Annotated in this window: 44 protein-coding genes and 1 pseudogene (1 of these 45 running past the window's edge); 30 read left to right on the top strand and 15 right to left on the bottom strand. The window is 59.2% G+C overall.

Going from position 1 to position 57,671, the window contains the following annotated elements; genetic code table 11:
• The 3 genes from glpK to HMPREF3130_RS10280 form a co-directional block, all read right to left on the bottom strand.
• On the bottom strand, positions 1-654 hold the 5' end (the start) of the coding sequence (gene glpK / locus HMPREF3130_RS10290) for a glycerol kinase GlpK (RefSeq protein WP_048732791.1). Its footprint begins 903 nt before the window's first position; the window shows 654 of its 1,557 coding nt (coding positions 1-654); it begins with the start codon at positions 652-654; its stop codon lies off the left edge, out of view.
• 84 nt (positions 655-738) lie between these two features.
• Positions 739-1,488 carry an MIP/aquaporin family protein gene (locus tag HMPREF3130_RS10285; RefSeq protein WP_187400677.1) on the bottom strand — a complete coding sequence of 250 codons (750 nt, stop codon included), beginning with the start codon at positions 1,486-1,488 and terminating at the stop codon, positions 739-741.
• 252 nt (positions 1,489-1,740) lie between these two features.
• The gene (locus HMPREF3130_RS10280; RefSeq protein ID WP_016421655.1) at positions 1,741-3,477 is read right to left on the bottom strand and encodes a glycerol-3-phosphate dehydrogenase/oxidase; all 1,737 of its coding nucleotides are present in this window, start codon (positions 3,475-3,477) and stop codon (positions 1,741-1,743) included.
• Positions 3,478-3,907: 430 nt separating this feature from the next.
• Here HMPREF3130_RS10280 and HMPREF3130_RS10275 point away from each other — a divergent pair, with 430 nt between their 5' ends.
• Both HMPREF3130_RS10275 and HMPREF3130_RS10270 read left to right on the top strand, forming a co-directional pair.
• On the top strand, positions 3,908-5,557 hold the full coding sequence (locus HMPREF3130_RS10275) for a 1-acyl-sn-glycerol-3-phosphate acyltransferase (protein ID WP_070429916.1): 1,650 nt from the start codon (positions 3,908-3,910) through the stop codon (positions 5,555-5,557).
• A gap of 6 nt (positions 5,558-5,563) precedes the next feature.
• The gene (locus HMPREF3130_RS10270) at positions 5,564-6,397 is read left to right on the top strand and encodes a Cof-type HAD-IIB family hydrolase (protein WP_070429915.1); all 834 of its coding nucleotides are present in this window, start codon (positions 5,564-5,566) and stop codon (positions 6,395-6,397) included.
• Positions 6,398-6,450: 53 nt separating this feature from the next.
• Here HMPREF3130_RS10270 and HMPREF3130_RS10265 read toward each other — a convergent pair whose 3' ends face one another.
• Both HMPREF3130_RS10265 and HMPREF3130_RS10260 read right to left on the bottom strand, forming a co-directional pair.
• The gene (locus HMPREF3130_RS10265; protein ID WP_070429914.1) at positions 6,451-8,850 is read right to left on the bottom strand and encodes an N-acetylmuramoyl-L-alanine amidase; all 2,400 of its coding nucleotides are present in this window, start codon (positions 8,848-8,850) and stop codon (positions 6,451-6,453) included.
• A gap of 85 nt (positions 8,851-8,935) precedes the next feature.
• Complete coding sequence (locus tag HMPREF3130_RS10260; RefSeq protein WP_070429913.1) at positions 8,936-10,441, bottom strand: N-acetylmuramoyl-L-alanine amidase; 1,506 nt, start codon at positions 10,439-10,441, stop codon at positions 8,936-8,938.
• A gap of 330 nt (positions 10,442-10,771) precedes the next feature.
• Here HMPREF3130_RS10260 and glf point away from each other — a divergent pair, with 330 nt between their 5' ends.
• The 11 genes from glf (at position 10,772) to HMPREF3130_RS10205 (ending at position 24,431) form a co-directional block, all read left to right on the top strand.
• Positions 10,772-11,968, top strand: coding sequence for a UDP-galactopyranose mutase (gene glf, locus HMPREF3130_RS10255; RefSeq protein ID WP_070429935.1), 1,197 nt, complete (start codon positions 10,772-10,774; stop codon positions 11,966-11,968).
• A gap of 36 nt (positions 11,969-12,004) precedes the next feature.
• Positions 12,005-12,934, top strand: coding sequence for an EamA family transporter (locus HMPREF3130_RS10250; RefSeq protein ID WP_246815148.1), 930 nt, complete (start codon positions 12,005-12,007; stop codon positions 12,932-12,934).
• A gap of 182 nt (positions 12,935-13,116) precedes the next feature.
• Positions 13,117-14,130 carry an alpha/beta hydrolase gene (locus HMPREF3130_RS10245; protein WP_049171829.1) on the top strand — a complete coding sequence of 338 codons (1,014 nt, stop codon included), beginning with the start codon at positions 13,117-13,119 and terminating at the stop codon, positions 14,128-14,130.
• Positions 14,131-14,330: 200 nt separating this feature from the next.
• Positions 14,331-16,391, top strand: a complete 2,061-nt coding sequence (locus HMPREF3130_RS10240; protein WP_070429912.1) for a glycosyltransferase — start codon at positions 14,331-14,333, stop codon at positions 16,389-16,391.
• Positions 16,375-16,965 (top strand): phosphatase PAP2 family protein, encoded by a 591-nt coding sequence (locus tag HMPREF3130_RS10235; RefSeq protein ID WP_070429911.1) that lies wholly within the window; start codon positions 16,375-16,377, stop codon positions 16,963-16,965. Before HMPREF3130_RS10240 ends, HMPREF3130_RS10235 begins: the two co-directional genes overlap by 17 nt.
• A 29-nt stretch (positions 16,966-16,994) precedes the next feature.
• Entirely contained in the window at positions 16,995-18,014 is a 1,020-nt protein-coding gene (locus HMPREF3130_RS10230; RefSeq protein WP_042388985.1) for a decaprenyl-phosphate phosphoribosyltransferase, read from the top strand.
• A gap of 474 nt (positions 18,015-18,488) precedes the next feature.
• A complete protein-coding gene (locus tag HMPREF3130_RS10225) occupies positions 18,489-19,532 on the top strand; it encodes an alpha/beta hydrolase (RefSeq protein ID WP_070429910.1) in 1,044 nt (347 codons plus the stop codon).
• 549 nt (positions 19,533-20,081) lie between these two features.
• Entirely contained in the window at positions 20,082-22,193 is a 2,112-nt protein-coding gene (locus HMPREF3130_RS10220; RefSeq protein ID WP_070429909.1) for an alpha/beta hydrolase-fold protein, read from the top strand.
• A gap of 37 nt (positions 22,194-22,230) precedes the next feature.
• Positions 22,231-22,722 (top strand): DUF732 domain-containing protein, encoded by a 492-nt coding sequence (locus HMPREF3130_RS10215; protein ID WP_070429908.1) that lies wholly within the window; start codon positions 22,231-22,233, stop codon positions 22,720-22,722.
• A 5-nt stretch (positions 22,723-22,727) separates the two neighbouring features.
• Entirely contained in the window at positions 22,728-23,654 is a 927-nt protein-coding gene (locus HMPREF3130_RS10210) for a cutinase family protein (RefSeq protein WP_070429907.1), read from the top strand.
• Between the two features lie 219 nt (positions 23,655-23,873).
• The gene (locus tag HMPREF3130_RS10205; protein WP_070429906.1) at positions 23,874-24,431 is read left to right on the top strand and encodes a TM2 domain-containing protein; all 558 of its coding nucleotides are present in this window, start codon (positions 23,874-23,876) and stop codon (positions 24,429-24,431) included.
• An 18-nt stretch (positions 24,432-24,449) separates the two neighbouring features.
• Here the strand turns inward: HMPREF3130_RS10205 and HMPREF3130_RS10200 are convergent, their stop codons facing one another.
• From HMPREF3130_RS10200 to trmB, 7 genes are all read right to left on the bottom strand, one after another.
• Entirely contained in the window at positions 24,450-25,814 is a 1,365-nt protein-coding gene (locus HMPREF3130_RS10200) for a PFL family protein (RefSeq protein ID WP_069359737.1), read from the bottom strand.
• Between the two features lie 14 nt (positions 25,815-25,828).
• Positions 25,829-26,098: an ACT domain-containing protein gene (locus tag HMPREF3130_RS10195; RefSeq protein WP_016421638.1), complete on the bottom strand. Its 270-nt coding sequence runs from the start codon at positions 26,096-26,098 to the stop codon at positions 25,829-25,831.
• 236 nt (positions 26,099-26,334) lie between these two features.
• Positions 26,335-27,861 (bottom strand): peptide MFS transporter, encoded by a 1,527-nt coding sequence (locus HMPREF3130_RS10190; protein WP_016421637.1) that lies wholly within the window; start codon positions 27,859-27,861, stop codon positions 26,335-26,337.
• Between the two features lie 87 nt (positions 27,862-27,948).
• Entirely contained in the window at positions 27,949-28,320 is a 372-nt protein-coding gene (locus HMPREF3130_RS10185) for a DUF3054 domain-containing protein (RefSeq protein WP_049171813.1), read from the bottom strand.
• 62 nt (positions 28,321-28,382) lie between these two features.
• Complete coding sequence (locus HMPREF3130_RS10180) at positions 28,383-29,426, bottom strand: lysylphosphatidylglycerol synthase transmembrane domain-containing protein (protein WP_049193158.1); 1,044 nt, start codon at positions 29,424-29,426, stop codon at positions 28,383-28,385.
• 47 nt (positions 29,427-29,473) lie between these two features.
• The gene (locus tag HMPREF3130_RS10175) at positions 29,474-30,157 is read right to left on the bottom strand and encodes an NYN domain-containing protein (protein ID WP_005510460.1); all 684 of its coding nucleotides are present in this window, start codon (positions 30,155-30,157) and stop codon (positions 29,474-29,476) included.
• Positions 30,158-30,161: 4 nt separating this feature from the next.
• The gene (gene trmB, locus HMPREF3130_RS10170; protein ID WP_224784268.1) at positions 30,162-31,010 is read right to left on the bottom strand and encodes a tRNA (guanosine(46)-N7)-methyltransferase TrmB; all 849 of its coding nucleotides are present in this window, start codon (positions 31,008-31,010) and stop codon (positions 30,162-30,164) included.
• 324 nt (positions 31,011-31,334) lie between these two features.
• Here trmB and HMPREF3130_RS10165 point away from each other — a divergent pair, with 324 nt between their 5' ends.
• The 6 genes from HMPREF3130_RS10165 (at position 31,335) to HMPREF3130_RS10140 (ending at position 37,466) form a co-directional block, all read left to right on the top strand.
• Entirely contained in the window at positions 31,335-31,877 is a 543-nt protein-coding gene (locus HMPREF3130_RS10165) for a hypothetical protein (RefSeq protein ID WP_070429905.1), read from the top strand.
• A complete protein-coding gene (locus HMPREF3130_RS10160) occupies positions 31,859-32,887 on the top strand; it encodes a hypothetical protein (RefSeq protein WP_070429904.1) in 1,029 nt (342 codons plus the stop codon). The genes HMPREF3130_RS10165 and HMPREF3130_RS10160 overlap by 19 nt, the downstream gene beginning before the upstream one ends.
• A gap of 34 nt (positions 32,888-32,921) precedes the next feature.
• Complete coding sequence (locus HMPREF3130_RS10155; RefSeq protein WP_070429903.1) at positions 32,922-33,347, top strand: DUF6802 family protein; 426 nt, start codon at positions 32,922-32,924, stop codon at positions 33,345-33,347.
• A 299-nt stretch (positions 33,348-33,646) separates the two neighbouring features.
• A complete protein-coding gene (locus HMPREF3130_RS10150; RefSeq protein ID WP_070429902.1) occupies positions 33,647-35,482 on the top strand; it encodes a phosphoenolpyruvate carboxykinase (GTP) in 1,836 nt (611 codons plus the stop codon).
• 112 nt (positions 35,483-35,594) lie between these two features.
• Positions 35,595-36,068, top strand: coding sequence for an Rrf2 family transcriptional regulator (locus HMPREF3130_RS10145; protein ID WP_016421628.1), 474 nt, complete (start codon positions 35,595-35,597; stop codon positions 36,066-36,068).
• A gap of 201 nt (positions 36,069-36,269) precedes the next feature.
• Positions 36,270-37,466, top strand: a complete 1,197-nt coding sequence (locus tag HMPREF3130_RS10140; protein WP_070429901.1) for a globin domain-containing protein — start codon at positions 36,270-36,272, stop codon at positions 37,464-37,466.
• 115 nt (positions 37,467-37,581) lie between these two features.
• Here the strand turns inward: HMPREF3130_RS10140 and HMPREF3130_RS10135 are convergent, their stop codons facing one another.
• Entirely contained in the window at positions 37,582-38,688 is a 1,107-nt protein-coding gene (locus tag HMPREF3130_RS10135) for an NAD(P)H-dependent flavin oxidoreductase (protein WP_070429900.1), read from the bottom strand.
• Between the two features lie 109 nt (positions 38,689-38,797).
• Positions 38,798-40,537 (bottom strand): choline dehydrogenase, encoded by a 1,740-nt coding sequence (betA, locus tag HMPREF3130_RS10130; RefSeq protein WP_070429899.1) that lies wholly within the window; start codon positions 40,535-40,537, stop codon positions 38,798-38,800.
• Between the two features lie 338 nt (positions 40,538-40,875).
• On the opposite strand from betA, the gene betT reads away from it, so the two are divergent.
• The 3 genes from betT (at position 40,876) to HMPREF3130_RS10115 (ending at position 45,535) form a co-directional block, all read left to right on the top strand.
• A complete protein-coding gene (gene betT / locus HMPREF3130_RS10125) occupies positions 40,876-43,056 on the top strand; it encodes a choline BCCT transporter BetT (protein WP_070429898.1) in 2,181 nt (726 codons plus the stop codon).
• Positions 43,057-44,625 carry an aldehyde dehydrogenase family protein gene (locus HMPREF3130_RS10120; protein WP_070429897.1) on the top strand — a complete coding sequence of 523 codons (1,569 nt, stop codon included), beginning with the start codon at positions 43,057-43,059 and terminating at the stop codon, positions 44,623-44,625.
• Positions 44,626-44,767: 142 nt separating this feature from the next.
• Positions 44,768-45,535: a CDP-alcohol phosphatidyltransferase family protein gene (locus HMPREF3130_RS10115; protein ID WP_070429896.1), complete on the top strand. Its 768-nt coding sequence runs from the start codon at positions 44,768-44,770 to the stop codon at positions 45,533-45,535.
• Here HMPREF3130_RS10115 and HMPREF3130_RS10110 read toward each other — a convergent pair.
• A complete protein-coding gene (locus HMPREF3130_RS10110) occupies positions 45,522-46,514 on the bottom strand; it encodes a hypothetical protein (RefSeq protein ID WP_070429895.1) in 993 nt (330 codons plus the stop codon). The two genes, HMPREF3130_RS10115 and HMPREF3130_RS10110, sit on opposite strands and share 14 nt — an antisense overlap.
• Before the next feature lie 224 nt (positions 46,515-46,738).
• On the opposite strand from HMPREF3130_RS10110, the gene HMPREF3130_RS10105 reads away from it, so the two are divergent.
• The 8 genes and pseudogenes from HMPREF3130_RS10105 to HMPREF3130_RS10070 all read left to right on the top strand — a co-directional run bounded on the left by HMPREF3130_RS10105 (position 46,739) and on the right by HMPREF3130_RS10070 (position 57,556).
• A complete protein-coding gene (locus HMPREF3130_RS10105) occupies positions 46,739-48,223 on the top strand; it encodes a YeeE/YedE thiosulfate transporter family protein (RefSeq protein ID WP_070429894.1) in 1,485 nt (494 codons plus the stop codon).
• 76 nt (positions 48,224-48,299) lie between these two features.
• Complete coding sequence (locus tag HMPREF3130_RS10100; RefSeq protein ID WP_083276385.1) at positions 48,300-48,971, top strand: YdhK family protein; 672 nt, start codon at positions 48,300-48,302, stop codon at positions 48,969-48,971.
• Between the two features lie 667 nt (positions 48,972-49,638).
• Complete coding sequence (locus tag HMPREF3130_RS10095) at positions 49,639-49,731, top strand: potassium-transporting ATPase subunit F (protein ID WP_048734304.1); 93 nt, start codon at positions 49,639-49,641, stop codon at positions 49,729-49,731.
• A gap of 11 nt (positions 49,732-49,742) precedes the next feature.
• Positions 49,743-51,380 (top strand): potassium-transporting ATPase subunit KdpA, encoded by a 1,638-nt coding sequence (gene kdpA / locus HMPREF3130_RS10090; protein ID WP_206539818.1) that lies wholly within the window; start codon positions 49,743-49,745, stop codon positions 51,378-51,380.
• Positions 51,377-53,485, top strand: coding sequence for a potassium-transporting ATPase subunit KdpB (kdpB, locus tag HMPREF3130_RS10085; RefSeq protein ID WP_070429893.1), 2,109 nt, complete (start codon positions 51,377-51,379; stop codon positions 53,483-53,485). Before kdpA ends, kdpB begins: the two co-directional genes overlap by 4 nt.
• Before the next feature lie 81 nt (positions 53,486-53,566).
• Entirely contained in the window at positions 53,567-54,157 is a 591-nt protein-coding gene (kdpC, locus tag HMPREF3130_RS10080; protein ID WP_070429892.1) for a K(+)-transporting ATPase subunit C, read from the top strand.
• Positions 54,158-54,203: 46 nt separating this feature from the next.
• Positions 54,204-56,807 carry a sensor histidine kinase gene (locus HMPREF3130_RS10075; protein WP_070429891.1) on the top strand — a complete coding sequence of 868 codons (2,604 nt, stop codon included), beginning with the start codon at positions 54,204-54,206 and terminating at the stop codon, positions 56,805-56,807.
• Positions 56,808-56,813: 6 nt separating this feature from the next.
• A pseudogene (locus HMPREF3130_RS10070) lies at positions 56,814-57,556 on the top strand (response regulator transcription factor).
• The last annotated feature ends 115 nt before the right edge of the window (positions 57,557-57,671 follow it).

The following is a 57,671-nucleotide window of genomic DNA, read 5'->3' as shown; positions in this document are numbered from 1 at the left end:
AATGCCAATTTCACGGCAAATGTCCTCATCCCACTCGAGGGTCTTGAGGTCCATCAGGAGAGTACGGGAGGCGTTGGTGACGTCGGTTGCGTGAACTGCGTCTTCGCCGTTGTCGCCCTCTGCACCACCGGTGAGATTCCACAGCAGCCAAGTATCGATGGTGCCGAAGAGTAGATCGCCAGCCTCAGCCTTTTCGCGAGCTCCCTCGACGTTGTCGAGAATCCAGCGCACCTTCGGGCCAGCTGGGTAGGAGTTGATACGTAGGCCCGTGGTCTCACGCCAGCGGTCAGCGCCTTCATCCCCCATGAGTTCCTTGCAGATCTCATTCGTGCGGGTGTCCTGCCAGACGATGGCATTGTAGACCGGTTCACCAGTGTTCTTGTCCCAGACGACAGTGGTTTCACGCTGGTTGGTGATACCGATGGCATCAATATCCTGGGAAGCAATGTCGACATCGGCGAGAGCTTCGCTGACTACTCGACGAGTGTTGGTCCAAATCTCCTGAGCGTCGTGCTCGACCCAGCCCTCTTCCGGGAAAATCTGCTTGTGTTCCATCTGTGCAACAGTGACGATTTCTGCGTCATGGTTGAAGATGATGCAGCGGGTGGAAGTAGTTCCCTGGTCAATGGCGAGGACGTATTTGCTGTGCGTCATGGGGGATACTCCTAGCGAAATTGTGTGTAAATGTGAGTGTTCAGGCTTGCGATATTTTATTGTGCGATATCTCTCATATTCCCGTTATCCGATGGCAAAGGCAAGAGCGCCTGCAGCCACGGCTGCCAGCATCGGTGCGACAATCGGAACCCATGCATAGGCCCAGTTCGCATCGCCCTTGCCCTTAATCGGGAGCACGAAAGCGTAGGCCAAACGCGGGCCGAGGTCACGAACAGGGTTGATGGCGTATCCGGTCGGGGAACCAAGGGAAAGACCAATCGACACAATGATGAACGAGACACCGAAGTAGGTCAGCGGGCCAAGCTCGCCGCCGGCTGGGCCGAACAGGATGAATGCGAGCAGAACGAAGGTCGCGATGAACTCGGTGACGGCATTCCAAAAGTTATTTGGGTGAACCGGCGCGGTGAAGAAGTTGCCGCCAGTTTCGGCATTCGCATTGGTTGGGTTGCCGTTGTCGTCGACACCATTGGCATCGAATAGCTGCTTAAACGCGGCCCAGGCCAGGATTGCACCTACGAATGCGCCCAACAGCTGACCTGCGGCATAGTAGGGGACCAGGCTCCAGGCCAGGCTGCCCTTGATTGCCAGGGCAACGGTTACCGCTGGGTTCAAGTGTCCACCCGATACGTCGGCAATAGATGCACCAGCGAAAACAGCCATACCCCAGCCGAAGGCAATGCCCAACCAGCCTGCATTTGCAGCGCGGGTTGTCCGGAGGTTGATAGAAGCACAGACTCCGTTACCGAGGAGGATTAGAATGGCGGTTCCGAAAAACTCCCAGAGGAATGCCTGGGATCCTGTGATTGTCTCCATGAGATGTAGAAACTCTCTGTGAGTCGTGACCGGGCGAGGTCACGATGAATCTTGCAACGTAAATTCTTTGGGTATAAGAAATGCCGGCGAGAACTGATTCTTTTCGCCGGCACTTTTATTTCGAGCCCATTAGCCCCTTGAAGTGCGAAGCCGTTTTCCCAAGAGGGAAAGCTATTTCGTTGTGGCTACAGCGTTGGTGGCCATCTAAGAACTAGCTCGTACGGCCACCGGGGGGGGAGGGGAGGGGGCAAACTAGCGGTCGAGGCTGACGTCGACGTCCGCGCGAGTCTCCACTGCATGAGCAGCAATCTCGTTAGCGGCCTTGTCAGTCAGCTCACGTTCAGCTGCCAGGGTTGCTTCGACACGCTCGATGAAGACCTTGATCTCCTTCTCCATCGTGTCCTTGTCCCAACCCAGAGCTGGGGCAACCAGTTCAGCGGTGGCCCGGGCGCTGTCGACACCGCGGTGTGCGTACTCCATGGAGACACGCAGGCGGCGCTCCAGGATGTCGTCGAGGTGCATTGCGCCTTCGTGAGTCACTGCGTAGAGAACCTCAGCGCGCATGTACTGCTCAGCAGCCTCCAGTGGCTCGAGCAGGGACTTGTCCTCGGCCGTCGGGGCTAGAACCTCGTAGATGAGGGAGCCGTAACGGTTGAGCAGGTGCTCGACCTGCTTCTCGGTGATACCGAACTGCTTGGCCAGGGCTGGCTTCTGGTTGTTCAGTGCGTGGTAGCCGTCAGCGCCGAGCAGCGGGACATCTGCAGTGACGGACTCCGGTACCTTGCGGGGGACGTCCTGGACTGCAGCGTCGATGGTGTCAGCACCGATGACGCGGTAGGTGGTGTACTTACCGCCTGCGACGGAAACCATGCCCGGGGCAACGTGGGCAACAGCGTGGTTGCGGGAGAGGTTGGTGGTGGAGTCGGAGTCGCCTTCCACCAGTGGACGCAGACCCGAGTAGACACCGACGATGTCGTCGTAAGTAATTGGACGGCGAACCTTGGCGTTGACGTGATCGAGGATGTAGTCGATGTCAGCGCGGGTAGCTGCCGGGTTGGCCAAATTCATGGTCCAGTCGGTGTCGGTGGTACCGATAATCCAGTATTCACCCCACGGGATAACGAACAGGACGGACTTCTCGGTCACGAAGGTCATTGCCACCGAGCCCTCAAGAGCGGACTTCGGAATAACAATGTGGACACCCTTGGAGGTGTGGACGCGGAACTTGCCCGTGACGCCAGCCAGCTTCTCAATCTCATCGGACCAAATACCGGTGGCATTGACGAAAACGCTGCCGCGGATGGTGGTGGTGGCGCCGGTGTCGGTGTCAAGGAGCTTCGCGCCGACGATGCGCTCGCCTTCCTTCACGAAGTCGACAACCTGAGTGGAGGTGCGGACGTCAGCGCCGAAGTGAGCAGCGGTGCGCAGGACAGTCATGGTGTGACGGGCATCGTCAACCAGGGTGTCGTAGTAGCGAACGCCGCCGACCACGGCATCTTCCTTCAGGCCCGGAGCCTGCTTCAGGGTGCCCTTGCGGGAGTAGTGCTTCTGCATCGGAACCTGCTTGGCGCCACCCATGACGTCGTAAAGGAAGAAGCCCGATGCCATGAACGGGCGCTCCCACACGCGGTGGGTCAGCGGGAAGACGAAGCGCAGTGGCTTAACCAGGTGCGGTGCTAGGTGCGACATGGACAGTTCGCGCTCGCGCAGGGATTCAGCTACCAGGCGGAAGTCCAACATCTGCAGGTAGCGCAGACCGCCGTGGAACATCTTGGAGGAGCGGCTGGAGGTGCCACCTGCGAAGTCACGAGTTTCAATGACCGCAGTCTTCAAACCACGGGTTGCGGCATCGAGCGCAGCGCCAGCGCCTACAGAACCGCCGCCGATAATGACGACGTCGTATTGCTCGGTACCGAATTTCTCCCAGGTCTTTTCATGCTGTTCCTTATTTAGAACTGCAGATGGGGCGAGAGATGAAGAGGACGACATTTCCCAATCCTTCCCGGTGGGGGGCGTTGATTTTTCGTCGAAGAGAATTTCTCGGCTCACGGCTCAGGTTACCAAAAATCGGCTTACTTGTAAGCGGTAACTTACGGTTACGTAGATATAAACAATGGGTCAAAAAGCCAAGAAAACCCGCCCCAAAATGTTGTCTGGTTTTCCGCAGGTAGATAGGTATGTTAATAGAGGTTTACTACTTTTAAAATGAATACCCACCAGCGGAGCCCACCCCATAACGGGGGTGGTAAAAGCGACTATGGGGTGTACCGGGACTGTATGACAGGTGCGCAGTACGCGCAAGGGGGATGTACCTGGTTTTACACATGAATATGAGCCTGTAACGACATTTATTCACGAGTCTCAGATACCAGTACATATTGCCCCGCTAAGGGGTGCGAAAGATTGTAGAGTAAAGGCCATGTTCAAGGATCCTGTGTACTTAACGATTATCGGATTGGCGCGCACCGTCTTCTTTGCCCAAGGTTTGAAGTTCACCGTTAAGGGCTGGGAAAACGTGCCGAAAGACTCTGGTGCCGTTCTCGTTACTAACCACACCGGATACATGGACTTCACCTATGTCGGTCTTCCATTCCGCAAGTACCGCCGTTTTGTCCGTTTTATGGCGAAGAAAGAGGTTTTCGACCACTCGGTCGCAGGACCAATCATGCGTGCTTGTAAGCACATTCCGGTCGACCGCACTGACGGCTCCAAGTCTTTCGAAGAGGCCTGCGCGAAGCTGGAAAACGACGAGTTGGTAGGTATCTTCCCGGAGTCGACTATCTCGCGTAGTTTCGAGGTCAAGAATTTGAAGTCCGGCGCAGTGCGTATGGCGCAGCGCACCGGCAAGCCCATCATCCCCGTGCTGATTGTGGGATCCCAGCGCGTGTGGACGAAGGGGCACCCCAAGCATCTCGGCCGCAGCAATACTCCGATTCACATTACGGTTTTGCCACCGTGGACTCCGGAGGGGGATCCGGCAGAAGCCACCGAGAAGCTGCACGAAATCATGGATCAGGGCGTTCGTCAGCTCTGGGACGAGTACGCAGCTGAAGAAGGTCCCCTGCCGGAGGGCGCCTACTGGGTGCCGGCTCGTCTTGGCGGTGGCGCACCGACTTTCGAAGAGGCACAGGCAGAGGACCTGAAAGTCGAAGAAGAGCGCCAGCGTATCCGTCATTTGCGCGGTGACCTGGCTGCATTCAAGGAAAAGCTAGCCGAGTCGGCGCGTGAATTCGGCGATAGCGCGCGTGAGTTCGGCGATCAGACCAGGCAGCAGTTTCTCGATGCCTCGCAAACGATGAGCGCGGAGTCTGCTCGTCGAAGGGAACAGACGACCGCGCTGTTGGCGCAGTTCCGTCAGTCTGTGGAACAGATGGCTGATGATGTCGTCGCCGGTGCCAAGGAGAGCAAGGAGTCCGTGCGTACTGCCACGGATTCGATGCGTGTGACGTTCCGCGAAGCGTACGTGCAGCTCGAGAAGGCCTCCGCCTCTGGTGTTGAACAGACGCAGCAGACCGTTTACCGTCTTATCAGCCAGTCGATGATGATTCGCGACAAGCTTCCACAGCGCTTGAACAGGCTCATCACCGCTCAGCCGGAGACGTTTATCTTCGATTACCCCGCATCGCTTGCCGACGACGCGGGCACAATTAGCGAAGAAACTATCAAGGCCTTGCAGCAGCTCGGTGATGTCGGAGCCACAATCGTTGTTCTGCACGAGTCGGGAGATAAGCCGAATCTATCGGCTTTGGAATCGGTTGACCTGCAGGTCGTGGAACTTCCGGAGGGCGCCAGCAAGCTGGACGTCACAAATGCGGTGGTTAGCACGCTGCGCAAGCAGGCTCGCAAGGAAGAAACCGCGATTCTTTTTGCCGGTCGCTCGAACTTTGAGGAAGCCACACAGCGTGTCGGCATGCCGGTAGTTATGGCCGATGCGGACTGGGCTTTGCTGAAGAACGCGGACTGGGTAATTGACACTGTCGAGCATGGGGGAGTTGCCGCAACGCTGCAGTTGTTGCACGACCGGTTCTGCGATGACGGTGAAGATGACAACAGTGAGGACGGCAAGTAGTTCGAAGTGACCGAGAGACTACATCCACTACTCGTAGCTTCGGATATTGACGGGACGTTCGTCGACTCGCGGGAGCGGGTAACTCCCCGCCTGCGACAGGCCGTCACGCGAATGCTACGCCGCGGCACCCCGTTAGTGCTGGCCACGGGAAGGCCGGCCCGGTGGTTGCAGCCAGTGCTCGAGCAGCTGCCGGTTCAGCCGTTGTGCGTGTGTGCCAATGGCGCCGTGATTTACGACTCCGGCCGTGATGAAGTAGTTGCCGCCAACACACTGAAGCCAGAGACGCTGCGATACGTCGTTAAGCATGCGCGCGAAGCGACGCGATCCATCGGTGGAATCGGCATTGCGGCAGAGCGCGCTGGGACATCGGCGAATGACGCCATCGATGAGCTTTTTGTGGTGGCACCGTCCTATGACCATGCGTGGGAATCGGATGAGCACGGTGAGCTTGCTGAAGAGGCCGTGTTGTCAGAACCCGCGACGAAACTCTTGCTGCGAAACTCAGATGTGAACAGTGCCCAGCTATATGAACTGGTCGCCCCCGCAATTGACGCGAGCCTGGCGCACGTGACCTACTCCATGCCGGACGGGCTATTGGAGGTGTCCGCGCCGGGCGTGACTAAGCGCGCCGGGCTTGAATACGTATCTGAACTGGTCGGAGCGACCGCGAAAGATGTGGTCTGCTTCGGTGACATGCCGAACGATATCGAGATGCTGTCGTGGGCGGGCACGGGTGTGGCCATGGGCAATGCGGCTGACAACGTCAAGGAGATTGCAGACGAAATCACCGCCACCAATGATGATGACGGTGTTGCTCGTGTGCTGGAGCGCTGGTTCTAGCTAGCCTCGAGGTTTTTCCCGCGCCAGCTAGCTCACCCAGCGCTCGAGGGCGTTTACTTCAGCTCGGTCTTGACTTCGCCGGTGGTGCGGTCGAAGGTGATTGAACCGTTCTGGAACTCAGCGCGCTCGATGTTTCCATCGACCACCTGGGTCTTCGTTGCAGCGCCCAGCTTGCCGACCTCGAAGCCTTGGCGGGCCCACTCATCAGCAATCTTGCCCCAGATAGCGTGAGCGCCGGTGGTGTCGGAGTCGGTGATTACGCCGTTGGAAAACTTCACGTAGCGCAGGGCATCGGCCTGGCCCGCATTGTTCGCCACGGTAGAACCGCTCTGGATACCGGACATCGCGTAGCCGAGAACCGAGCCCATTTCCTCGGAGACTTGGCGCCATTCGGCAGCCAGGTCGTTCTGCTCATTGATAGTGATGATCTGGTCAATCAGAACCGGCAGGTCAGCAATCGACGGTCCGTTTTCAATCGAGCGTCCAACCGCACCCAGAATGGCATCGGCGGTCTGCCCCAGACCCGGTGCGCCGAGCATGCCCAGCGCCGAGGCCAGCATCGAACGTGCGCCCGAGACTGTCTCCAGAGCCTGTGCCTTCTGCTGCTCGTCGGATGCGCTCGGCGAGGAGGAGTTGCTCTGCTCGCTTGCCGACGGTGCGGAGGAATCAGCCGTAGCAGTGTCACTGGTGTTCGTGGCGTCGGTTGGCTCCGAGGTATTCGAAGTACCCGAGGTGGTCGAGTCGGAGCTCGACGTTGTCGACGAAGTGGTGCTCGATGCGCTCGAGGACTTCTCGGAGGACGAGGTGGCGGACGTGCCCGTGGATGCCGAAGTGGTCGAGGTAGTAGAGCTAGTCGATCCCGACTCGGTTGACTCGGTCGATTCGGTCGACTGCGAATCTGCGTCTTCGGCGGTCTTATCGCCCTTTTCATCCTGCGGAACGAGGAGGTCAATCAAGCCATCTGGGCCCTCATTGTCAATCTTTCCGCTGGTCAGACTGTTGTACTTCTTTTCGGCAATCGAGCGGATCTTGCCCATCTGGGCGTAGCCAGCATCACCTGGGCAGGTGGTGTTACCAACATCGCGGTGCGCGAAGATGGTCGGCAGAGTGACCTGCTTGCCGTATCCATACTTGGAGTAGCTGGTGCCACCCGAAGTCATCTGGATCTGGCCGGTCGGCTTGACGCCGGCGACCTTCAGACGCCAACCAATCATGTTGCCCACCGAGTTCAGTGCAGCCTCACTGGGAGCAACCGAAGTGTAGTTACCCATCATGGAGATGCCGAAAGTACCGGTGTTGAAGCCACCTGCGTGAGCGCCCTGGACATTCTTATCCAGGCCACCGTAGCGGCCCTCGAAGATGTTGCCGTACTTGTCGACCAGGGCGTTGTATCCGATGTCGCACCAGCCCAGAGTCTGTGCGTGGTACTGGTAAATGCCGCGGACGATACCAGCGGACTGGCTCTCGGTGTAGTTGTTTGAGCCAGCGGTGTGGTGCACGGTGGCACCGACAAGCTTGCTGTCGTAGTCCGCGCCCTTACAGCGGTTATTCTCGTTGGCACCCCAGCCGGCACGGGTAATGACCTTCGGCATGCCCGTGACATTCTTGGCGTCCACAATTGGGTCGATGCCGGATGCGGCAGCCTGGCCGTCAATAAGCACTGCGTCGACCTGGTCGATTGGCAGTTCATCGGCGACTGGCTCGATATCCGTCCACTTCACTGGGAGGTTCGGCGAGTCCAGACCTGCAGCGTCGTTAGCGCTCGGAGCGGTCGGGTCATCGAGTGCGTCCTCAGGAGCTGCATCCGGAGTCTGCTGGTAGTCGGAAGCGGCATCGTCAACGGCCTCCACAGCCTTCTTGGCGCCCTCAGCATTAATCTCGTCGAGGTTGAGCTTGGACAGATCCAACTTCTCGGCGCCCTTGATGTCCTTCAGATCCACGCCGGAACCCGGGCCGAAGATGTTGAGCCCGTGGGTGGAAACCTGAACACGCTTGGTTGGCTCGATGTAGATGAGCTCCGTTCCGTTCAGGCCGTTGCCATTGCCTTCAGCGGGGTAGTCTGGGTCGACGCTGAACCAGTCGGACCAGGAGCCATCGGCGCGCTCGGCGCGGACGAAGCTGGCGATATCAGGGTCACCGGCCCACGTCAGCGCAAACTGGGAAAACTCGGTATCGGAGGTAATTTCCTTGACGACACCGCGGTTGGGATGAGCCTCGTCGGCAAGCGACTGCGTTGCGATTGCCGCGTCTTCGACGAGGACAGAGGCGCTGTCTGCAAGCGACTTGCTCTGGACAACCGCGTCGATGGGGCTGGCGCCGTTTTCCTCGATGAGGTCATAAGCGGCACCTGCGCCGACAACGGCAACGGGTGTCAGGGCAAGGGTCGCCACGGCAGCGAGCACCAAGGATTGCTTGGCACCTGCGCGGCGATTGATGCGGCGGCGACTAAACACGGTAATAACTCCTGGGTGATTGCGAAGATCTGGTGCTACACCACAAATGTGATGTGGTTATGCCTGTTGTGGATAAGCGGGAGACTTAGTTCTGAGGTGCGAACCAGGCCTGCGTAGCTTCGGCAGGGTTGGCTGGCAGGGAATCAGTTAGAAACTCACCGAGAACCTCGCCTGGTGTGGGCGTTTCCACGTTTCCGAGGGAACCGCCGTTGTCGCCCGACTCGCCGGTGCCCGGAATCGACGGAATGCTGGCGGCCTCTCCGTCCTGGTTGTTCGAATCCGTCGAGCGGCCGGCGATACCCGCTCCGCCGGCGCCATCAAACTTGGCTTTGGCTGCAGCGCGGATGGCATCCATCTGCTGGTAGCCGAAGGTGCCCGGGCATGAGGTGTAGCCGGTGTCGCGGTGGCCGAAGATGGCCGGGAGGTTCACGGTCTGGCCGGAGCTGTAGCGTGCCTTCGAGTAGCCGGCGCTGGTCAGTGCGGCGGTGGACATCGGATCGACGCCACCGACCTTCATGCGCCAGCCGACCATCTCGCCGAGTGCAGTGACGGCCGCATCCGGAATCTCCAGCTGGTCGTGATTGCCCATCACCGAAATACCGAAGGTGCCGTTGTTGAAGCCACCTGCGTGTGCGCCTTCGATGTTCTTGTCCAGGCCGCCGTAGCGCCCCTCGTAGATGTTGCCGTACTTATCGACCAACGCGTTGTAGCCAACATCGCCCCAGCCCAGCGTCTTTGCGTGGTAGGCGTAAATGCCTCGGACAATGGCTGGTCCCTGCGACTCTGAGTAGTTATTGGAACCCGCGGTGTGGTGGATGCACGTGCCCTTGAAAGTGCTGTAGGAGCTCGAACCGCTGCGGATGGACTCATCTGCGCCCCATGCTGCACGGCTGATTACATTTGGCGCACCGGCAATCGACGACTCGTACGCAACTGGCTGAATAACCTCGCCGACCTGCTCTACGCCGTCGATGAAAACTGCCTGGACGGCGTTGAGGGACAACGCGGCCGTAGCACTGACGAGGTCCTGCAGGGAACCGCCGATGGTTGCGGGGTCAAGATTGTCGATACCAATGATGTTGCGTGGATCTAGGCCCTCGAGGAGGTTCAGTCCGACAGTCGACACCTGCACGCGCCTGGTGGGCTCAACGAACAGCAGCTCGGTGCCGGACTGTCCGGAGTTATTCATCGGGCCGTGAGAATCAGCGTGGAACCACGGGCCAAAGCTGCCGTCTTCACGCTCGGCGCGAACGTAGAGCTGCAGGTTGTCATCGCCCGGCCAGGTCAGGGCGAACTGGGAGAACGGTTCGTCGCGGGTGATGTCCTTCACGAATCCGCGAAGCGGGTGCAGGGCATCGGTAATGGCATGCGTGCCGACGGCTGCGTCGTCAATCATCATCGTGACAGCGTCAACCAGCGGCGATGTCGAGATCTTGGCTGCGATGGGGCCTACGCCTGGGCTTTCAACCAGGGTAGGGGCCTGGCGAATGCCCCATGTTGCTAGTGGAGCTGCGGCAGTAGTAGCTGCCAGTCCATAGAGGAAGGTGCGACGGCCCATCGACGGGGCATTGATGCGACGGCGAGTTGGCACGGTAAAAGCTCCAAAAAAATGGGGTACAGGGTTATCGACCCGAGGCCTACCTCGGGGTCGAAGGGAAGGAAAGTTGCAAAGCAACAGAAAATTCTGAGGAGGATGTTACCAGTGTGACTAAAAAAATCTAGTGAGACATCTGTGTTTCCCCGTTAATTTTGGGAAAATTATCAAATAATGTGACCAAATGAACGTTGGGTTGGGCTCACGTGGACGTCGTAAAGCCCGCGTGTACACCCGCAAACCGGATGGAAATGCAATAGGTTTTAAGGCGTGAGTAGCGAAAAGAACATCACTGCCAATGAATTTGCTCCGAAGTCCCTACAGGACATCAAGGACAACACCTACGACCTCATCGTGGTCGGCTCGGGTTTCTTCGGTTTGACCGTTGCTGAGCGGACCGCCAATGAGCTGGGTAAGCGCGTGCTCGTTGTCGAACGCCGCAACCACATCGGCGGCAACGCCTACTCGGAGGCAGAGCCGGAGACTGGCATCGAGGTGCACAAGTACGGTGCGCACCTGTTCCATACCTCTAATAAGAGGGTGTGGGACTACGTCAACCAGTTCACTGACTTCACCGACTACCAGCACCGCGTGTTCGCTATGTACAAGGGCACCGCGTACCAGTTCCCGATGGGGCTGGGGCTAATCAACCAGTTCTTCGGCAAGTACTACAGCCCGGACGAGGCTCGCCAGCTGATTAAGGACCAGACTGATGGTCTGGATCCGCGGGATGCGAAGAACCTTGAGGAAAAGGCCATCTCCCTGATTGGCCGCCCGCTGTACGAGGCCTTTGTCAAGCACTACACTGCCAAACAGTGGCAGACGGATCCGAAGAACCTGCCGGCCGGAAACATCACCCGCCTGCCCGTTCGCTACACCTTTAATAACCGCTACTTCAACGACACCTACGAAGGTCTGCCTGTCGACGGCTACACCGCCTGGCTGGAAAACATGGTGACCTCCGACAAGATTGACGTCGTTGTCGATGCCGACTGGTTTGAGGTGCGCGACGAACTCCGCGCTGTCTCCCCGGACGCCCCGGTCGTCTACACCGGCCCGCTGGACCGCTACTTCGACTACGCAGAGGGCAAGCTGGGTTGGCGCACGCTGGACTTCGAGATGGAGGTTGTCAACACCGGCGACTTCCAGGGCACTCCAGTGATGAATTACAACGACGCGGATGTGCCGTACACCCGTATCCACGAATTCCGCCACTTCCACCCGGAGCGCGATTACGTCAAGGACAAGACGGTAATTGTTAAGGAATACTCCCGCTTCGCCGACGATGGCGACGAGGTGTACTACCCGATCAACACTCCGGAAGACCGCGAGATGCTGGAGGCCTACCGCAAGCTCGCCGCAGCAGAAGCGCAGGAGAACAAGGTTCTCTTCGGTGGTCGTCTGGGCACCTACCAGTACCTGGATATGCACATGGCAATCGGTTCCGCACTGTCGATGTTCGACAACAAGATTGCGCCGTTCTTCAACGACGGCGAAGCAATCGAGCAGGAGCGCGGGCACTAATTTGCCGCTTGCGGCTCCCGCGCTAGTATTGCGCGAGTGTCGCGTGAGAAAAGCCAAACCGAAGTTCTCCACCAGGGGTTATTGCTGCAGCGTGTGAACAAGTTTCTCACCCTGCCGGTGGCGCCTGTCATTCTGGTTCTTATCGGTTCTCTTGGTACCCAGGCTGCAGCCGTGCTGGTCACTGGCATGCTTTCCACGGTCGGTGCGCCGGGCATATCAGGCCTGCGCATGACCGCCGCCGCCATCATTATGGTGGTTCTGTTCCGACCAAAACTGTCCGGAATGACCCGCGTTCGCGCCATCAACATCGTGGTCTACGGCATCGCCATGGGCATGATGAGCATGATGATATACGCCGCCATCGCCCGCCTCCCACAGGGTGTCGCCGTCACCATCGACTTCCTCGGCCCCTGCGTCGTGTCTTTCCTGGGACTGAAAATGTGGCGTTCCCGCCTGTGGGCCATCGTCGCTTTCATCGGCGTTGCACTGATTGCCCAGCCCTCCAATGACCTGGACCCTATCGGCATTGGTTACGCCGCAATCGGCGCGATCTTCTTCGGCGCTTACACGCTCTTCTCCGCCCGAATGGGCAGTTCCGAGGGCGGCGGCATGCCGGATCTGGCGCTGTCAGTGGTCGTCGCAGCAATCGTGCTCGCGCCATTTTCTGTTTCCGCTGCACCGCTTGTCGACGGTTCGATGTGGGTCACCATCGTTATTTCCGGGTTTATTGGCGCTGTTATTCCCTACGTGATGGACACCATCGCTGCGGGGATTGTCTCAGCGGCGGTCGTCGGCACGCTCTTTGCACTGGACCCGGTCATCGGTGCAATCCTGGGCTGGGCGTTTTCCGGTGACCGAGTGACTTGGTCCATGGCGCTGGGCATCGTGCTAATCGCGGCGGCTGGCGCGATTATTACCTGGCGCGGGGCGCGGGAGTCGCGCGAGCTGCGGGGGCTTGCGCAGTAAAAATGCGGATACCAGAACCCGCCGAAAAGTGGGGTCTCGACGTGTTCTGCTGGAAAACGACAGTGAATGCGGGTAAGTTTGTCGAAGATTTATTGTTTCTTAAGGTAATTCCCTGAAGCGGAAACACGCCTGATAGCTCCCACCGGTCGTGGGGAGTCGCACATTGTGAGGAGAATGCACACGTGAAAATCACCTCTACTTTCCGTGGTTGGCGCCGAAAGGTTGCAGCCGTTGCGTCCGCAGTAGCTGTGGCCGCGTCTGCATTGACCATGGCGCCGGCCGCGAGCGCGGCGGGTGACCGAGGCTCGCTGCGCCCGGGTTGTGAGTGGGATTCGTACCAGTACTTCACCCAGAAGTGCCAGGTTTATTCGCCGGCCATGGACCGTAATATTCCGGTTCAGATTGTGGCCTCTGCCAATGGCGGTAACAAGGCTCTCTATCTGCTAGATGGCCTGCGTAGCCCGGCTGATGCCTCTGACTGGGTGGAGCACGGTAACGCCCCACGTACTTTTGAGGGATCCAACGTCAACCTGGTTATTCCAGGTGGTGGCGGCGGTAGCTTCTACACCGACTGGAAGCGTCCGTCGGTTAGTGTGCACGGTCCGTTTGTAAACATGTGGGAGACTTTCCTGACTCAGGAACTGCCGGTTTACCTTGAGCGTGAGTTCGGCATTTCTCGCACTGGTAACTCCATTGCAGGTCTGTCCATGGGTGCATCTGCTGCACTATCGCTGGCATACAACCACCGAGACCAGTTCGGTCAGGCTCTTGCCTTCTCCGGTTACCTGCACACCACTGCGCCGGGTATGACCACTGCAATTGAGGCCGCTCAGCTGTCGGCTGGCTACAGCTCCTTCGACATGTGGGGTGCGCCTATGTCAGCGGAGCGTGTCCGCAATGATCCGTACCTGAACGTCGAGAAGATGAAGGGGCTGGATCTGGTTATTACCTCGGCAAATGGTGTTCCGGATGAGGTTCGTGACCCGAAGAACCTCTACCGGGTCGTCCCGAAGGCCGGTGGCGTTGCGCTGGAGTCGCTGTCCCGCTTGTCCACCCGCGAGTTTGAGTTGCGTGCTCGTACCTCCGGTCTGGATGCGACGTTTGAATACGAGCAGACCGGTATCCACGATTGGCCGACCTGGGATCGCAACCTCCAGAACTCCAAGGCCCGCATCGAAGGTTTCCTCGGAGCTTAAAACTAGAACCTGAACGAAAAAGCCCCTATGCGCAGCAGATAGTCCGCAGCGCGTAGGGGCTTTCACATTCTGGGCTGTCGCTAGCGTGGCAACAAGAGGCAATCCGCCACGGGCACTAGGATGCTATGAGATAGAAACGTCGGTAACTTATCGGCGGCAACACCCCCGGTAGACCTTTCGGAAAGTGGTTGATACGTCTCATGGCATCACAGCCTGAACAAAAGCGGACACATACCCCGACAAAGTCGTCAAGCCTTGCCGTTGAACGCCTGCAGCGGATTTTGCTGCCAAAGTTGGGTGAGCCCCGTGATGTCCGCTCGCTCTACTTGGTTGAGCCGGAGACTAATGCCGGTCGTGTGCAAGCGCATTCGCGCACGTCAGCCACCATTCCGGCGGGTGATGAAGTTAGTTTTGAAACCTACTTCAATGCTTTTCCGGCCAGCTACTGGCGCCGGTGGACGAATCTGGACAATGTTGTCCTGCGCCTGGAACTGTCCGGTACTGCGCGCGTGGACATTTATCGTTCGAAGATTGACGGTGCGCGCATCGCCGTGACCGGCGAAGTTGTCGGTGATCTGGGTGCGGCGGCTGAAGGCGCGGAAGCCAAGGTGGACGGCAAGGATGTCCACGTCTGCGAAATCCCAGTACCGCTGACGCAATTTGAAGACGGCGGCTGGATTTGGTTCGACCTCACCTGTGAGACGGACGTGGTAATCCACTCCGCAGGTTGGTACTCCGATATCGAGGCGCCGAGCCAGACGTACCCGGACCGCACGGAGCACCCGGCGCCGGAGGGGCGCGTCACTATCGGCATCCCGACGTTCAATCGCCCGACCGATGCAGTTGCTGCTCTTGAGGCGCTGTCCTCGGATCCTGAGGTCGATGCCATCATCGATGCTGTTTTGATGCCTGACCAGGGCACCAAGCACCCGGCAGACGAGCCGGGCTTCGATGCTGTCGCCGAGCACTTTGGTGACCGCCTGCGTATCTTCCCACAGGGAAATCTCGGTGGTTCCGGCGGGTACTCCCGCATTATGTATGAGGCCCTGGGAGGTCCGGATTCGGATTCGAAGCGTGCGACCGATAGCCCGTTCATTCTCTACATGGATGACGACATCGCCATCGAACCGGATTCCATTCTGCGTGCGGTCGCTGTCGGCCGGTTCGCGAAGTCCCCGATGCTGGTCGGCGGTCAGATGCTGAACCTGCAGGAGCGCAGCCACTTGCACTCGATGGGTGAAGTCATCGGCCGCCATGACTTCATGTGGACTTCCGCTCCGCACGTCCACTATGACCACGACTTTTATGCGCACCCGCTGCGCGATCGCGGGGAGCATGGCACCAACGCAACCGGTGAGGTTGTTGATTCGAAGGACCTTCACCGTCGCATCGATGTTGAGTTCAACGGCTGGTGGATGTGCTTGATTCCGCGCGTCGCTGCTGAGACGATCGGTCAGCCGCTGCCACTGTTTATTAAGTGGGACGATGCCGAATACGGTTTGCGCGCAGGCAAGGCAGGCTTTCCGACGGCCACGTGGCCGGGCGTCGCAATTTGGCATATGGCCTGGTCGGACAAGGACGATGCGATTGATTGGCAGGCGTACTTCCACCTGCGCAACCGCTTGATCGTCGCGGCTCTCCAGCACGAGGGAGATGCTGCCGGTATCGTGCGTTCCATGCGCAAGGCCACATTCAAGCACCTCCTGTGCCTGGAGTACTCCACTGTTGCCATCCAAAACGAAGCCATGAAGGACTTCCTGGCAGGTCCGGAGCATCTGTTCGACATTCTCGAATCTTCGCTGCCGCGCATCAATGCCCTGCGCAAGAGCTTCCCCGACGCGGTTGTGCTGCCGAGTGCAGGCGATCTGCCAAAGCCCTCCGGTATTCCGGGGATTCCGACAAAGGATGTCGGTGGTCGCCTGGGCAAGCTGAAGAAGGTCGGTTGGCTGGCCAAGGGGCTGCTTCACAGCGTGCGCCCGGAAAACTCCGAGCACCATGCGGTGCCGCAGGCAAACCTGGCGCCGCTGGAGGCTCGTTGGTTCTCCCTGTCGCGTCTGGATGGCGCAACGGTCACCACCGCTGACGGCCGTGGCGTGGTGTATCGCCAACGTGACCGCGACAAGGCCAAGGCTCTGCTGGAAGAATCCTGGGAGCTGCAAAAGCAGGTTGAGGAGCGGTTCGAGCAAATGCAGGCACGCTACCGCGCAGCCTATGACGATCTGACCAGTAGGAAGGCCTGGGCGAATGTCTTCGAAAATTAAAGGCGATCCGTTCGGCGAGTCCGACGTTCTCGTTACTATTCAGCACACGCTTAACGACGTTCCGGGTGTGCTGCCCACCGCGCGTGCCATGAGCTATTTCGGTGAGCACGCCCTTGGGTGGATGGGGCTCGCTGCCCTCGGGGCGGCGGTGGATAAGGAGCGACGCATTGGCTGGGCAAAGGTCGGTGTATCCGCCTTTACCTCGCATGCGGCATCGGTGGTGCTTAAGCGCATTGTCCGTCGCCCGCGTCCCCATGACCGTCGTATAGCAATCGGCGTTGGTACGCCGAGCAAGCTGAGTTTCCCGTCCTCGCACGCGACGTCGACGACGGCGGCGCTGGTGGGGATTGCAAAGTTGGGTTACCCGGCAGCCCCGGCTGTGGGTGTGCCGGCAATCATGCTCTCCCGCCTGGTGCTGGGAGTGCATTACCCAACCGATGTCGCTCTCGGAGCAGCGCTGGGTACAGCCACTGCTCTTGCGGTGGACAAGATAGGTGATAGGGTCATCGAGCCGAAAAAGGCGCAGCATAACCAGGGTGGACAGCCCTCCATTGCGGAAAGGAATGCACAGTGACACAGGCGGAGAACGACAACTTGGCCAATGTGTCGGCCAACCAGAGGCGAGCTTCTCAATCAAGGATTGGGTCCGAGCCGCACACTTCCGGTATCGATGAGCCTGCGCACCCGCAGGGGCATCCGCCGAAGAATCTGCTGGACGGCATGATCAAGGCGCTTCGCCCGAAGCAGTGGGTGAAGAATGTCCTGGTCATTGCGGCTCCACTGGCGGCCGGCAACGAGATCATGGACTCGGGACGTTCGATCGGCACGCTGACCGTCGACATCCTGGTGGCGTTTGTGGCCTTCTGTTTGGCCGCATCGTCGATTTACTTGATTAATGATGCCCGCGATGTCGAAGCTGACCGCGCGCACCCAACCAAGCGCTTCCGCCCAATTGCCGCTGGCGTACTGCCGGTGAGCATGGCGTACATTATGGCGGTCGCACTGATTATTGGTTCGATTGCGGTGTCCTGGTTCGCCTCTGAGGGGCCAGGGCTAGCAATTGTTGTGGCTGTATACATTGCGCTGCAGCTCGGTTACTGCTTTGGCCTGAAGCATCAGCCGGTGATTGATATTGCGCTGGTGTCCTCGGGTTTCATGCTGCGTGCAATGGCCGGCGGTGTTGCTGCCAACATCAACCTGTCCCAGTGGTTCTTGCTGGTTGCGGCCTTTGGTTCGCTGTTCATGGCAGCCGGTAAGCGTTACGCTGAGCTGCTGTTGGCGGAGCGCACAGGTAAGAAGATTCGTAAGTCGTTGCAGGGTTACACCGCGACTTACCTGCGCTTTGTGTGGACCCTCGCTGCGACCGCCGTGGTGCTGAGCTACGCGCTGTGGGGCTTTGAGATGGGCCGCGCGCCGGGCACTTCGTCGACTTCGGCTATTTGGTACGAGATCTCGATGGTTCCATTCACTGTGGCCATCCTGCGCTTCGCAGCCGACGTTGACCGTGGTGATGCGGGAAGCCCGGATGAGATTGCGCTCAAGGACCGTCCGCTGCAGGCACTGGCCGTACTGTGGCTGCTGTCCATTGCTATCGCTGTCTACGCTGTCCCGACTCTGGGGTAGTTCCCAGTTCTTTTCCCTTTAAGCGAACTGCGATTTCCGTCGGTTTTCTCGTCGGGTTCTAGTCGGGTTCGGTTGGTAGCTGAAGGCCCATGCATCGAGGGGTGCATGGGCTTTTTTCTGTATCTCGTTAGTACTTAGGTTGTGTTTGGGGTTCTTGTAGGCGTGTTTTAGATGTCTCAGTCAGTCCTACGGATTAGTCGGGGGCGGAATTACAATTTTGTAATTCCTCGCTGGTAAACAGCGTTTCTCCTTGTGGTGAATAGTTTTGAGGGGAAATGTGAGAAATATTACGGAATGGTTACGATTTTAACTTGGTTGTAGGGAAACGATTGAGTATCGTTACATACTCGAGATTCTTTTGTGGAGTCTCCAGTTGTCGCGTCACAACTGGAAGCAGAAAAGCGAAAGCTCGCGCAAGCGACTGCCTCCGAGAAGTCTGGCGCGGAGGTAAGTCCGAAAGTAAAGAGGAGAACGATGAGCTTTACTGCAGTGAGTCGTAACTTCACGGTGAAGGTCGTAGCTGCCCTCGTAGCGGTTGCGATGGTCTTTGGCGGCATCATGCTCGCATCCGCGAAGGACGCGAGTGCTGATCCAAACCGTGATCGACTGCGCCCAGGCTGTGAGTGGGATCCATACAACTGGTGGGTTCAGTACTGCCAGGTTTTCTCGCCAGCTATGAACCGCAATATTCCGGTTCAGATCAAGGCGGCTACTGGTGGCGGCGATGCCTCCCTGTACATGCTCGACGGTCTGTGGGGCTTTAATAAGGGTGCGTCCGGTTGGATTTGGTCGGGCCATATTGCTCAGACTTTTGCCAATGACAACATCACTCTGGTTGCGCCGGCTGCTGGCGACGGCTCCTTCTATGCCGACTGGAACGCTCCGGCAGTGACTTCCGAAGGAGTCAAGACTCAGAAGTGGGAAACCTTCCTGACTCAGGAGCTGCCGGTCTATCTGCAGCGTGAGTTTGGTGTCAACCCGAACCGCAACGCAATCGCTGGTCTGTCCATGGGTGCGGCTGCGGCGGTTTCTCTGGCGGCCCGCCACCGTGATCAGTTCAAGCAGGTTACTTCGCTGTCCGGTTACTACCAGATGTCCAACCCAGTTGTTGCGACCGGCGCTACTGCAATGGTGGCTAGCACTGGTGTAGTGAATCCGACTGGCATGTGGGGCCTTCCGGTTCCTGCTTCGGAGCAGTGGCGTGCTCATGATCCATCGCTGCAGCTGGACCAGCTCCGGGGGCTGCCGATGTATATTTCCTCCGCCCAGGGTGTTCAGAGCCTGTGGAGTGATCCGGAGGTCTTGAGCCGTCCGGTGCCGCAGCTCCCTGACACTGTCTGGCGTGCCGTAATGGAGTCCGTCTCCCGCGCTTCGACGCAGCGCTTTGAGCAGGACGCTCGCGCTGCCGGCCTCAATGCGCAGTTTGTCTACAGCCCGAACGGTATCCACTCGTGGGAGCTGTGGGGCCGTGATGCCGCGCTTGCTCGCCCGCACATTCTTGGGGCGCTGGGGCTCTAGGTCGGTAGTTATTTCAGGGCGCTCTGGCGCGCTGACCTAGCTCTGGTGCTGGATGGCTTCTTAAAGGGGCTAGCTTCTTAAGAAGTCTCAATTTTGAAGAAAGACCAATCCTTTTGTTGGGATTGGTCTTTTTTCTGTGTCGAGTCCGGGTTTGGATGCTGAGCGGAAGGTGTGGGTAACGGCCTACAGAGGGGCGCAAAGAGTTGCGCTGTCAAAGCTTGAATTCAGTTCCTTTTGCGTGTGTCTCCACGGTTTTTACCCGTAAGAGGGTAAACATGAGAGTCGAACCTTAAAGTAAAGGGTGAAGCTATTCAGGTAGCTATACCGTTTGTTTCGCAGAACGTGTGTGAGATTCTTCGTGCAGCGGCACGCCGGAGGAGGGGAACCTTCGGATACGTTGCTGGTCACCACGTAATTCTGCGAAGCCGAACGGTAAACGCATAGCTCAAGCGCCGCGTGATGCTATCTGCAGGTGCCTAATCGGCGCCGGTGCAACACTCAACGTCTCAAAAAATTTCAACCAGCGACTTTGTAAAGGGAAGCCCTCTTATGCGCGTAACCGCTAGATTCCTCCGTGGTGGACTCGGCAACAGCCGGAAGTCATCACGGGCGTTGACCGCACTTTTGGCACTACCGTTGACTCTCGCTCTCGGTGCCCCTGCTGCAGTGGCGGCTCCCGAGCCAGCTCAGCCAGGTCTGCCTAGCTACGAGGAACTTCAGGCCGTTCAGGGGCAGTTGGCGCAATCTGGAGACCTGGGAGACCTTGCTAAGGCCGCTGAAGCAGCGCAAGCTGCTGGTGCGCAGCTACCTGGCCTGGGTATGCCGAAGCCGATGCCAGGGCCGGAGCGTACGCCATTTAAAGTCGATACTCCCGCAGTGGCGAACCTCCCCAGCGGAGTCAGCGTAGACAAGGTCGAGTGGTACACAGATCACCACGTCATTGCGCACATTCGCTCGGCTGCCATGCCGGAGAAGCCAATCCAGGTTGAGATTTTGCTGCCGCGCGATTGGTACCGCGACAAGGAGCGCACATTCCCGAGCGTCTACCACCTTGACGGTATGGCATCGTTTGATGACTACTCCGGTTGGATTCGCGCTACTAATATCGAACGCTTCTACGAGGACAAGAATGTCCTGGTGGTTATGCCTGCCGGCGGTACATCGTCCTTCTACTCTGACTGGGATCAGCCGGATAACGGTCAGAACTACAAGTGGGAGAGCTTCATCACTAAGGAGCTCGTGCCGGTTATCACCAACGGCTTCCGCGGCAACGATGAACGCGGCATCATCGGTATCTCCATGGGAGCCACCGGTGCTTACAACGTCGCAGCGCACTCGCCGGAGCTGTGGAAGTTTGCCGGTAGCCTCTCTGGTTACCTGGACATGACTTCGCCGGGCATGCCGCAGGCAATCTCTCTGGCGATGAAGAACACCGGTGGCTATGACGCGACGAAGATGTGGGGCCCGCTCGGTTCGCAGCGTTGGAAGGACAATGATCCGAAGCTGAACATCGACAAGCTCAAGGGCATGTCGCTGTACATCTCGGCGGGTAACGGCAACACCGGTGAGTGGGACGTGCCGTCGCAGATCGATCCGACGAAGCCGGACAATCCGACCGGTTACGCATTGGAAGTGCTTTCCCGCATGACCAGTGAGACCTTCATCCGAAATGCTCGCGAAAAGGGCGTCGAGCCGGTTGTGAACTTCCGGAGCTCGGGTACTCACACCTGGCCGTACTGGCAATTCGAGGTCAGTCAGGCCTGGCCAACGCTGGCCGATGCACTGCAGTTGCCGGAGTCCGATCGTGGCGCTGTCTGCCGCGTAGGTGGCGAGATTGAAAAGGCCGTCGCATCGCTGCCGGGAATCGGCACCTGCCTGTCGGATGAGTATGGCGTCGCCAAGAATGGCGTGGCTCAGGACTTTACCGGCGGTACCGCCTACTGGCACCCGGATTCCGGGGCACATGTGGTCTGGGGACGCATCGGTTCGCGTTACAACGAGCTCGGTGGTCCGTCCTCGCCGCTCGGCTACCCAGTGACCAACGAACTGGCTACGCCGGATGGCTCGGGACGATTCGTCCACTTCGAAAAGGGCTCGATTTACTGGACTCCGGAAGGCGGAGCCCACGAAGTCACCGGCGACATTATGAACGTCTGGGGCAAGGCCGGCTTCGAGACCGGTCCGCTGGGCTACCCAGTCGCCAACCACCGCGATATTCCGGGCGGTGTCGCCCAGGACTTCCAGGGTGGCACCATCGTCAAGATCGGCGGCGAAGAACCTCGCATCGTGCGTGGTGAAATCGGCCGTGTCTACAAGGAGCTCGGTGGCGCTGAGTCCGATCTGGGTCTGCCTGTCGACGGCGACGAGGTCAAGCTCGCCCGCGGCGCTTTCCAGCGCTTCGAACACGGTGCCATTTACTGGACTCCGGAAACTGGTGCACAGCCGGTGCGCTCCAACGACATCACTGACCACTGGGGCAGCACTGGCTACGAGAATGGCCCGTTCGGCTACCCGGTCGGCCCACTGCAGCCAGTCAAGGCCGGCGGTCTTGAGCAGCAGTTCGAGGGTGGCTGGATCCGTCAGCTCAACGGCAAGATTGTCGAAGAGCGCAATAAGCCAGATGCACCGGCCCCAGCCGCCGACAACGCTGATGACAAGTAAGCCAACCAAAGCAGGGCACTGAGTAGGGGATAGACAAATGTCCATGAACAAGTCCTTCCGGACACTGGCTACAACCACAGCTGTTGCGCTGCTGACCTTCGGAGTGGTCGCCTGTGGCAGTTCCACAGTGGAGTCCTCGGAGGTCACCTCGTCGACGACGACGAACAAGACCTCCACGACGTCGTCAAGCACGAAGACTTCTGCGCCGAAGTCGAGCGAAAAGTCTGCGCCGGAGATCACAGATCCCCAAGCTAAGCGCGTGGACGAAGCGCCCGATGGGCAGATGAAGCTCAGTGAGGCGGACGATTCATACCTCGAAGCGCTGGAAAAAGCGGGAATTGATGTTGCTGGGGTGGAGGATCAGCTCATCGGCACAGGTCGCGCGGCATGCGCAGACGCACCGGAGGAGGAGCGTCAGGTCATCGCGCTGGCGATTGCTGGACAGCTGGTCGCACAGGGGCGCTCACAGGAAAGTGCCGAAGAAGTGGCGAAGACTATTGCAAGCTCCGCTAAAAAGGCGTATTGCTAGCACTCATGCGTAAAGTGCTGACAATTCTGGCGGTCATTGTGCTGGTGGCCGCTATTGGCTTCGGCGTAGTGCAATGGCTTAACGACGACCAAGGCGGTCAAACCCCACCGACCCCCGGCGACGATGGTGGGATTCTGGCCGAACAGCCCGAGTGGTGCCCGGCGGTAGAAGTTATCGCGGTGCCCGGAACTGCGGAATCGCGTGCTGACGATGACCCAATGGCCCCGACCGCGAACCCACATTCGCTGCTGCTTGGCCTGACAAACTCGATTTCGCAGTCCTACTCGGAGGGTGATGTCAAGGTCTGGACTACGCCGTACCCGGCACAGATTAAGACGCATCAGCTGCCCGACCAACTCACCTACGATGATTCGCAGGCAGTCGGGCGCGATGTCACCGCTAAGGAAATGGCTGACTTACACGGGCAGTGCCCGCTGACGGACTTCGTCCTGATGGGCTTCTCCCAGGGTGCGGCTATTGCAGGTGACTTGGCCTCTGACATCGGCAATGGTCGCGGTGTCGTTCCGGCCGAGCGCATCGCGGGCGTGGCTCTGTTGGGCGACCCGCGGCGTGACCCCAATCAGGGCGTGAACCAGGGCGTTCCGCTGGCTGGTGTGGGTGTCGAGCTGTCGTTGCAGCCGCTTGGCGGCATTGTGCAGGCTGTGGTTCCGGGCGCAACGATGCGCGGTCCACGAGACGGCTTTGGGCCTCTTAATGACAAGGTCCAGAATGTCTGCGTGCCATCGGATTCCTTCTGTGATGTTCCTCCGGCAGTGGCTGATGCGATTGCGCGAGCGCAGGAGATGATTGCCGGCGCAGGAGCGCATGCGACCTACGCCACGAATGACGTAGCAATCCCGGGTACGACTCCGCTGGCCTGGACTGAGGGCTGGACTCGCGAACTGATTGAACAATCGCTGGCGCGACGGTAGAGGCAGCTCAAAAATGTGCGAGACGAGCCCGACCTCGACGGGTACTTGCTGTTAGAATCTTGCTCAAGAACTGGTGTTTAACGTTTCAAAACAACAGGTTCGCTAAAGTTTCGAAAGAAATTGACAAAAATTGCAGGAAGCAGTCTGACAGAACCGGTTATTATCGCCCAAGGAACTGCTGTTCATGACCGGATAATCTAGTCGAAAAGGTAGGGTGCAATGACGAATCCGATAAACCCATATGGAGATTTCGACGAAGACGGTATGCCGAGGTCCCGGGGAAAGTTCGCCGACAGCTCGGGTGCTTACAGCTCCGGTATGCCGTACTCGGATCCATACCCACAGCAGCAGCCGAACATGGGGCAGGGCTATCAGGACCCGAGCCAGCACAATTTCCACAACGGGTACTCGAACCCGTATCAGAGTGGTTACCCAAACCAGCAGGCGCCGGCGTATTCCGCTGGCTTCGGTGGCCCGAACCCGCACCAGGGCTACGGGGGCGCAGGTGCTCCTGTCTCGGATAAGTCCAAGATTGCAGCGGCTCTGCTTGCCTTCTTCCTGGGTACCCTCGGTGTTCACAACTTCTACCTGGGGCACAACTCGCGTGGTGCTATTCAACTAGCACTGACGGTATTCGGCTGGATTACGGCTATCCTTCTGGTCGGATTCTTCCTAATCATCGGCGTCAGCATTTGGGCATTTATCGAGTTCATTTTGATTCTCGTCGGTAGTGGCTCCTACGCCTATGACGCTAATGGGCGCCGCCTGCAATCGTAGGAGCCTCGTCCGAAGCCGCTAGTTCCTGAACCCGTGCACCGGGGCGGGGATGTAGCCGCCACGGGCAATGAACTCGGCATTGCCCTTGGCATTGACATCAATGACCGGCGCATATCCGAGCAGACCACCGAAGTTCACCTCATCGCCCGGCTTGGTACCCGGCACCGGAATGAGGCGGGCGGCGGTGGTTTTGTGGTTCATCACACCGATGGCGGCCTCGTCGGCAATCATGCCGGAAATCGTGGTCGCAGGCGTGTCACCAGGAATTGCAATCATGTCGAAGCCCACCGAACAAATAGAGGTCATCGCCTCCAGCTTGTCCATGCTGATCGACCCCGCACGGACAGCATCAATCATGCCCTTGTCCTCAGAGACCGGAATGAACGACCCGGACAGTCCACCGACGCGTGAACACGCCATCAGGCCGCCTTTCTTGACGGCGTCGTTAAGCAGTGCCAGCGCGGCAGTGGTGCCGTGCGTGCCGACCTGCTCCAACCCCATGTGCTCGAGAATATGAGCGACGGAGTCGCCCATCTCGGCGGTCGGCGCGAGCGAGAGATCCACGATGCCAAAAGGCACGCCCAGGCGCTCCGACGCCATCGTGCCGACCAGCTGACCCGTGCGTGTGATCTTGAACGCTGCCTTCTTGATCTCCTCGGCGACTTCGTTAAAGCTGGCGCCCTGCAGATCGCCGAGCGCGCGATCGACCACACCCGGACCCGAAACGCCGACGGATACGACACAATCGGGCTCCCCGACGCCGTGGAACGCGCCGGCCATGAACGGATTGTCGCCCACCGCATTGGCGAAAACCACCAGCTTGGCGCAGGCAATCGAGCTGCGGTCAGCGGTTTGCGCCGCGGCTTCCTTCACCACCTCGCCCATGCGACGCACTGCATCCATGTTGATGCCCGCGCGTGACGACGCTACGTTGACCGAGCTGCACACCAATTCGGTCTCGCTCAGAGCGTGGGGAATGGAGTCGATGAGCCGCTTCTCGCTGGTCGTCGCACCCTTTTCGACGAGCGCCGAGTAGCCGCCGAGGAAGTTCACGCCAGAATCGCGGGCGGCGCGGTCGAGGGCCTTGGCCACCACGGTGGGGTCGCCTTCGCAACCGGCCGTGATGAGGGAAACTGGTGTGACGGAGATACGCTTATTGACAATCGGAATGCCCAGCTCCGCCTCGATACCCTCACAGACCTCCACGAGGCGAGCGGCCTGCCTGGTCACGCGGTCATACACCGCCTGTGCGGTGGCTTCCATTTCAGAGCGAGAGCACTCGAGCAGGGAAATTCCCATAGTGACCGTCCGGATATCCAGACGGTACTTCTCGATCATGTCAATGGTGTCGAGGAACTTAGATTGCGCGAAGTTGAAATCCATCCTGGTCGCGCCCTTTAAATCTCGTTGACGGCGTTGAACAGCGCCTCAGACTGGATTCGAATGACAAGCCCCTCCCGCTTGCCGACGGAATCCATGTAACCCTGCAGCGTGCTGATGGGGGTGGCCTTCTCGTTGAACTCCACCCGCAGGATCATGGTGAACCATTTATCCATGAGGGTCTGGGAAACATCGACGATGTTGACGTCCTGCTCCGCCAGAGCAGTGGTGACGGCGGCGATGATGCCGGTGTGATCTTCGCCGGTGACGGTAATGATGGCAAACATGGCCTCAATTTTAGCCGGTGGGGAGGCGGGGAAAACTTGTGGATGGCGGTTGTGCTGGTGGCAAGTTTGTGGCGAAGCATGTTCAGGGCCACCCAAAAACACTTCACGACACCTATGTCACCACGTGCCATCTGTGGAGGCGGCATGAGGTGACATAGGTGTCGTGAAGTGAGGAGGAGGGGAGGGGCGTGGGCGTGGGCTGTGCCAGAGCGGGGGCCAGCCTTACGGAGCCAGCCCTACCGGACGTCGACGAACTCCTTGACAATCCACTTGCGCAGTGCGAGCAGAATCAAGCCCAGGACAACCGAGGCGATACCCAGGGTGATGAAGAAGGTGTTCTCAGCAGCGGCATCCTCATAGTTGTAGAAGCCGGCCAGGGTGCCTGCCAGTGAAGTACCCATAGCGACTGCCATCAGCCAGACGGCCATCATGCGCGACGGGAATGCTGCCGGAGCGACCTTGGTAGCAAGGGCGTTGCCGACCGGGCTCAGCATGAGCTCACCCATGGTGAACAGGAAGAGAATCCAGATAATCGCATACAGCGGAGTGGAGTTCTCACCGCCACCGGAGAATGGGATGAAGAAGAACAGCGAGATACCGATGATGATGTTGGCGACACCGAACTTCACTGGGGTGGACCACTGGCGGTCACCAAGCTTGGACCAGGCGGCTGCAAAGACCATCGAGAAGGCGATGATGAAGATCGGGTTGATCGAGTTAATCCAGGCCGGGGACATTTCCCAACCGAAGATCTCGCGGTCGAGGCGGATGTCCGAGTAGATGGCCAGCACCGTGAACTGCTGCTGGAAGATACCGAAGAACAGCACGCCTGAGACGAACATCGGGATGAAGCCGACCAGGCGAGTCTTCTCCGATTTCGTCGTAAGTGGCGAGGAGTACATCTGCCACCACAGCACCACAGCGGCGATCAGTGCAATCACTGTGACCACAGTGGAAAGAGTCGTGACCGGAACAATTCCGGTGGAAACCAGCGTAACCGAGACAACAGTGATGACCACTGCGATGCCAATCCATACCGGGTACTGCTTCTTCGGCAGCGGGTTCGGAATCTCATGGCCAGCCTCGGCGATGGTGGACTTGCGCATCAGGATGTACTGAATCAGACCGGCAGCCATACCGATAGCGGCCAGGCCGAAGCCCCAGTGGAAGCCCTTCATTCCCCAGATCCAGCCGGTGAGCAGTGGGCCGAACAGGGCACCGATATTGACGCCCATGTAGAAGATGGAGAAGCCGGCGTCACGACGCGGGTCGTCCTTTGCGTAGAGCTGACCCAGCACGACCTGTGCGTTGGTCTTCACGCCGCCGGAGCCGATTGCGATGGAGACAAGGCCAATAGCCAGGCCAATCACGCCGGGGATGAATGCCAAGGAGATGTGGCCAAACATGACCAGGATGGCGGAGTAGAACAGTGTCCGCTCCGAGCCAAGGATACGGTCAGCAACCAGAGAGGCAACGAGTGCGGCCATGTAGACAAGACCGCCGTAAGCACCGACGATAGAGGTAGCAGCACCCTTGTCCAGGCCGAGACCGCCCTGAGTGGTCTCGTAGTACATGTAGAAAGCCAGGATGGCCTGCATGCCGTAGAAGCTGAAGCGCTCCCACATTTCGATGCCGAAGAGATTGGCGAGACCCCACGGTTGGCCCATGAAGGTGCGGTCTTCGCTGGACCCTGCGGGGTTATGAGTTCGTTGGGTCTCAGCAGTTGGTTGATTGCCGAGAGCCTCGTCTGAAGATTTGTCCATTCTTCAATTATCGAGGCGGAGTGCAAAAATTAAAAACCAGATTTAGTCAGTGAACTAAATCGAAGGGTTAGGAACGGGGCCAAAGGCTTAGTCCAGAGACTTACGAGCAACCGCATTCGACGCTGCTCGCCAACCCAGCAGCAGCAAGGCGCTCATGACTGAGGCAACCAGAATGAAGGACCAGTGCGGGACTGCCGAATTGCGGGTGGCCCACACAGCTAGGCCGACGACGACAGTGCCGAGCCACACAATTGCGCCTGAACTCACTGCACGCGGGTTCGGCTCGTTCTTAATCAGCGCGGTGCCCAGGAGGACACCGAATGCGAACGGCCACCAGGTATCGAGGATATTGATGAAGGTAAAAGAATCCTCGGGAGTGTTGTGAGCCAGGCGCGCTAACACGGCGAAAATAAAGATGGCGAGGATGTCAATCAAGAACGTCGATACGCGTGTGTTCATGCTTCTTAGTCTAGCGACCCCTCAGATTGGTGGGGGACCAGCGACCAGCGGCGAGGAAGCCATTAGCGGTCAGCGACTGGCTGATGCTCGGGCTGATCCTTGTGGTCGAAGCCGAGGGCGTAGATAATCCAGCCCACAATTGCCACCAGGACGAAGGAAACGATGCGGTAGACCAGCACCGCTGCAAAGGCCTCGGCGCCGGTGGTGCCGCCTGCGATGAGAGCCGCGGTCAAAGCGGCCTCGACAGTGCCGATGCCGCCCGGTGTGGCCTGGATGAAACCAGCGAGCTTGCCGGTTACGAAGGCCAGCAGCACCTTCGTAGCGGAGATGTCATCGACACCAACGGCACGGATGGCGGCGTAGAGACAGACAATTTCCGCGACCCAGTTGATAAAGGACCAGGTGAAGGAAAGAGCCAAAGTTTGCACGGGCAACTTCACGCTGGTCAGCTGTTTGACGGACTCTTCAAGTCGGTCGACATCGGTGTCCGCGGGCTTCTTTCGAATCTTGTTAAAGACACGCAGACACCACGCGCCTGTCTTGTTGAGAAAAGCCGGGTTCTGCGAAATCCGCCACAGCAAAATGGTGGCTAGTAAAACCGCAATTGCCATAGCGATGAGCACCGCGGTCGTGCCACCCTGTCCGACGAAGAAGAGGCTGCCAAGCCCCAGAAATGCCAGACCTAAAAACGACAACGCGCCCGAAAAAAGCACGAACCAGCTGACAAGGACCGCGGATGCGCCCCACTGCATCATGCGCTTAATCTGTAGCGCCGTGGAGAATGCAGCACCACCGGGAACGGTGACCGCCCACGCGTTGGATGCGAGGGTTAGCGCATTGGTGCTACGGCGAGTGGCTGCTTTTACGCCTCCAGCTCGCAACAGCAGACGCATCACTTCCGCCATCGCGTAGAGCGAAAAAGCCACGGAAAAAATAGCGATGAACAGCCACTTAGCGTCGACATCCGCAAGGATTTGGAGCCCCTGGACGACGCTGTCCCAGTTTCTTACCGTCAGGACGACACCGGCAATCACGAGGGCCACGAGGATTATCGATCGTAGCCAGCTCGAATTGCCGGTTTTGAGGACTTTTTTAAGTCGTGACATAAATAAGAAGCCTGTTCGTTTCCCTAGACGTCGCCGCAGTGGTCTCCCTAGTCGTCGTTCTTGCCGTCGCGCTCCTTGAGCAACGAAGTGAGCGGACGGAACGGCTGCAGCCACGCACCGCCATCAGGCAGGCGGTCGAGATCGATACGCGGTAGCGGCTCGCGGAAGACGCCCTTGATTTCCTCCAGGTCAACGAAGCGAATCGCATCGGAGGCCAGCGCCCAGGAAGCGTGCTCGTGAAAACCGATGACGGTTACCCGAATCCCCTCGGATGCGAGCTTTTCCAGCAGCTCCTGGAAATTCTGGCCATCGGCGGACGCAACGACGACACTGCGCAACACGCCCTCGTCGTAACGCCGTTGGATGTGCGCAATCATGTCCGGGTCAACGTCGGTGTCCTCTTCGATCTTCGGCTTTGCGAAGACCGCGAAACCGACATTGCGCAGAGCCTCGACCCAGGGGCGGACAATCTCCGCTGAGCCCGGGTTGACGTTGGTGAACACCGTGGCCTCGGGGAGGACATCGGAACCGATTTTGTGGGATACGCGCTCGGCTTCGTCGATAAGCCATTTGCCCACGGCGTCGAAGCGGGGGCGGTGCGCGGCGGTCGGGCGGGAGCCCAAAATGGCGCCGAGCCCCATGTCCAAGTTCGGGGCATCCCACACGAGCAGTGCGGTGGGGTGCGTCTCGGTGGTGTTGTAGCTGGCAGAGGTGTTTTGGGTAGTGCTCATGTTCCTATGCCTCTTTCTTGCGCCAGATGAACTCGTGGATGTCGTGGTCGAGGTTCAGGCCGCGGGCTTCGAACTTGGTCGTCGGTCGGTCGAGAAGCATGGGGGATTCCGGCCAGGGCCAGGCGATGGGCTCGAGCGTCGGCTCGACCTCGCGGAGCTCCTCGATCCATTCGGCGTAGTCCGCATGGTCGGTGGCGGCGTGGAAAATGCCGCCGGGCTTCAGACGCGAAGAAATCAGGCGCAACGTGCCGGACTGCACAATGCGGCGCTTGTGGTGGCGTGCCTTCGGCCACGGGTCCGGGAAGAACAGGCGTACGCCGGCCAGCGACTCCGGCTCGATCATGCGCTGCAGGACCTCGACGCCGTCGCCGCGGACCATGCGGATGTTCGACACCTCATTGCGCACGGTGGCGGAGAGCAGTTTCGCCAGGCCAGGGCGGTAGAGCTCAACGGCGATGATGTTGTGGTCCGGTTCTTGCGGAGCCATAGCCACGGTGGACGTGCCGGTGCCGCAGCCAATCTCGACGATGGTCGGTCCCTTGCGGCCGAACCATTCCTCCACGTCAATGACTTCGTCGGAGAGGACCTTGCCGTACGTGTCCCAGTTGTCTTCCCAGATCTTTTCCTGGTTGGGAGTCAAAGTGCCGCGGCGGAAGGACAGATTGCCGATGCGCGGGTAGTCAAGACCATCGTCGAATTGGGTCTTTTCCGGACGACCTGCAGGCAATTCGCCCTTCTTCGGCTGGCGTTCATGCGGTTGTTCCGCCTGCTCGTCCGCGCGAGTTGGCAATGGTTCAGATTGCTGCGAAACCGCAGGCTGTTCGATATTTTCAGAAAAATCAGAAGTAGTCACGTTCCCTATTGTCCACGACATCGGCCAACTATCCAATCATTGCCCCTAGGGTTTTTGTTGTTGTCCTGGCGGTTTCACGCCGGTTGACGATGCCGCGTCGTCCTGAATAGGCGGCACGGCGGGGCAATTTGTTTTGCCGACTTGCCGAATCCGCGGTCCGCTGTAGGCTGAACGCGAAGCCGCGCTTATTCGTTGGTTGAAGCGGTGCTTGGGGTCTGCCTAGCGCAGCGTTTCAGGGCGCGGAATCTGGCCCACGGGCCGTATGGGGGTTACGCAGGTTTTAACTAAACCACGCAGGGGATTTATGGGAGGGGACTAGGCCGGATGGACCTTATTTCCGCAACTGATGTCACGGAAACAACACAGCCGTCAACGGGATCTACATCGTCGTCGTTGCGCGCTGCCGTGGTGGACTGGCTGTCATCACGGCAGGCCGCGCACTCGGACACCGCTAACACGAGCGGCGCGGAGGTGTGCGTCGCCAAGGCGCTTGAGCGCGAGAAACGGCCACCGATAATCTGCGCGCGATTGCGCAGGGGCGTGCGCGAAACCGCTGTGCGCGAGGCATTTTCGCAATGTCACGCGGAGCTGGCCGACAAGCTGTCCGCCCCTGTCGCGCTGGTCATCGAGCAACAACCGATTCGCCATTCGCTTGCCGACGAGTATTGCGACATCACCACAAACGAGACAGCTGAACACACTTTTTTGTTCAGTTCCGCGTTGCGGAAGATTGCTGAACGCTACGGTGCGGAAGGCGGATCACGCAATGATGACGGGCTACTCGCAGTGCAGTTGACTGAGATCGCGGCAGCCTTTCCCGCGGCTAGAGACAGCCTGGAGGAGTTGCTATGGCAACACCGGACGTAGTTGAGCCACGCCCGGTCTCGGCGGAGGGGTCTGAGCAGCTACCGCTCCTTGTCACCAAAGCCGGGGACGCGGCGGACCGCGCGGACTTCTCGCAGATCGTTGACACTGCGACGCCGCCACGTCGGCTGGAGTTTGTGGATAAACGCAGCGCCGTCGTGCTCTATGTTGCAGACAGCGAGGTGCAGCCCACGCGGGAGTGCGTCAGCACGGTTGCAGCAATTAGCCAGGCCACCGGCCGCGTTGCAGTTGGCCTGATTGGCAATGGTGAGTATGCCGAGGCCTGGCGTCAGGAAATCGACAGCACAATCCCGATGGGAGCGCTGGACGAGAGGATGGCCAGAACCCTGGTTCTGCTGGCAGAAGGCCCGCCCAGAAACTCGGGGGAAACACTGAGTGCGCGCCGGGCTCGAAACGTGCGAGCTCAGCTGGCGCAGGAGCGATCGCGCGGAGCCGGGGCGGCGGCGCGATTGCAGCGGAAGATGCAGTTGGCAGCTGAGAGTGCAGTGCGGGATGCGCTCCAGGAAGTGGCTGACGGCCCCGCGGGTGATCAGGTGGAACTTCAGGGGCGTGCCGAGGTCGCAGCGACGCGGCTGCAACAGCGGTGTGGCGACGAATTGGGCCTTCGTGTGGAAATCTCAGTGCCCGCTCCAGCAAGCCCAGCTCACCCCAGTTATGCCATGGACGCTCTGGTGGCGGTGGCATCGCTTGGCGTGGCGGTCGGTGCAGTGCGGATCGTCCACGGATTGCTGATGTGGATTGGGGTGCCGACGCTTGCGGCGCAGCTGGTCGCACTTGCAATAGGCCTCGGTGTTGCGGTGGTGGCGGTGGGCGCAACGATTCGTCGTAACGCACGCCAACGCACCGCGCAGTGGCGGGCAAATTATCTTGCCCATCTGCGGCGAAAATGGACACAGTCCGTGGAGATGACGGTGCGCGAAGCCATTGGTGCGCGGGGTCCGGGATGGCGAATAGAGCAGCTGGCGGAGTACACCGGAACGCCTGCACGATAGCTGTGACAGCGAAGAGAAATAGGGGGATATCACGATGGATGAGTTTTCATTACTGCAGTACTTTTCCGACCAACCCGCGTCCGATGGCGGGGTGGAGGCGCGTTCGCCCGCTACGCCGTGTGGTTTGGAGGCAGCGACACCGATTGATGGGCAGTCTGCGGACGTTGGTGGCGCCGGGTTGGTCGTGGAGGTCGATGGGCAGCTCTACGACCTCGGCGACGACGAGGGGTCAATTACGCTTGCCGACGACTCCGGGTTGTCAATCTATTCGGATTTGGACGGTGACGGCGCGGTGGATCACGTGACGACGGTCCGTTTTGACGGTACTTGGGAGTCCTGGAGCAGCGATGATGTCAGGGCTGCTGACGCGATTGGCAAAGCGGCAGTGGAAGCGACACCAGCGGCGGGGAAGTGGGATGCGTACTCCTGGGAGCAATCGGCCCGGGGCAGCTGGAACTAACGACTTTGGGAACGCTGTGCACGGGGGTACCCGTGTCCCAGTTGCTTACAAATGGGGGTAACTGCAGTCAAAGGGTTAATGGTTGTGAATTTGTGCGGTAAGGCTGGCCTTATTCGCTGGTTATAGCCGTAAATGAACAGGTCGCAAGAATGGGACGGGGAAAATCTTTTGTTGTAAAGCCGTGATGTAACGGCTTTCAAAATGGGGGAGCGAGTCGATTGTCGATGTGGGGCCCGGCAACTTTCGGTATCCCCCGGTAGCCTTAAATCAAGACGCGAATCAATGAGTCAGGAGAACTGATGTCCGCACCTTCTATTCCTGGTCTCGAGGGCCAGGCCCCGACCGAGAACGCCGAACTGCTGCGCTGGATTGCTGAGGTCGCAGAACTGACCCAGCCAGACAAGGTTGTCTTTGCTGATGGCTCGGAAGAAGAGTGGAACCGCCTTACCCAGGACCTGGTTGATAAGGGAACTCTTATCAAGCTGAATGAGGAAAAGCGCCCGAACTCTTTCCTTGCCCGCTCTAACCCGAAGGACGTTGCTCGTGTGGAGTCCCGCACGTTCATCGCTTCTGAAAAGGAAGAGGACGCTGGCCCGACCAACAACTGGGAGGATCCGGTCGAGCTGAAGAAGGAAATGACCGAGCACTACCGCGGTTCCATGAAGGGCCGCACCATGTTCGTCGTTCCGTTCTGCATGGGTCCGATCACCGACCCGGAGCCGAAGCTGGGTGTTCAGCTGACCGACTCGGAGTACGTGGTTCTCTCTATGCGAATCATGACCCGCATGGGCCAGGATGCCCTGGACAAGATTGGCCCGGACGGAGACTTCGTCCACGCTCTGCACTCCGTTGGCGCTCCGCTGGAGGAGGGCCAGGAGGACGTTGCATGGCCGTGCAACGATGAGAAGTACATCACCCAGTTCCCGGAGACCAAGGAGATTTGGTCCTACGGTTCCGGCTACGGCGGAAACGCCATCCTGGCCAAGAAGTGCTACGCACTGCGTATCGCTTCGGTCATGGCCAAGGAAGAGGGCTGGATGGCTGAGCACATGCTCATCCTGAAGCTCACTAATCCGGAGGGCAAGGCCTACCACATCGCCGCTGCATTCCCGTCTGCATGTGGTAAGACCAACCTGGCTATGCTGACTCCGACCATCGAGGGCTGGAAGGCCGAGGTCGTCGGCGACGACATTGCATGGCTGAAGTTCGGTGAGGACGGTCGCCTGTACGCTGTTAACCCGGAGAACGGCTTCTTCGGTGTTGCACCGGGCACCAACTACTCCTCCAACCCGAACGCCATGAAGACCATGGAGGCCGGTAACACCCTGTTCACCAACGTCGCGCTGACCGACGATGGTGACGTCTGGTGGGAAGGCATGGAAGGCAAGCCGGAGCACCTCATTGACTGGAAGGGCAATGACTGGACTCCGGATTCCGACGAGCTGTCCTCGCACCCGAACTCCCGTTACTGCACCCCGATTTCGCAGTGCCCGGTCGCCGCACCGGAGTACGACGATCCGCAGGGTGTCCCGATCGACGCCATCCTGTTCGGTGGTCGCCGCCCGGACACTGTGCCGCTGGTGACCCAGGCACTGTCCTGGAACCACGCAACCTTCATCGGTGCAACCCTGGCTTCCGGCCAGACCGCTGCTTCCGCTGAGGCCAAGGTCGGTTCCCTGCGCCATGACCCGATGGCAATGCTGCCGTTCATTGGCTACAACGTCGGTGACTACCTGCAGCACTGGATTGACATGGGTGTCAAGGGCGGCGACAAGATGCCAGAGGTCTTCCTGGTCAACTGGTTCCGCCGCGGCGAAGACGGCCGCTTCCTGTGGCCGGGCTTCGGTGACAACTCTCGCGTTCTCAAGTGGATCATCGACCGCATTGAGGGCCGTGTTGGCGCCAAGGAGACCGTTGTTGGTCACACCGCTAAGGCAGAGGACCTGGACCTGACTGGCCTGGACATCGACTTTGAAGATGTCAAGGAAGCCCTGAAGGCACCGGCTGCTAAGTGGCAGGGTGACCTGCCGGACAACGAGGAGTGGCTGAAGTTCCTCGGCGACCGCGTTCCGCAGGAAGTCTGGGACGAGTTCGAGGCTCTGAAGGCTCGTATCGAGAAGAGCCTGCAGGACTAAGATCTTGCTAGCTAGCCTTGCTAAAAGCTAGAACATAGAACCACCCCCTTGTTGCCCGAAGTGGCTGGCAAGGGGGTGGTTTGTGCAGTACAACGATGAAGGGTGACACGCAATGCAATTAACGCTTTTCTCTGATTTGAGCCTGCGTGTCATCACTTTGATGGCGATGGGGGAGCCGGGACGGAAGTACACCGCTGCTGAGGTGGCGGAGTCTCTCAATGCGTCTCGCGCGCATGTTTCCAAGGTCGTCTCGCGACTTGTGGAGCTCGGCTTCTTGGAAGCGGTCAAGGGGCGCAATGGTGGCATCTATCTGCGAGATTCGGCTACGGAAAAATCCGTCGGCAAGCTGCTGCGCACTCTGGAAAACAACGAGGTCGTCGATTGTGTCGGCACTGACTGTCCATTGCTGCCGACGTGCCTGTTGCGTGGCAAGTTAGCGGCTGCACAGGAGGCGTTCTTCGCGGCACTCGATCCGGTGTTGATTGCTGATCTCATTCCCGCCAAGTCGGTTGATGGTGCGGATGGTGATACTTCCGAGGGAGGTAGCTTGTCTGAGGGGTCGAGGCTCAATATTCGTCCGGTTTAGGTGGTTTAGGCGTAGAACTGAAGGCCTAATCTCGATTTGAAAAGAGCTGAGAGTGGTGCTGTCGAAGCTTGTCTGTCAAGACTTTTGGCGGCGCCGTTTCTGCAGCTAAAAGCGGTTGATTCGCAACTGCAAAGACTAGTTTTGGCGCCAACAAACAATATTGCGCAAACAAAATGCGCAATATGGTGATAGTGTGAAGTCATGCCAAACCTGAATGTCAACAAGAACGGCCTGACTCCAGAGCAGGCCGAAGTCGTCACCCAAACCCTGCCCGTCGTCGGTGCCAACATCGAGAAAATCACGCCGAACTTCTACAACCGGATGTTCGCTGCTCACCCCGAACTCATTGCCGATACCTTCAACCGCGGCAACCAGAAGCAGGGGGCTCAGCAGAAGGCGCTGGCGGCATCCGTCGCTACCTTCGCAGCTACGCTGGTCGACCCAGACGCTCCTGCCCCGGAAGAACTGCTTTCCCGCATCGGCCACAAGCACATTTCCGTTGGCATCAAGCCGGAGCAGTACCCAATCGTGCACAAGCACCTCTTCGATGCCATCGAGGAAATCCTCACCCCAGAGGTCTTTCAGGGGGCTGTCCGCGACGCATGGGATGCCGTCTACCTGGAGATGCAGCGTGTTCTCATCGACTTCGAGAAGGGGCTCTATGACGACCTCGGCGTCGAAGCAGGTGATGTTTTCCGCGCCGCTCACGTCGTCTCTCGTGAAGAGCGCGGTGATGATGTCGCAGTATTCTCCGTCAAGCTTGACGACGAAACCCCCGTTTCCTACCTCCCGGGACAGTACATTTCCGTGCGTCAGACCATGCCGGACGGCGCCGGCCAGCTACGTCAATACTCTCTGGTCGGCGGCAAGGAAGGTGTTCTGACCTTCGCGGTTCGTCGTGTCGATGCCTCTGAGGACCTGCCGGCTGGCGAAGTTTCCACACAGCTGTGGGGAAAGGTGCAGCCGGGCGATGCCATCGAGATCTCTCTGCCGGCAGGTGACCTGGTGTTGGACACCAAATCAAACGACCCGGTGGTGCTTATTTCCGCAGGTATTGGTGCCACTCCCATGATCGGCATGTTGGATGCCCTGGTGGCTGGCGACTCTAAGCGAGATGTTGTCGTCCTCCACGCGGACCGTGCAGAAACCGCAGATGCCCTGCGCGCAGAGCGTGACAATGCTGTCGCCGCTCTGACCAATGCTCGCCAGCAGGTGTGGTACGAGCCGGATTTGATGAATCTGGCGGATGCGGAGCTGCCGGAGGGCGCTCAGTTCTACCTCTGTGGTGGCAACGGCTTCCTGCAGGCCATTCGCCAGCAGCTCGCCGATCGCGGTGTTGCTCGCGATAACGTTCACTTCGAGCTGTTCAGCCCGAACGATTGGCTGCTAGACGCTTAACGCCACAACCGCGCCGTCGCCATAAAAGTCGTCGTCACAAATAAAGCCAAATGACCAGCCGCGATATATGTCCGGGGCTGGTCATTTTGCAGTTTGTAGCATCGGCGGCTTCGTATTACTCGGCCAAGCCGGAAAGCTCCGCAACAACATCCGCCGCATATTGATTCGTGCACTGCGCAAACGCAATACCTGCCCACAAATTGAGATATTCAGGGTCACCGGCCTGATTCGCGGCACCACGGATTGGCGTGGTCAAGTAGTGCAATTGCGGATAAAGTTCCGGCGCGACCCTAGAAAACGCCCGGGTAAACGTGTTCTCAATTGCCCGCGCGGGCTTGCCGGAAAAGGCGTGGGTCAAAACGGTGTCGCGCTCCGTGAGCTCACGCAATGCCCGTCGGTGCGTCTCCTTCGTACCCGCCTCTGCGGTGGTGAGGAACCGTGTGCCAACTTGTACAGCTGTCGCCCCAGCACCCAAAAGCTTGACGACGTCCTCTCGGTTACCCACCCCACCAGCGGCGATGATGGGTGCATCGGTAACTGCACACGCCTCGGTGGCTGCTTGGGCGAGCTCTTCTACAGAGGCCCCAATGTTGTCGGACGAGTCCTTGCCCTTCACGAATGCGCGGTGTCCACCCGCAGCTAATCCCTGCAGAACAATGCGATCAGCGCCGGCTGCAGCCGCCGCCCGCACCCCCTCGATCGAGGTCGCATTCAGCACCACTTTGCGGCCAGATTCCTTTACCCGAGCAATGACCTCTTTATCTGGATAGCCAAAGGTGAAGGAGACGAACTCCAGCGCATCGGGGTTGGGCAGAAAATCATCAGCGAGAATTGCTTCGACTTTCGCCGAGAAGTAGTCATCTGACCAGGTCGGAGTGTCAGGCATGTCGGTGTCGAAGTGGGCAGCAGCCTGTGCTAAGTGGCCGCGAAACGCGGCCCACTGTGCAAGTTCTTCCTCTGAGGTTCCGGCACCGGCGACAGCCGTGTTCGGGCAGAAGAGGTTGATGCCGAATCCTTTGCCGTCGTCAAGCAGCGCGCACGTCTGCCGTGCCTGTTCAGTGAGCTTTTCAACAGTGAGATAGCCGGCGGCAAGCGTGCCAACCCCACCAGCATTGGAAACTGCAGCGACGAGTTCGGGCGTGGATGGACCTCCAGCCATCGGTGCCAAGATGATTGATGAGCGTCGTAGGTTTTCGGGTGATTGCGAGGTTGTGCTGCTCATAGGGCGAGAGTAACACTAAGGCCGGATTCCCCCATGTGGGAGAACCCGGCAAATGCCGACGAACGGCGTTGCGCAATAGACTCCGCGCTACCCGCTACCGCCTCAAGAACTACTTATTGTTCTCCGGTGGATCCAGCGGCATACCCTGGCCGGCGCGGTAGAACGGAATGTCCTGCGGTGCCAGCGGAGTCTTGCCGGCGATGAGGTCAGCGGCCTTTTCGGCAATCATCATGGTCGGTGCGTAGATATTGCCGTTGGTGATGCCCGGCATGACCGAAGCGTCAACCACGTAGAGGCCCTCGGTGCCGTGAACCTGCATGGTTTCCGGATCGACCACGGCCATCTCGTCGGAGGCCGGTCCCATCTTGCAGGTGCAGGATGGGTGCAGTGCGGTCTCGGCATCCTTGCGGACCCACTCGAGGATTTCCTCGTCGGTCTGCACGTCCGCACCCGGGGAAATCTCGCCGTCGGTGTACTCCTTCATTGCCGGGGTGTCCAGCAGCTTACGGGAGACCTTGACAGCCTCGACCCATTCACGGCGGTCCTGATCAGTGGACAGGTAGTTGAACAGAATCGACGGCTTGACCTTGATGTCCGAGGAGGTGATGTGGACATGGCCACGGGCATCCGAGTACATCGGGCCAACGTGGAACTGGAAACCGTGCGGGCTATCGATCTTCGTGCCGTCGTAACGCATGGCCAGCGGCAGGAAGTGGAACATCAGGTTCGGGTAGGGCTCGTTGTCGTTGGAGCGAGCGAAGCCGCCACCCTCAAAGTGCGACGTCGCCACCGGGCCCTTGTGGGTGAGCATCCACCACAGGCCAATGAACGGCCAACGCCACTTCTCCAGGTACGGCTGTGAAGACACCGGCTGGGTGGCGTTGTACTGAATGTAGACCTCCAGGTGGTCCTGCAGGTTCTCGCCGACGCCAGGCAGGTGCTTGACGACGTTCACTCCAGCAGCATTCAAGACCTTCTCATCGCCAATGCCGGAGACCTCGAGCAGCTGCGGAGAGTTGAAAGCGCCACCGCAGAGGATGACCTTGTCTGCTCGCACCTGACGTGTGCGACCCTTCCAGGTGTACTCCACGCCGACGGCCTTGGTGCCCTCGAAGAGAATGCGGGTGGCTTCTGCGCGGGTGCGAAGCTCCAGATTTGGACGCTGCAGAGCCGGGTGCAGGTATGCGCGGGAAGCGGAGAGGCGACGGCCCTTGTCGATGTTCGCGTCGAAGGGGCCGAAGCCCTCCTGGCGGTAGCCATTGACGTCCGGGGTGTAGTTGTAGCCTGCCTGCTGCACAGACTTAAAGAAAGCCTTGAACAGCGGAGAATCGGCCGGACCGCGCTTCATGCGCAGCGGACCGTCGTGGCCACGGCGCGGGTCATCCTTGTCGGAGCCCAGCGCATTTTCCATGCGCTTGAAGTAAGGCAGAACGTGGTTCCAGCCCCAGTTCTCCAGCCCCTTGGTGTCGCCCCACTTGTCGTAGTCCATGGGGTTACCGCGCTGGTAGATCTGGCCGTTGATGGAGGAGGAACCGCCGACGACCTTGCCGCGGGCGTGGTAGATACGGCGACCGTTCATCTCCGGTTCCGGCTCGGATTCGTACTTCCAGTCGTAGTACTTGTTACCGATTGGGAAGGAGAATGCCGAAGGCATGTGAATGTAGAGATCCCAGAGGGAGTCCATGCGGCCGGCCTCGAGTACGAGCACCTGCTGAGTGTGGTCTGCGGACAGCCGGTTAGCCAGCACAGAGCCAGCAGAGCCCGCACCAACGATGACGACGTCGCGGTGTTCGACTGTGGTGTTGCCATTCTTTTTACCGAAGTTGAAGACAGCCGGGAAAGCTCCCATGTTCTGGTGTACCTCCGTAGGTTGTGTACCGATGTGTATCGGAATGGTTTTCAAGGACTGCGATAAGCCTCAAGCGATATTTAAAGGCGGGGCCTATATATTGATAGTAGAATAAGTGGCCGGAGGCGTATCTCAAATCCTCTTCACATATATAGAATGGCATACAATTGGCATTCAATTCCAGTTGAAATGATTTTAAACGCCGTGAAAAATAGATAAAGATGCAGGTAATGGTGTTGATATTGGGGTTAAGGAATTCTTCTGAATCGATTCTAAGACTTGAGGGATTATTCAAACTAGGTATGCTGGGTTAGTTCCCGAATCTGAAGGATTTTCCTATGTCTGATACTCCGCCAACTGAGAAGGTAACGGAGGAAAAATCTGGATCGTCGCAAGAAATGCAGCGATCGCAGTCGGTCCCTCCACAACAAGCGCAAGCGAGTGTGACCTCTGAGCCTGAGGTCAACTGGCCTGTATTTATTATTTCAGGCGTTGGTATTCTCGCCATTGCCCTGTGGGCTATTTTTGCCCCGGACAATGCAGCGGACACCCTAGCCGGCATTGTCGCCTGGGTATCGAAGAACTTCGGTTGGTTCTATATCGTGACCGCGACGGTGGCAGTGCTCTTCATGCTCTACATCGCCATCTCGCGAACGGGGCAGATTAAGCTCGGCCCCGATCACGCCAAACCTCAGTTCGGCCTGTTTTCTTGGGCCTCTATGCTCTTTGCCGCAGGTATCGGCATTGACCTGCTCTTCTTCTCGGTAGCAGAGCCGGTGGCACAGTACTATGGCCCGCCGATCGGAGATGCGGAGACCATCGAAGCCGCGCGTCAGGCAGTGGTGTTCACGCTCTTCCACTATGGTGTGACCGGTTGGGCGCTCTACGCGCTGATGGGCATGGCATTCGGCTACTTCGCTTACCGCTTGAACATGCCACTGACCATTCGCTCGGCGCTCTACCCAATCATTGGCAAGCGCATCCACGGCCCCGCTGGTGAAGCGGTCGAAATCGCAGCGATGCTCGGTACCGTTTTCGGTGTCGCAACTTCGCTGGGTATCGGCGTCGTCCAGCTGAATTACGGCCTGCGCGTGCTGTTCGGGGTGGATGAGAGTACGTCCTGGCAGATCGCTCTGATCGTCGTGGCTGTATCGGTGGCTATCGCCTCCGCGGTTTCCGGTGTTGACAAGGGGATTCGCCGTCTCTCGGAGCTCAACGTTGGCCTGGCCATCTGCTTGATGCTCTACATCCTGGTCACTGGTCGCACGGCGTTCCTGTTTGACGCCCTGGTGATGAACGTCGGCGAGTACGTCTCCAAGTTCCCATCCATGACTATGGATACCTACGCGTTCTCCGGAGCGCAGGAATGGTTGAATTCCTGGACCCTGTTCTTCTGGGCTTGGTGGGTGGCCTGGGCACCGTTCGTCGGTTTGTTCCTGGCCCGTATTTCCCGTGGCCGTAGCCTGCGCCAGTTTGTCGTCGGCACGCTGACCATTCCATTCCTCTTCGTCCTGATGTGGGTGTCGGTGTTCGGTAACTCGGCGCTGGACCTGGTCATCAATGGCGATTCGGAGTTTGGCCAGACTGCACTGGATTACCCGGAGCGTGCCTTCTACCTGTTGCTGGAGCAGTACCCGGCGCCGATGATGGTGGCTGCAGTCGCATCTCTGATTGGCCTGTTGCTCTACATCACCTCGGCGGACTCGGCGGCACTGGTGATGAGTAACTTCACTTCGAAGATCACCGACACACAGCAGGACGGTAAGAAGTGGACCCGTATTTTCTGGGCTGTCGTGGTCGGTGTGCTGACCATCTCCATGCTCTATGTCGGTGGTATTCCGACGCTGCAGTCGGCAACGATTGTGATGGGTCTGCCGTTTGCCTTTGTCATCTATCTGGTGATGTATGGCCTGTTTAAGTCGCTGCGACTGGAGCTGTTGCAACAGGATTCGACACGTCGAGCCCTCCACGGGGCGATGTCGGGCCGCGCCGTGGATGGCCAACAGGGTGACTGGCGCAATCGACTTGCCCGCTCCATGTCCTTCCCGGGCAAGAAGCCAGTCATGCGCTACCTCGACCGAGTGGTGCAGCCCGCACTTGAACAGGTGGCAGATGCTATCAGGGAACGTGGCGGTGAAGTGACGCTGCACCGTGAACCAGCAGAAGAAGTCGGCATCGACCAGATTGACCTGCAGGTCGGATTCGGCGAGGAGATGAGCTTCCGCTACCAGGTCTATCCGGTTGAACACTTGACGCCGTCTTTTGCTGGCCTGGTACACCTGGACAGTGATGCTGATATTTACTACTACCGCCTCGAGGTCTTCACGCTTACCGGTTCGCTCGGCTACGACGTCTATGGCTACACCCAAGAGCAGCTGATTTCCGACGTCCTCGACCTCTACGAACGGCACTTGGAGTTTTTGCACATGCAGTCTGATCTCCCGGGCACCTCAGATCTGTCCGATAATGCCGAACCTGTCCGCGAATGGTCTGATGACTACGCCAAGGAGGATTCCTAAATGACCTTTAAGCCTTCAACTACTGATAAGGCCCTCGCACCCGAGACCGCCAAATCCCACGAAGGCGCGGCCACGCTGTTTATCGACCGCACCTGGTCCGCTGCAGCCGCTGGCAACACTCGCACTATCGAGTGCCCGGCCGATGGCTCTTTCATCGCCGAAGTTGCGGAAGCAGATGCGACCGACACCGAGCGCGCCATCGCCGCCGCCGACGCCGCTTTCCGACGTACCGGGGAAGGTTCCTGGGCATCCTGGAGCACAGCTGAGCGCAGCAAGTTGGTACTCGACATCGGTGCTGCCATCAGGCAGCGCAAGGACGAATTTGCCTGGGCAGAGGCCATGGATACCGGTAAGCGCCTGCCAGAGGCGGCAGCCGATATGGATGACATCATCGCCTGCTTTGAGTACTTCGGGAAGCTTGCAGGCAATGATGCCGGTCGTCTCGTGGATGCGGATGACCCGACCGTCGTCGCGCGCATTGTGCGTGAACCCGTCGGTGTCTGTGGCCTGATCACGCCGTGGAACTACCCACTGCTGCAGACCGCATGGAAGGTCGCACCGTGCCTGGCCACGGGCAATACCTTTGTGTTGAAGCCGGCGGAGCTGACTCCGCACACGGCTATCCTGCTCATGCACGTTATCGATGACCTGGGTGTTCCGGCGGGCGTTGCCAACCTCATCACCGGCGCTGGCGCCGAAGCGGGCGCACCGCTGTCCTCTCATCCGAAGGTGGACATGGTCTCCTTCACCGGTGGTCTTGCCACTGGCAAGATTATTGCTGGTGAAGCAGCCAAGTCCGTGAAGAAGGTCGCACTTGAGCTCGGCGGCAAGAACCCGAACATCATCTTCGCCGACGCTGACTACGAAGCTGCTTTGGACAATGCCCTCAATGCTGCGTTCCTGCATTCCGGTCAGGTCTGCTCGGCGGGCGCTCGTTTGATTGTGGAGGAGTCCATCGCCGAGAAGTTCGTCGACGATCTGGTTGAGCGCGCCGGGCACATCCAGCTCGGCGGTCCACTCGATGAGAAGGCCGAGACCGGTGCGCTGATTTCGAAGCAGCACCTGGATAAGGTCGCGGCATACGTCGATCGGGCGCGTGAGCAGGGCGCTCGCGTGCGCGTTGGCGGCGAGGTTGCCACCGGCGCCACCGCTGACGGTTCCGCCTCGCTTGCCGACGGCTACTTCTACCTCCCAACCGTGATTGACCAGGTCACCCGCGAAATGGACTGCGTTCACGACGAAGCCTTTGGCCCGGTGGTGACGGTGGAGACCTTCACCACGGTTGACGAGGCCATCGAGATTGGCAACGACACCGAATATGGCCTGGCCGGTGCGGTGTGGACATCCAACCGCGAGGTTTCTGAGCGCGTTTCCCGCGAGCTGCGTCACGGTACCGTCTGGATCAACGACTTTGGCCCCTACCTGCCACAGGCCGAGTGGGGTGGCTTTGGTCAGTCCGGTATTGGTCGCGAGCTGGGCCCGACCGGCCTGGAGGAGTACACCGAAGCCAAGCTGGTCTACGAGAACACAGCACCGGCTGTTACCGGTTGGTTTGAGGATCGTCGTTAAATAACTCGGCACAAGCCCGAGCAAAAATACGGGAAAACGACCCATCGGCCGTTATACTCACCGATTGAAAAAATCGACTCTGCGCACAACTGCGATAAAGGTTTGCAGTTGTGCGCATTTTGTTCTCTAAAGGACATCTGCCGTGAACGCTTCTACTAGCTCTGACATTGCCAGTTCTGCTGCTCCCCAGACCTTCACGCGGAGGCAGCATGCTATCGCCTGGGCGGTTCACGGGTTCACGCTGACCGGTTTGGTGTGGGCAACGCTGGCGGTAGTGGCGCTTCTCGACGGCAAGCCGGAATGGATGTGGCTCTGGCTGGGTATCGCGCTTGTCGTCGACGGTGTCGATGGCAACATGGCGCGTAAGCACCACATCAAGGAAGTCGTGCCCTGGTTTAACGGTGCGGTGGTGGACAATATTGTCGACTACCTCACGTGGACGGCCATTCCTGCAGCGTTCATGGTTATGTACCTGCCGCTGGGGCCACGTCCGCTGGCGATTTTCCTGGCCATCGTAGTGTTGGTCTCCTCGATGTTCTGTTATGCCAACGAAGCCGCCAAGTCTGGGGACTACTACTTTGTGGGCTTCCCGGCGGCGTGGAATATTGTGGCAGTCCTGCTATGGGTGTGGAATGCGCCGATGGCAGTGTGTATCGCCGCAATCGTTATCTTCAGCACAATGACGCTGGTACCGCTGCACTACACGCACCCGTTCCGCGTGCAACGCGGCAAGGTGGGCAGCATTGCTGCAACGTTTGTCTGGATTGTCACGACAGGCCTGCTTATCGCAATTGTGACGAAAGCGGCGTCGTTAAGCCTGACGGTGAGCCATGCGATGGTGGCCGTCAACGTTGCCGCCGGTGCGTGGCTGATTGTCGGTGGTGTGCGTCGCTCGTTTACCGGCCGGTAGCGGCGGGCAGTTGGTGCAGGATTGTGTGGATGAGGCGGTCGCGTAGCCAGCGGATGAATTCGACGGCGAAGGCGCCCACGATCATGGCGATGACGAATGCGGTGACCCACACGGGATAGTCGCGGCCGTTGAACCAGAAATAGACATACGGCGAGATAAAAGTCACCAGTGTGACCAGCAGTCCCAGCATTCGGCGCCAGAATGAGCTGCCGGTGAACATCTCCACAATTCCCCAGGTGTAGGGGATTGCCGTGATGATGTCGATAGTCCAGAGCACCCAGACATTGCCGTGGAAGCCGGGGACAAAAACTACTGGTAGCGCGCGCAGAGATGAGTAAATCAGCACCACCAGATACGCGAGCACCTTGGGGTTGTAGAGCAGCCGCCAGATCAGGTTGCGTTCAATGAGGTTCGCCCCGACTTTGCGCAGCGCATGCAGATTTTTGCTCTCCATCACCAATGTGTTGGTGCCTTCGAGCAGGTACGCCAGCAGTTTTTGCTGCTCATGCGTGCCATGTGCCCACGCGTGCACTAGCGCAGTCGGCGAGAGTGCAATGGGAACAAGCGGTTCGCCGCGGCGCTTCAGTGCGTCGGGAACCTCCAGGATGTCGTCGTTGAGCTTGTCGACGGCCAGTGCTGGGCCCACCACGTGCACCAGGTCATCACCGAGGATTGCGCGCACCTTGTCCACGTCGCTTTTGGGAAGCGAGCTGAGCCACAGTAGCTGCCTGGAAGACACTGCCATGCGAAGCGCGGTGCCCAGCGCCTCGGCGGCATCATCGATGGCGTAAAAGTCCTGTGTGTTGGTGTGGGCGAGTGAACGCAAGCTGTCGATTATTACGGCATTTTTGGCGTTGAGCTCGCTGAGTCGAGCGACGCCGGAGATTTCGACGACCTGCTCCGCGTCGATGGCGAATGTCCGGGTAAAAGGCAGATCGATTATGGAGCGCAGCACAAGGAATCGCTGTATCGGGGTCATCGCGAAACTTTTTACACTCACAACTTTCCACACTGCCACAAAGTGGAACTCGGAGTGGTGAATCCTTCCTGGGCGACAGTGTTATATACGGTTCGGTCTGTCTAGTGGGGGGGTGCGGTTATCCTGCAAAAACGCAATAAACTTGGACTTTTCTCTGCGTATAAAGTAGTTTCCTAAACACCAGATAGACAGGTCTGTCCACAAAACTTAGGAGAACTACTTTCATGCTCATCTCAGGACTAGCGCTGGGCGCCGTGCTCGGCTTTGTTATGCAGCGAGGACGTTTCTGCGTCACCGGTTTCCTGCGCGATATCTTCACTCAGCGCAGCTGGCGCGGCTTCGTCGCCTTGCTGATTGTTATTTCCGTCCACGCCATCGGCCTGGCCGCACTGACCAGCGCCGGCGTGATTACTCCCGAATACAACGAACTGGCACCGGTGGCCGTTATCGTCGGTGGCGTTATCTTCGGGCTGGGTATCGTCCTGGCCGGTGGCTGTGCCTCGGGTACCTGGTACCGCTCCGGTGAGGGCCTGATCGGCTCTTGGATCGCACTGGTCTTTTACGCCCTATCCGCTGCTGCTATGAAGACTGGCTTCCTGGGTGGCCTGCAGAATTCCCTGAAGGACCGCACCGTCGGCCTGACCAGCATTCATGCCTCTCTCGGCATTAGCATTTGGCCACTGGTCATCGCGCTGAGCGCCGTCACGGCATACTTCGCCGTCCGCTTCCTGCGCGAAGAATTCTCCGGCCCGCGCCCGGTAACTCTGGCGCCACGCAAGACCGGTCTCGCGCATATCCTGGCTGAGAAGCCCTGGCACGTGTACGCCACCGCCGCTATCGTCGGCGCGCTCGGCGTTCTGGCTTGGCCACTGTCCGCCGCCACCGGCCGCAACGATGGCCTCGGCATCACGACTCCGTCCTCCAACCTTGCCAACTACGTTGTCACTGGTGACACCGAGCGTTTCGACTGGGGCGTCCTCCTCGTCCTCGGCATCCTCGTTGGCTCCTTCATCGCAGCCAAGGCCTCTGGCGAATTCCGCCTCCGCGTCCCGGACGCCACCCAGGGCGCTCGCTCGGTCGTCGGCGGCATCTTCATGGGTGTCGGCGCTGCGTGGGCCGGCGGCTGCACCGTCGGCAACGGCATGGTCCAGACTTCGCTGTTCAGCTACCAGGGTTGGCTCGCACTGGCGTCCATCGCCGCAGGTGTCGCTATCGCCGCCAAGCTTTGGCTGAAGCCGTCCGCGCCTTCGCTTAACGACGTCCCGAGCGCCCCTTCCACCACCAACGACACGGCGGTATCGGCAACTGCTCCGGTCGCTTCGGCTGCTACTTCTCCTGTGTCCCTGCCGGGTAGCGACAGTGCCGGTGCCGCTGGTACCGAGGCCTCTCCGCTGGCCGGTTCCTTTGCTGTCGCTCCGGTGGCGTTGCTCGACCGGAGCGTCGTCAAGCAGGAAGACGGCAAGCTCAAGCCACTGGGCGATGGGCGATACGAGCTGGACACCGTCGGCGCGGTGTGCCCATTCCCGCTGATCGAGGCCAAGGATGCAATCAACAAGATTGAGGTCGGCGAGGAGCTGGTGATTCCATTCGACTGCACCCAGGCCACGGATGCGATTCCGCGCTGGGCTGCGAAGGATGGACACGAGGTCACCAACTTCGAGCAGACCGGTGAGGCCGGCTGGACGATTTCCGTCCGCCGAGGGCGATAAGTCCTGGTGGCGCTAGGGGAGCGTCGGTAGGGTGAGGGCATAGATTGATTGACATCAACAACAAAGGAGCTTGACCATGGCAAAGAATATCCGACCACTTAATGCGCTTGTAGCCGCAGGTGCCGCCAGCGTGCTTGCGCTGGCCGGTTGCTCCTCCGATGATTCGACTAATACCGAAGCAAGCAGCACTGTTAGCGAGACCAGCTCGTCGGCAACGGCAACCAGCTCTGAGGACACGGACGACATGGATGACATGGACGATGCCGATGACCACGGTGAGCACGGCGACCATGATGACGATGCAATGGCTGGCCATGATCACCCGGCCGATGGCGGTCCGGCTCCCGAGGGAATGGCTCCGGCTGACAACGCGAAGTTCCCGGTCGGCAGTGAAGTGAAGGTTCTGGCTGATCACATGCCGGGCATGAAGGGTGCAGAAGGCAAGGTTGTTGGTGTTTTCAACACCACCACGTACTCCGTGTCCTACACTCCGACCGATGGCAGTGAACCGGTGAAGGATCACCGTTGGGTTGTTCATGAGGAGCTGGAGAACCCAGGCGAGGCTCCGCTTGCCGACGGCTCCGAGATCACCATCAACGCTGAGCACATGGCGGGCATGAAGGGTGCCAAGGGCACTGTTGATTACTCCACCCAGGAGCCGGTCTACATGGTTGATATCGACGAAGATGGCATGACCATGAAGAACCACAAGTGGGTTACGGAGAGCGAGCTCGCACCGGAGGACTAACTAGTTAGGCTTAGTCAGCTACTTCTAGTCCGGTTGCTTCGGGCCGGTTGCTTCGGCCTAACTCAATCCATTAAAACCGGGTATCACGCAGGAAGCGTGGTGCCCGGTTTTTTATGCTTCGCGCCTATGCTCGTGTCCAAAAGCCTTCGGGTAGCGCGTGGTCCGACTGTGAGGGGCGGAGACGGCGGGGACGGGGCCGGGGCCGGCGAGGGCAGGGGCGGTCGGCCACTTGTCGATGAGCTATTCACCTGTCGATGCGCTATAGCGTGGCCATCAGTGAATAACGCATCGACAAGTGCTCAGGTAGACCCCACAACGTGCGCATAAGTGGCGGAAAACCATCGATAAGACAAGGGAAGACATCGACAGGTCACGGAAAACCATCGATAAGTCGGCAACACCAGTGCGCCTGCTCAGCCCACTCAGCCCCGAAGCTGGTATTAATTCGCCGCGTACCTGCATTGGCACTTTCTTAATCAGAAGTGCATTCGCGCATCTCTAAGCGCATAACCCCAGTTCAGTCGGGTGTTAAAAAAGCGTTAATAGGTGCCCGCCGCAGTAGGTATGGGTGTTTTATAACTGTCATGTTCGTAGACATTTTGCTTCTTCTACTCACCGTCGCGGCCTTCCTGCTACTGCAGGGCTGCGCAAAGGCGGTGAAGAAACTATGACGTGGGAATTGATCGGCGGCGCCATTTTAGGTTTGGCGGCATTGGGCTATGTCCTGGTCGCCCTGATTGATCCGGAGCGATTCTCGTGAGCAACGTCATTATGGGATTTGTCCCGGTAATCATCGTGATGGCCGCACTGGCCATCCTTTACATCCCGCTCGGCAATTACATGGGGCGGGTATTCACCACTGATAAGCACTTGGGTGTTGAGCGCGGTTTCTACCGCGCCATCGGTGTGCGCCCAGAGGCCAACCAGCACTGGACAAAGTACACCGCCAGTGTGTTGAGCTTCTCCGCTGTCAGCGTCATCTTCGTCTACCTGCTGCAGCGAATGCAGCAGTGGCTACCGCTCAACCACGGCAAGGGCCCAGTCTCCCCGGACCAGGCGTGGAACACCGCGGTGTCGTTTACCACCAACACCAACTGGCAGTCCTACTCCGGTGAAGAAGCCATGACAGTGCTAACCCAGATGGCTGGCCTGGCAGTTCAGAACTTCGTCTCCGCCGCAGTCGGTATTGCAGTGGCGGTGGCGCTGGTTCGAGGCCTGGCCAACCGTCACGGTGACGGCAACATCGGCAACTTCTGGGTAGATCTGACTCGTACCGTCCTGCGAGTGCTGCTGCCCATCGCCGCTATTGGTGCAATTCTGCTGATTTCGCAGGGTGCCATCCAGAATTTCTCGGCCCCACAGACTATCCAGACTGTCACCGGCGGCAGCCAGACTATCCCGGGCGGTGCCGTGGCATCGCAGGAGGTCATCAAGGAATTGGGCACCAACGGCGGTGGCTACTTCAACGCCAACTCCGCGCATCCATTTGAAAACCCGAATGCGTGGACCAACATGCTGGAAATCTTCCTTATCCTGTTGATTCCGGTCTCGTTGACCAGGGCATTCGGTGTCATCATCGGTGACAAGCGTCAGGGCTGGGCAATTCTGTCCACCATGGCGGTGCTCTACTTCATCTCTCTGGCTGTCGTTATGTCCAGCGAGACTGCGCTGCAGACCTTCCAAGGTGGCGGCATGGAGGGCAAGGAAATGCGCTTTGGCGTGCTGCCGAGTTCCTTCTTTGCGGTGACCACCACCATGACGTCGACAGGCGCGGTGGACAGCTTCCACTCCAGCTACTCGCCACTGGCAGGCGGCATGCTCATGCTGAACATGCTGCTGGGTGAGATTAGCCCTGGCGGTGTGGGCTCCGGTCTCTACGGCATGCTCATCATCGCCATCCTGACCGTGTTCATCGCCGGCCTGATGGTTGGCCGTACGCCGGAATACCTGGGCAAGCGCATTGGTGTTTCGGAAATTACCAAGGTCTGCCTCTACATCCTGGTCATGCCAGTGCTGGTGCTGGCAGGTGTCGGTATCTCCACCATGCTGCCGTCGACGCTGGACTCCGTGTCCGCTGATGGACCGCACGGTTTCTCCGACCTGATTTATGCCTTCACCAGTGCGTCCAACAACAATGGTTCGGCATTCGCGGGCTTCGGTGCCGATACCCCGTGGTTCAACATGAGCCTCGGTTTCGCCATGCTGTTTGGTCGCTTTCTTCCAATTGTCATGGTGCTGGGTCTGGCTGGTGACTTCGCCAAGCAGCGACCAGCCGCCGAGACCGCTGGCACCCTGCCAACTCACCGACCGCAGTTTGTCGGCCTGACCGTTGCCATCGCAATCATCGTCAGCGCCCTGACCTTCCTACCAACCCTCGTCCTTGGCCCGCTGACGGAGGCCCTGTCATGAGCAAGAATTCCAACGCATCTTCCGCATTTTCTCCCAGCGCACTGAAAGCGGCTCTGCCGCTGGCGCTGAGCAAGATGAACCCGCGCCAGCTCATCGCCACCCCTGTGATGTTCCTGGTCGAAGTCGGTGCCGCATTTACGCTGGTCCTGGCCATTGCGCACCCGTCGCTGTTCAGTATTTCCATCACAGTGTGGCTGTGGTTGACGGTACTTTTTGCAACGCTGGCGGAAGCCGTCGCTGAGGGCCGCGGCAAGGCACAGGCGGAATCGCTGCGCGCTTCGCGCACCACCTCTGATGCCTTCAAGCTCAACAACGGTGCCAACGCCGCTGCAGCACTGGAGAACCCAGCCGCGCAGACCACCAAGGTCGCGGCCACGGATCTGGTTCCGGGCGACATCGTCATCGTCTCCGCCGGCGAGCCGATTCCCGCCGATGGTGACGTGATCGTCGGCGCTGCCAGTGTCGATGAGTCCGCCATTACCGGTGAGTCCGCGCCGGTCATCCGCGAGGCCGGCGGTGATCGCTGCGCGGTCACCGGTGGTACGCGCGTGCTTTCCGACGCCATCGCCATCGAGGTCACCACCATGCCCGGTGAGAGCTTCATGGATCGCATGATCGGTCTGGTCGAAGGCGCACAGCGCAAAAAGACCCCGAACGAGTTGGCACTTGGTTCCCTGCTGCACGTGTTGACCCTGATCTTCCTCATGGTCGTCATTGCACTTGCACCAATGGCTGTCTTCAACGGCGCTGAGCAGGACCCATTGGTCCTGGTCGCACTGCTGATCTGCCTGATCCCGACCACTATCGGCGCGCTGCTATCCGCTATTGGTATCGCCGGTATGGACCGTTTAGTGCAGCACAATGTGTTGGCCATGTCTGGCCGTGCGGTTGAGGCCGCTGGTGACGTCGCCACGCTGCTGCTAGACAAGACCGGCACCATCACCTTCGGTAACCGTCAGGCTGCGGAGTTCTCCGAGGTCGGCGACACCACGCACGCTGAATTGGTACACGCCTGCCAGCTTTCTTCGCTTGCCGACGAAACCCCCGAGGGCCGCTCCATTGTCGAGCTCGCGGAAACCGAATCGAATGAACGCATCGACGAATCCGTCTATGCCAATGCGACCTTCATTCCCTTTACCGCTCAGACTCGTATGAGTGGTATCGAGTTCCCCGCTACCGGCGGCGAGAAGAACCGCAAGGTAGTCAAGGGTGCCGCAACGGAGATTGTGAAGCTGATGAAGTGCATCGGTGCCACCGTGCCGCCCGAAGTCGATGGCATTGTCCAGCGCATTTCAGAAGCGGGTGGTACCGCGCTGGTGGTCGCCGAGGTATTTGGCGGCGACGAAGTAACCAGCGGTGAGTCCGGACGAGTGCTGGGTGTTATTTATCTCAAGGACGTCGTTAAGCCTGGCATGCGTGAGCGTTTTGATCAGCTGCGTGAAATGGGCATTCGTACCGTCATGATCACGGGCGACAATGCGGTGACCGCGCATGCGATTGCGAAGGAGGCCGGTGTCGACGATGTGCTCGCTGAGGCCACCCCGGAGCAGAAGCTAGAGTTGATCCGCAAGGAGCAGTCGAAGGGACGCCTGGTCGCCATGACCGGTGACGGCACCAACGATGCACCGGCATTGGCGCAGGCAGATGTGGGCGTGGCAATGAACACTGGTACGTCGGCGGCGAAGGAAGCGGCCAACATGGTGGACCTGGATTCGGACCCGACCAAGCTCATTGACGTGGTGGGAATTGGCAAGCAGTTGTTGATTACCCGCGGTGCGCTGACCACCTTCTCCATTGCCAATGACGTGGCGAAGTACTTCGCCATCATTCCAGCCATGTTCGTCACGGTGCTGCCTGGCCTGGACAAGCTCAACATCATGAACCTGCACTCGCCGGAAAGCGCCATCCTGTCTGCGGTGATCTTCAACGCGCTCGTGATTGTCGCCTTGATTCCACTGGCTCTCAAGGGCGTGAAGTACCGCGCTGGTTCCGCAGCATCGCTGCTGAGCCGCAATCTGCTCATCTTCGGTGTCGGTGGCATCATCGCACCGTTTATCGGCATCAAAATTATTGACCTCCTGCTCTCTGGAGTGTTCGGGATGTAAGTGCCTTGGCCTCGCGCCGAAAGGCGCAGCCGGCACACAGCACTTGGCATCTCGCAACATGTGAAAAGAATCGAGAAGGACATGAACAAGAACTTTCGGTTGGTATCCACCACAATCAAGGCATACTTGCTGCTCACCGTGGTTATCGGCCTGCTGTACCCAGCCGCAATCTGGGTAGTGGGGCGAATCTGGTCCGATAACGCTGATGGCTCGATGATGTATGACTCCGCAGGCAAGGCCCAGGGCTCGGAGCTCATTGCCCAAGAAGTGACAAAGCCGGGATTTTTCTACCCGCGCCCGTCTGCTGCGGGGGATAATGGCTACGACGCGATGTCGTCTTCGGCATCGAACGTGTCGCCGTATAGCAAGGAGTTCCAGGCTGAAATCGAACAGCGCCGCACCGATGTCGCTGCCCGCGAGGGCATCGACCCGGCCCAGGTACCGGTGGAGGCAGTCACCGCCTCCGGTTCCGGTCTGGATCCGCATATCTCCGAGAAGTACGCACAGCTGCAAGCACCGCGTGTGGCTAAGGAACGCAACCTGCCACAGGCAGAGGTTGAGCGTTTAATCTCGGAAAATAGTGAGAAAGCAATCACGGAACAGGGCTCGCAGGAAGGTGGGCAACTGGTCAACGTCGTAAAGCTCAACGCCGCGCTGGCAAACGGACAGTGAGCATCCTGCGATTGGGCAAGGTATGGCAAGTAAAGGTCTGTAAGAAATGGCCAAGCGAGGAAAACTGAAGGTCTACCTGGGGTTTGCCCCGGGTGTGGGGAAGACGTGCGCCATGCTCAATGAAGGCCACGATCTGTATTCCCGTGGGCACGAGGTGGTCGTTGGCCTGGTGGAACACCATGGGCGTGAGCGCACGAAGAAGCTCATCGAAGGCCTGCCGGTGCTGGATTGTCGTGAAGTGAGCTACCACGGCAATACCTACCGTGAGCTCGACGTGGACGCGATTATCGCGGCGCGCCCTGAGGTCGCTCTTGTCGATGAGCTCGCGCACACCGTCGTCACCGAGGAACCGGGCAACGAATTCGTTCAGCAACGCAAGCGCTGGCACGACGTTTACCAGCTTCTCGACGAAGGCATCGATGTCATCTCGACGATGAACATCCAGCATTTGGAATCGCTTAACGACGTCGTTGCGGCCGTCACCGGCGTGCGCCAGATGGAGACGGTACCCGACCGTGTCCTGCGCGATGCGGACGAGATTGAGCTCATCGACTTGAGCCCGGACGCCCTGCGCATCCGCCTGTCTCGCGGTGAGATTTACCAAAAGGAGCAGGCGGAGCTGGCGCTGCGCAAGTACTTCCGCCCGGGCAACCTCAGCGCCCTGCGTGAGCTGGCTCTTTTGTGGCTGGCTGACAAGGTCGAGGAGGTCCTGGACGCTTACCGCGAAGACGAGGAGATCGACGACCACTGGACCACGCGTGAGCGCGTCGTGGTGGCCGTGCGCGATGATGAGAACGCGGAGTCAATGATTCGCCGCGGTGCCCGCATGACCGGGCGCGTGGCCGGCCGCGAGATGATTGTCGTGCACATTACCGGCGAGGACGACGGCCTTGACCGCGGATATTTGCGTCGGCTGCGCAAGCTGCAGGATCTCACCGAATCGCTCGGTGGGCAGTGGCGCACCATCGTCGGTGATGACGTGCCGGGAATTCTGCTGGAATTCTCCCGCACTGTCAATGCATCGCAGCTGGTCATCGGCTCGGAGCGAGGACTGCGGCGCTATGTGGGGTTGAGTACATCGCAGAGGATTATTGACCAGTCCGGGCCGATTGACGTGCACATTATCTCCAGCTCATCGGAGAAAAAGGCTAAGCGCCGCAAGAAACTGCGCTCTCGCTTTTCCAAGGAGCGACGTATCACCGGTTGGCTGCTGGCACTGGTGGGGCCAGTGCTACTGACGTTGCTGCTCTACCAGCTGGACACCGGCCCGGAGTTCCTGGGCGTACTGCTGCTGACCTACCTGATGCCGGTAGTCTTCGCCGCTATGGCGGCAGGATTGGTGCCGGCGCTGGCGGCAGTGGTTGTCTCCTCAATTCTGGCAAACTGGTACTTCACCGCTCCGGTGAACACCCTGACTATCACCGAGCCGGCCAGCTTGGCGCAAATCCTGCTCTTCGGTGTGATTGCGGCGGCTGTGGCGACGGTGGTGGAACGTTCCGAGCGCCGCCGCGAGATGGCGGACAGGAGTCTGCATCAGGCAGTCGTAATGTCCGAGTTGGCACACGGTGTCGTCCACGGTGGCGACAACATGTCCAACCTGGTCCACAGCTTGGCGGATACGTTCTCGATGGAGCGCGTGGACGTGCAGCGTTACTCCTCAGAGCGCAAGAAGTGGCTTCCGATCGTCACCACCGCCGAGCACGGTCTATCCGAGCCCTGGCCCTCCGAGCTACCGATGACTAAGGTCAGCTCCGGCGATGACCTGCGCTTTGTGCTCAGTGGCCGTGAACTCACCGCCGCTGAGACTGCCATGATTGCGGCTCACGGTTCCCGCATCCGTGCGCTCATGGACATGGAGGAGATTGCCGCGATGCGCCGCGCCACCGCTGCCCTCGAGGCGGGCAACCGCGTGGGCAGCGCGGTGCTGACCGCCGTTTCACACGACCTGCGCACACCGCTGGCCAGCATCAAGGCTGCGATCTCCAGCATGAACATGGAGGACGTCGAGCTTGACGACGAAACGCGTCTCATCCTCATGGAGACAATCGAGAGTTCCGCTGACCGCCTAGAGGTGGTCATTGGCAACCTACTCGATGCCAGCCGCATCGACTCCAGCACCAAGCGGGTGGAAAGTGTGCCGGTTAGCGTCTCCGATGTTGTGGACGCGGTATGTGCGGAGCTGCCGGAAGCCGCAGGTCACATCGACCGCGATATTGACCATGACGCCTGCATGGTGGAAGGCGATCCGGGGCTTATCCAGCGCATTGTTTCCAACATCGTCATCAACGGTCGTCAGTACGCACCGGAGTCGAGCCTGACCATTCGTACGCGGCCCAGCGAGCGCGGTGTGCGCGGTCCCGCCGACATGCCGGTTATGGGCTCGCTGGGTGCTATCGCTGCGAGCGCATGCATAGACATTTTGATCATTGACCACGGTAAGGGCATCCCGGAGGATAAGTTGGAGGAGATTTTTCAACCGTTCCAACGCCTTGGCGACTACTCGGCACAATCTCAGGGCCTTGGTCTGGGACTTGCCGCCGCCTCGCGTTTTGCCGACGCCATGGGAGGCGCCATCCGCGCCGAACAGACACCCGGCGGCGGTGCTACCTTCGTGCTGACGTTGCCGCGTGCAATGGGCGAGAGAAAGTAGGATTCCATGAATCTCAGTTCAGGACAACCCGCTGGTCAGGCTGGCAACAAACCCGGGCGAAAGATACTCATCGTCGAGGATGATGTCGCCATGGCCCGCACTGTGCTTGTCAGTTTAAAAGCCCGCGGTTACGAGCCACGTGTCGCACAAACGGCGACGCGGGCGTTAGCCGCGGTCAGCGAGTGGAAGCCCGACGCCGTTCTCCTGGATCTGGGCTTGCCCGATGTCAGTGGCCTGGAAGTTCTGCGTTCTTTGCGCAGGTGGAGCGATATTCCAGTGCTGATTGTCTCCGCGCGTCACGACGAGGCGGGGAAAATCAACGCCCTCAATGAAGGGGCCGATGACTACGTCACCAAGCCTTTCTCGATGGGGGAGTTGTTGGCTCGGCTGCGTTCAACCATGCGGCGTGCCAGCAAAGTAGTGGTCGAAGAGGGCCGAAGGTGACCTCCGCAGATGGTCATCTAATGGTTGACCTGGCCAAACGGCAAGTTCTCGTGGCGGACGAGCTCGTGCATCTGACCCCGCGCGAGTGGGACATCCTGGTCTACCTGGTGCAGCATCGTGGCGAACTGGTGACCAAACTGGAGCTTCTCAAGGCCGTCTGGGGTGACCAGTACGAAAAAGAGACCAACTACCTGCGCGTTTACATCTCCCAGCTGCGCCACAAGATTGAGCCTCAGCAGGCTCACAACAAGTACTTACGCACTGAGGTGGGGGTCGGTTATCGCATGGTGCTGGACGAGGAGTAGCAGCCGGCTGCTTGCCCGTCCTTGCTTGCCCGCCTGCACGTTCCCGCCCGCCCAGTTCCCGACCCGGCTCCGTCTCCCTCCCTGCGACTTCACGACACCTATGTCACCTCATGCC

Source organism: Corynebacterium sp. HMSC14B06 (assembly GCF_001807075.1).
Taxonomy (GTDB): Bacteria; Actinomycetota; Actinomycetes; order Mycobacteriales; family Mycobacteriaceae; genus Corynebacterium; species Corynebacterium jeikeium_D.
This window is presented reverse-complemented; position numbering and strand designations above follow the sequence as displayed.

Bases quoted from the DNA above. Each gene is read 5' to 3' on its own strand.
- HMPREF3130_RS10285 (WP_187400677.1), bottom strand. From the start codon at position 1,488: ATGGAGACAATCACAGGATCCCAGGCATTCCTCTGGGAGTTTTTCGGA.
- HMPREF3130_RS10280 (WP_016421655.1), bottom strand. From the start codon at position 3,477: ATGTCGTCCTCTTCATCTCTCGCCCCATCTGCAGTTCTAAATAAGGAA.
- HMPREF3130_RS10275 (WP_070429916.1), top strand. From the start codon at position 3,908: ATGTTCAAGGATCCTGTGTACTTAACGATTATCGGATTGGCGCGCACC.
- HMPREF3130_RS10240 (WP_070429912.1), top strand. From the start codon at position 14,331: ATGGCATCACAGCCTGAACAAAAGCGGACACATACCCCGACAAAGTCG.
- HMPREF3130_RS10235 (WP_070429911.1), top strand. From the start codon at position 16,375: ATGTCTTCGAAAATTAAAGGCGATCCGTTCGGCGAGTCCGACGTTCTC.
- HMPREF3130_RS10225 (WP_070429910.1), top strand. From the start codon at position 18,489: ATGAGCTTTACTGCAGTGAGTCGTAACTTCACGGTGAAGGTCGTAGCT.
- HMPREF3130_RS10220 (WP_070429909.1), top strand. From the start codon at position 20,082: ATGCGCGTAACCGCTAGATTCCTCCGTGGTGGACTCGGCAACAGCCGG.
- HMPREF3130_RS10215 (WP_070429908.1), top strand. From the start codon at position 22,231: ATGTCCATGAACAAGTCCTTCCGGACACTGGCTACAACCACAGCTGTT.
- HMPREF3130_RS10210 (WP_070429907.1), top strand. From the start codon at position 22,728: ATGCGTAAAGTGCTGACAATTCTGGCGGTCATTGTGCTGGTGGCCGCT.
- HMPREF3130_RS10205 (WP_070429906.1), top strand. From the start codon at position 23,874: ATGACGAATCCGATAAACCCATATGGAGATTTCGACGAAGACGGTATG.
- HMPREF3130_RS10200 (WP_069359737.1), bottom strand. From the start codon at position 25,814: ATGGATTTCAACTTCGCGCAATCTAAGTTCCTCGACACCATTGACATG.
- HMPREF3130_RS10195 (WP_016421638.1), bottom strand. From the start codon at position 26,098: ATGTTTGCCATCATTACCGTCACCGGCGAAGATCACACCGGCATCATC.
- HMPREF3130_RS10190 (WP_016421637.1), bottom strand. From the start codon at position 27,861: ATGGACAAATCTTCAGACGAGGCTCTCGGCAATCAACCAACTGCTGAG.
- HMPREF3130_RS10185 (WP_049171813.1), bottom strand. From the start codon at position 28,320: ATGAACACACGCGTATCGACGTTCTTGATTGACATCCTCGCCATCTTT.
- HMPREF3130_RS10180 (WP_049193158.1), bottom strand. From the start codon at position 29,426: ATGTCACGACTTAAAAAAGTCCTCAAAACCGGCAATTCGAGCTGGCTA.
- HMPREF3130_RS10175 (WP_005510460.1), bottom strand. From the start codon at position 30,157: ATGAGCACTACCCAAAACACCTCTGCCAGCTACAACACCACCGAGACG.
- HMPREF3130_RS10165 (WP_070429905.1), top strand. From the start codon at position 31,335: ATGGACCTTATTTCCGCAACTGATGTCACGGAAACAACACAGCCGTCA.
- HMPREF3130_RS10160 (WP_070429904.1), top strand. From the start codon at position 31,859: ATGGCAACACCGGACGTAGTTGAGCCACGCCCGGTCTCGGCGGAGGGG.
- HMPREF3130_RS10155 (WP_070429903.1), top strand. From the start codon at position 32,922: ATGGATGAGTTTTCATTACTGCAGTACTTTTCCGACCAACCCGCGTCC.
- HMPREF3130_RS10150 (WP_070429902.1), top strand. From the start codon at position 33,647: ATGTCCGCACCTTCTATTCCTGGTCTCGAGGGCCAGGCCCCGACCGAG.
- HMPREF3130_RS10145 (WP_016421628.1), top strand. From the start codon at position 35,595: ATGCAATTAACGCTTTTCTCTGATTTGAGCCTGCGTGTCATCACTTTG.
- HMPREF3130_RS10140 (WP_070429901.1), top strand. From the start codon at position 36,270: ATGCCAAACCTGAATGTCAACAAGAACGGCCTGACTCCAGAGCAGGCC.
- HMPREF3130_RS10135 (WP_070429900.1), bottom strand. From the start codon at position 38,688: ATGAGCAGCACAACCTCGCAATCACCCGAAAACCTACGACGCTCATCA.
- betA (WP_070429899.1), bottom strand. From the start codon at position 40,537: ATGGGAGCTTTCCCGGCTGTCTTCAACTTCGGTAAAAAGAATGGCAAC.
- betT (WP_070429898.1), top strand. From the start codon at position 40,876: ATGTCTGATACTCCGCCAACTGAGAAGGTAACGGAGGAAAAATCTGGA.
- HMPREF3130_RS10120 (WP_070429897.1), top strand. From the start codon at position 43,057: ATGACCTTTAAGCCTTCAACTACTGATAAGGCCCTCGCACCCGAGACC.
- HMPREF3130_RS10110 (WP_070429895.1), bottom strand. From the start codon at position 46,514: ATGACCCCGATACAGCGATTCCTTGTGCTGCGCTCCATAATCGATCTG.
- HMPREF3130_RS10105 (WP_070429894.1), top strand. From the start codon at position 46,739: ATGCTCATCTCAGGACTAGCGCTGGGCGCCGTGCTCGGCTTTGTTATG.
- HMPREF3130_RS10100 (WP_083276385.1), top strand. From the start codon at position 48,300: ATGGCAAAGAATATCCGACCACTTAATGCGCTTGTAGCCGCAGGTGCC.
- HMPREF3130_RS10095 (WP_048734304.1), top strand. From the start codon at position 49,639: ATGACGTGGGAATTGATCGGCGGCGCCATTTTAGGTTTGGCGGCATTG.
- kdpA (WP_206539818.1), top strand. From the start codon at position 49,743: ATGGGATTTGTCCCGGTAATCATCGTGATGGCCGCACTGGCCATCCTT.
- kdpB (WP_070429893.1), top strand. From the start codon at position 51,377: ATGAGCAAGAATTCCAACGCATCTTCCGCATTTTCTCCCAGCGCACTG.
- kdpC (WP_070429892.1), top strand. From the start codon at position 53,567: ATGAACAAGAACTTTCGGTTGGTATCCACCACAATCAAGGCATACTTG.
- HMPREF3130_RS10075 (WP_070429891.1), top strand. From the start codon at position 54,204: ATGGCCAAGCGAGGAAAACTGAAGGTCTACCTGGGGTTTGCCCCGGGT.